The sequence below is a fragment of the Weissella paramesenteroides ATCC 33313 genome (assembly GCF_000160575.1).
In the GTDB taxonomy this organism is placed as follows: Bacteria; Bacillota; Bacilli; order Lactobacillales; family Lactobacillaceae; genus Weissella; species Weissella paramesenteroides.
Window position 1 is genome coordinate 116,374 of the sequence record NZ_GG697128.1, and the last position, 57,671, is coordinate 174,044.

At 36.0% G+C, this 57,671-nt stretch carries 56 protein-coding genes, 1 other RNA gene and 1 riboswitch (1 of these 58 running past the window's edge); of the genes, 44 read left to right on the top strand and 13 right to left on the bottom strand.

The window, feature by feature from the left end; translation table 11 throughout:
- The coding region (locus HMPREF0877_RS00555) for a transposase (RefSeq protein WP_002827113.1) at positions 1 to 214 on the bottom strand (214 nt) is incomplete at its 3' end.
- 262 nt (positions 215 to 476) lie between these two features.
- Here HMPREF0877_RS00555 and HMPREF0877_RS00560 point away from each other — a divergent pair.
- The 16 genes from HMPREF0877_RS00560 (at position 477) to yidC (ending at position 16,020) form a co-directional block, all read left to right on the top strand.
- Positions 477 to 1,523 carry an ABC transporter permease gene (locus HMPREF0877_RS00560; RefSeq protein WP_002827115.1) on the top strand — a complete coding sequence of 349 codons (1,047 nt, stop codon included), beginning with the start codon at positions 477 to 479 and terminating at the stop codon, positions 1,521 to 1,523.
- A gap of 4 nt (positions 1,524 to 1,527) precedes the next feature.
- Positions 1,528 to 2,196 (top strand): ABC transporter ATP-binding protein, encoded by a 669-nt coding sequence (locus tag HMPREF0877_RS00565; RefSeq protein WP_002827117.1) that lies wholly within the window; start codon positions 1,528 to 1,530, stop codon positions 2,194 to 2,196.
- Positions 2,197 to 2,505: 309 nt separating this feature from the next.
- On the top strand, positions 2,506 to 2,976 hold the full coding sequence (locus HMPREF0877_RS00570; protein WP_002827118.1) for a MarR family winged helix-turn-helix transcriptional regulator: 471 nt from the start codon (positions 2,506 to 2,508) through the stop codon (positions 2,974 to 2,976).
- Positions 2,969 to 4,312, top strand: a complete 1,344-nt coding sequence (locus HMPREF0877_RS00575; protein ID WP_002827120.1) for a dihydrolipoyl dehydrogenase family protein — start codon at positions 2,969 to 2,971, stop codon at positions 4,310 to 4,312. The genes HMPREF0877_RS00570 and HMPREF0877_RS00575 overlap by 8 nt, the downstream gene beginning before the upstream one ends.
- Positions 4,313 to 4,322: 10 nt before the next feature.
- Positions 4,323 to 5,258: an NADP-dependent oxidoreductase gene (locus tag HMPREF0877_RS00580; protein ID WP_040760101.1), complete on the top strand. Its 936-nt coding sequence runs from the start codon at positions 4,323 to 4,325 to the stop codon at positions 5,256 to 5,258.
- Positions 5,259 to 5,291: 33 nt separating this feature from the next.
- Positions 5,292 to 5,648, top strand: coding sequence for a DUF1304 domain-containing protein (locus tag HMPREF0877_RS00585; protein WP_002827124.1), 357 nt, complete (start codon positions 5,292 to 5,294; stop codon positions 5,646 to 5,648).
- 300 nt (positions 5,649 to 5,948) lie between these two features.
- Complete coding sequence (gene mutM / locus HMPREF0877_RS00590) at positions 5,949 to 6,785, top strand: bifunctional DNA-formamidopyrimidine glycosylase/DNA-(apurinic or apyrimidinic site) lyase (RefSeq protein ID WP_002827125.1); 837 nt, start codon at positions 5,949 to 5,951, stop codon at positions 6,783 to 6,785.
- Complete coding sequence (coaE, locus tag HMPREF0877_RS00595; protein ID WP_002827127.1) at positions 6,785 to 7,384, top strand: dephospho-CoA kinase; 600 nt, start codon at positions 6,785 to 6,787, stop codon at positions 7,382 to 7,384. The genes mutM and coaE overlap by 1 nt, the downstream gene beginning before the upstream one ends.
- Positions 7,385 to 7,402: 18 nt before the next feature.
- The gene (locus tag HMPREF0877_RS00600) at positions 7,403 to 8,749 is read left to right on the top strand and encodes a replication initiation and membrane attachment family protein (protein ID WP_002827128.1); all 1,347 of its coding nucleotides are present in this window, start codon (positions 7,403 to 7,405) and stop codon (positions 8,747 to 8,749) included.
- 2 nt (positions 8,750 to 8,751) lie between these two features.
- Positions 8,752 to 9,732 (top strand): primosomal protein DnaI, encoded by a 981-nt coding sequence (dnaI, locus tag HMPREF0877_RS00605; RefSeq protein WP_002827130.1) that lies wholly within the window; start codon positions 8,752 to 8,754, stop codon positions 9,730 to 9,732.
- A complete protein-coding gene (locus HMPREF0877_RS00610) occupies positions 9,732 to 10,847 on the top strand; it encodes a YibE/F family protein (protein ID WP_002827132.1) in 1,116 nt (371 codons plus the stop codon). The genes dnaI and HMPREF0877_RS00610 overlap by 1 nt, the downstream gene beginning before the upstream one ends.
- Entirely contained in the window at positions 10,844 to 11,620 is a 777-nt protein-coding gene (locus HMPREF0877_RS00615) for a YibE/F family protein (protein ID WP_002827133.1), read from the top strand. The genes HMPREF0877_RS00610 and HMPREF0877_RS00615 overlap by 4 nt, the downstream gene beginning before the upstream one ends.
- Positions 11,621 to 11,712: 92 nt before the next feature.
- Positions 11,713 to 12,402, top strand: a complete 690-nt coding sequence (locus HMPREF0877_RS00620) for a response regulator transcription factor (protein WP_002827135.1) — start codon at positions 11,713 to 11,715, stop codon at positions 12,400 to 12,402.
- A 15-nt stretch (positions 12,403 to 12,417) separates the two neighbouring features.
- Positions 12,418 to 13,896, top strand: a complete 1,479-nt coding sequence (locus tag HMPREF0877_RS00625; protein ID WP_002827137.1) for a HAMP domain-containing sensor histidine kinase — start codon at positions 12,418 to 12,420, stop codon at positions 13,894 to 13,896.
- A gap of 82 nt (positions 13,897 to 13,978) precedes the next feature.
- Positions 13,979 to 14,980: a nucleoid-associated protein gene (locus tag HMPREF0877_RS00630; RefSeq protein WP_040760106.1), complete on the top strand. Its 1,002-nt coding sequence runs from the start codon at positions 13,979 to 13,981 to the stop codon at positions 14,978 to 14,980.
- Positions 14,981 to 15,072: 92 nt separating this feature from the next.
- Positions 15,073 to 16,020, top strand: coding sequence for a membrane protein insertase YidC (gene yidC, locus HMPREF0877_RS00635; RefSeq protein ID WP_002827140.1), 948 nt, complete (start codon positions 15,073 to 15,075; stop codon positions 16,018 to 16,020).
- 56 nt (positions 16,021 to 16,076) lie between these two features.
- Here yidC and HMPREF0877_RS00640 read toward each other — a convergent pair whose 3' ends face one another.
- From HMPREF0877_RS00640 to mvk, 5 genes are all read right to left on the bottom strand, one after another.
- Positions 16,077 to 16,619, bottom strand: a complete 543-nt coding sequence (locus HMPREF0877_RS00640) for a TetR/AcrR family transcriptional regulator (RefSeq protein ID WP_040760374.1) — start codon at positions 16,617 to 16,619, stop codon at positions 16,077 to 16,079.
- Between the two features lie 117 nt (positions 16,620 to 16,736).
- Positions 16,737 to 17,777, bottom strand: coding sequence for a type 2 isopentenyl-diphosphate Delta-isomerase (gene fni, locus HMPREF0877_RS00645; protein ID WP_002827142.1), 1,041 nt, complete (start codon positions 17,775 to 17,777; stop codon positions 16,737 to 16,739).
- Between the two features lie 5 nt (positions 17,778 to 17,782).
- Positions 17,783 to 18,850 carry a phosphomevalonate kinase gene (locus HMPREF0877_RS00650; RefSeq protein WP_002827143.1) on the bottom strand — a complete coding sequence of 356 codons (1,068 nt, stop codon included), beginning with the start codon at positions 18,848 to 18,850 and terminating at the stop codon, positions 17,783 to 17,785.
- Positions 18,847 to 19,827: a diphosphomevalonate decarboxylase gene (gene mvaD / locus HMPREF0877_RS00655; protein ID WP_002827144.1), complete on the bottom strand. Its 981-nt coding sequence runs from the start codon at positions 19,825 to 19,827 to the stop codon at positions 18,847 to 18,849. Before mvaD ends, HMPREF0877_RS00650 begins: the two co-directional genes overlap by 4 nt.
- A 17-nt stretch (positions 19,828 to 19,844) precedes the next feature.
- Complete coding sequence (gene mvk / locus HMPREF0877_RS00660) at positions 19,845 to 20,783, bottom strand: mevalonate kinase (RefSeq protein ID WP_002827145.1); 939 nt, start codon at positions 20,781 to 20,783, stop codon at positions 19,845 to 19,847.
- Positions 20,784 to 20,962: 179 nt separating this feature from the next.
- Between mvk and HMPREF0877_RS00665 the strand changes: the two genes are divergently transcribed.
- From HMPREF0877_RS00665 to asnS, 3 genes are all read left to right on the top strand, one after another.
- Positions 20,963 to 23,875 carry a helicase C-terminal domain-containing protein gene (locus HMPREF0877_RS00665; RefSeq protein ID WP_002827146.1) on the top strand — a complete coding sequence of 971 codons (2,913 nt, stop codon included), beginning with the start codon at positions 20,963 to 20,965 and terminating at the stop codon, positions 23,873 to 23,875.
- An 83-nt stretch (positions 23,876 to 23,958) separates the two neighbouring features.
- The gene (locus HMPREF0877_RS00670; RefSeq protein WP_040760112.1) at positions 23,959 to 24,471 is read left to right on the top strand and encodes a cell wall elongation regulator TseB-like domain-containing protein; all 513 of its coding nucleotides are present in this window, start codon (positions 23,959 to 23,961) and stop codon (positions 24,469 to 24,471) included.
- 30 nt (positions 24,472 to 24,501) lie between these two features.
- On the top strand, positions 24,502 to 25,797 hold the full coding sequence (gene asnS, locus HMPREF0877_RS00675) for an asparagine--tRNA ligase (RefSeq protein ID WP_002827148.1): 1,296 nt from the start codon (positions 24,502 to 24,504) through the stop codon (positions 25,795 to 25,797).
- Between the two features lie 376 nt (positions 25,798 to 26,173).
- On the opposite strand, the gene HMPREF0877_RS09760 is transcribed toward asnS, so the two are convergent.
- Positions 26,174 to 26,743, bottom strand: coding sequence for a TetR/AcrR family transcriptional regulator (locus HMPREF0877_RS09760; protein ID WP_050755299.1), 570 nt, complete (start codon positions 26,741 to 26,743; stop codon positions 26,174 to 26,176).
- Between the two features lie 125 nt (positions 26,744 to 26,868).
- Here HMPREF0877_RS09760 and HMPREF0877_RS00685 point away from each other — a divergent pair, with 125 nt between their 5' ends.
- The 5 genes from HMPREF0877_RS00685 to HMPREF0877_RS00705 all read left to right on the top strand — a co-directional run bounded on the left by HMPREF0877_RS00685 (position 26,869) and on the right by HMPREF0877_RS00705 (position 31,091).
- Positions 26,869 to 27,579 (top strand): ABC transporter ATP-binding protein, encoded by a 711-nt coding sequence (locus HMPREF0877_RS00685; RefSeq protein WP_002827150.1) that lies wholly within the window; start codon positions 26,869 to 26,871, stop codon positions 27,577 to 27,579.
- 1 nt (position 27,580) lies between these two features.
- Positions 27,581 to 28,150 carry an ABC transporter permease gene (locus HMPREF0877_RS00690; protein ID WP_002827152.1) on the top strand — a complete coding sequence of 190 codons (570 nt, stop codon included), beginning with the start codon at positions 27,581 to 27,583 and terminating at the stop codon, positions 28,148 to 28,150.
- On the top strand, positions 28,131 to 29,636 hold the full coding sequence (locus HMPREF0877_RS00695; RefSeq protein ID WP_002827154.1) for an ABC transporter permease: 1,506 nt from the start codon (positions 28,131 to 28,133) through the stop codon (positions 29,634 to 29,636). The genes HMPREF0877_RS00690 and HMPREF0877_RS00695 overlap by 20 nt, the downstream gene beginning before the upstream one ends.
- 143 nt (positions 29,637 to 29,779) lie before the next feature.
- Positions 29,780 to 30,151 carry an FtsX-like permease family protein gene (locus HMPREF0877_RS00700; protein ID WP_167528789.1) on the top strand — a complete coding sequence of 124 codons (372 nt, stop codon included), beginning with the start codon at positions 29,780 to 29,782 and terminating at the stop codon, positions 30,149 to 30,151.
- A gap of 199 nt (positions 30,152 to 30,350) precedes the next feature.
- Positions 30,351 to 31,091 carry a DnaD domain-containing protein gene (locus tag HMPREF0877_RS00705; RefSeq protein ID WP_002827157.1) on the top strand — a complete coding sequence of 247 codons (741 nt, stop codon included), beginning with the start codon at positions 30,351 to 30,353 and terminating at the stop codon, positions 31,089 to 31,091.
- Between the two features lie 175 nt (positions 31,092 to 31,266).
- Here the strand turns inward: HMPREF0877_RS00705 and HMPREF0877_RS00710 are convergent, their stop codons facing one another.
- Both HMPREF0877_RS00710 and recU read right to left on the bottom strand, forming a co-directional pair.
- A complete protein-coding gene (locus HMPREF0877_RS00710; protein ID WP_002827159.1) occupies positions 31,267 to 33,582 on the bottom strand; it encodes a PBP1A family penicillin-binding protein in 2,316 nt (771 codons plus the stop codon).
- Positions 33,579 to 34,205: a Holliday junction resolvase RecU gene (recU, locus tag HMPREF0877_RS00715; RefSeq protein WP_002827161.1), complete on the bottom strand. Its 627-nt coding sequence runs from the start codon at positions 34,203 to 34,205 to the stop codon at positions 33,579 to 33,581. The genes HMPREF0877_RS00710 and recU overlap by 4 nt, the downstream gene beginning before the upstream one ends.
- 115 nt (positions 34,206 to 34,320) lie before the next feature.
- On the opposite strand from recU, the gene HMPREF0877_RS00720 reads away from it, so the two are divergent.
- The 9 genes from HMPREF0877_RS00720 to uvrB all read left to right on the top strand — a co-directional run bounded on the left by HMPREF0877_RS00720 (position 34,321) and on the right by uvrB (position 45,489).
- The gene (locus tag HMPREF0877_RS00720; RefSeq protein WP_002827163.1) at positions 34,321 to 34,890 is read left to right on the top strand and encodes an SLOG family protein; all 570 of its coding nucleotides are present in this window, start codon (positions 34,321 to 34,323) and stop codon (positions 34,888 to 34,890) included.
- Positions 34,891 to 34,977: 87 nt separating this feature from the next.
- A complete protein-coding gene (gene gpsB / locus HMPREF0877_RS00725) occupies positions 34,978 to 35,394 on the top strand; it encodes a cell division regulator GpsB (protein ID WP_002827164.1) in 417 nt (138 codons plus the stop codon).
- 24 nt (positions 35,395 to 35,418) lie between these two features.
- Positions 35,419 to 35,792: RNase P RNA component class B (gene rnpB, locus HMPREF0877_RS09900), an RNA gene on the top strand.
- Between the two features lie 103 nt (positions 35,793 to 35,895).
- Complete coding sequence (locus HMPREF0877_RS00730; protein WP_040760122.1) at positions 35,896 to 37,029, top strand: THUMP domain-containing class I SAM-dependent RNA methyltransferase; 1,134 nt, start codon at positions 35,896 to 35,898, stop codon at positions 37,027 to 37,029.
- A 35-nt stretch (positions 37,030 to 37,064) separates the two neighbouring features.
- Positions 37,065 to 39,344 (top strand): DNA helicase PcrA, encoded by a 2,280-nt coding sequence (gene pcrA, locus HMPREF0877_RS00735; RefSeq protein ID WP_002827168.1) that lies wholly within the window; start codon positions 37,065 to 37,067, stop codon positions 39,342 to 39,344.
- Between the two features lie 14 nt (positions 39,345 to 39,358).
- Positions 39,359 to 41,386: an NAD-dependent DNA ligase LigA gene (gene ligA, locus HMPREF0877_RS00740; protein ID WP_002827169.1), complete on the top strand. Its 2,028-nt coding sequence runs from the start codon at positions 39,359 to 39,361 to the stop codon at positions 41,384 to 41,386.
- Positions 41,387 to 41,426: 40 nt separating this feature from the next.
- Positions 41,427 to 42,620, top strand: coding sequence for a CamS family sex pheromone protein (locus tag HMPREF0877_RS00745; protein WP_002827170.1), 1,194 nt, complete (start codon positions 41,427 to 41,429; stop codon positions 42,618 to 42,620).
- A 102-nt stretch (positions 42,621 to 42,722) separates the two neighbouring features.
- A complete protein-coding gene (locus tag HMPREF0877_RS00750) occupies positions 42,723 to 43,358 on the top strand; it encodes a YfbR-like 5'-deoxynucleotidase (RefSeq protein ID WP_040760127.1) in 636 nt (211 codons plus the stop codon).
- 115 nt (positions 43,359 to 43,473) lie between these two features.
- Complete coding sequence (gene uvrB, locus HMPREF0877_RS00755; protein ID WP_002827172.1) at positions 43,474 to 45,489, top strand: excinuclease ABC subunit UvrB; 2,016 nt, start codon at positions 43,474 to 43,476, stop codon at positions 45,487 to 45,489.
- A 59-nt stretch (positions 45,490 to 45,548) separates the two neighbouring features.
- On the opposite strand, the gene HMPREF0877_RS00760 is transcribed toward uvrB, so the two are convergent.
- From HMPREF0877_RS00760 to HMPREF0877_RS00770, 3 genes are all read right to left on the bottom strand, one after another.
- Positions 45,549 to 47,015, bottom strand: a complete 1,467-nt coding sequence (locus tag HMPREF0877_RS00760) for a peptide MFS transporter (protein ID WP_002827173.1) — start codon at positions 47,013 to 47,015, stop codon at positions 45,549 to 45,551.
- 223 nt (positions 47,016 to 47,238) lie between these two features.
- On the bottom strand, positions 47,239 to 47,493 hold the full coding sequence (locus HMPREF0877_RS00765; protein ID WP_002827174.1) for a hypothetical protein: 255 nt from the start codon (positions 47,491 to 47,493) through the stop codon (positions 47,239 to 47,241).
- Positions 47,494 to 47,496: 3 nt separating this feature from the next.
- Positions 47,497 to 47,922, bottom strand: a complete 426-nt coding sequence (locus HMPREF0877_RS00770; RefSeq protein ID WP_002827175.1) for an HIT family protein — start codon at positions 47,920 to 47,922, stop codon at positions 47,497 to 47,499.
- A 120-nt stretch (positions 47,923 to 48,042) separates the two neighbouring features.
- On the opposite strand from HMPREF0877_RS00770, the gene HMPREF0877_RS00775 reads away from it, so the two are divergent.
- The 3 genes from HMPREF0877_RS00775 to trmB are packed head-to-tail and all read left to right on the top strand — an operon-like array spanning position 48,043 to position 50,502.
- Positions 48,043 to 48,741 carry an ABC transporter ATP-binding protein gene (locus HMPREF0877_RS00775; protein ID WP_002827177.1) on the top strand — a complete coding sequence of 233 codons (699 nt, stop codon included), beginning with the start codon at positions 48,043 to 48,045 and terminating at the stop codon, positions 48,739 to 48,741.
- Between the two features lie 5 nt (positions 48,742 to 48,746).
- On the top strand, positions 48,747 to 49,856 hold the full coding sequence (locus HMPREF0877_RS00780; RefSeq protein ID WP_002827178.1) for an ABC transporter permease: 1,110 nt from the start codon (positions 48,747 to 48,749) through the stop codon (positions 49,854 to 49,856).
- Complete coding sequence (trmB, locus tag HMPREF0877_RS00785; protein WP_002827179.1) at positions 49,840 to 50,502, top strand: tRNA (guanosine(46)-N7)-methyltransferase TrmB; 663 nt, start codon at positions 49,840 to 49,842, stop codon at positions 50,500 to 50,502. The genes HMPREF0877_RS00780 and trmB overlap by 17 nt, the downstream gene beginning before the upstream one ends.
- Before the next feature lie 136 nt (positions 50,503 to 50,638).
- On the opposite strand, the gene HMPREF0877_RS00790 is transcribed toward trmB, so the two are convergent.
- Positions 50,639 to 51,064, bottom strand: coding sequence for a DUF2507 domain-containing protein (locus HMPREF0877_RS00790; RefSeq protein ID WP_002827181.1), 426 nt, complete (start codon positions 51,062 to 51,064; stop codon positions 50,639 to 50,641).
- Positions 51,065 to 51,171: 107 nt separating this feature from the next.
- Between HMPREF0877_RS00790 and HMPREF0877_RS00795 the strand changes: the two genes are divergently transcribed.
- From HMPREF0877_RS00795 to HMPREF0877_RS00825, 8 genes are all read left to right on the top strand, one after another.
- On the top strand, positions 51,172 to 52,077 hold the full coding sequence (locus HMPREF0877_RS00795) for an ADP-ribosylglycohydrolase family protein (RefSeq protein ID WP_040760131.1): 906 nt from the start codon (positions 51,172 to 51,174) through the stop codon (positions 52,075 to 52,077).
- A 73-nt stretch (positions 52,078 to 52,150) separates the two neighbouring features.
- Positions 52,151 to 53,101, top strand: coding sequence for an AEC family transporter (locus HMPREF0877_RS00800; protein ID WP_002827185.1), 951 nt, complete (start codon positions 52,151 to 52,153; stop codon positions 53,099 to 53,101).
- 118 nt (positions 53,102 to 53,219) lie between these two features.
- Entirely contained in the window at positions 53,220 to 53,369 is a 150-nt protein-coding gene (locus HMPREF0877_RS10225; protein ID WP_002827186.1) for a hypothetical protein, read from the top strand.
- A 148-nt stretch (positions 53,370 to 53,517) separates the two neighbouring features.
- Positions 53,518 to 54,936: a Sapep family Mn(2+)-dependent dipeptidase gene (locus tag HMPREF0877_RS00805; protein ID WP_002827188.1), complete on the top strand. Its 1,419-nt coding sequence runs from the start codon at positions 53,518 to 53,520 to the stop codon at positions 54,934 to 54,936.
- 46 nt (positions 54,937 to 54,982) lie between these two features.
- Positions 54,983 to 55,082: riboswitch (TPP riboswitch) on the top strand.
- 69 nt (positions 55,083 to 55,151) lie between these two features.
- Entirely contained in the window at positions 55,152 to 55,976 is an 825-nt protein-coding gene (gene thiD / locus HMPREF0877_RS00810) for a bifunctional hydroxymethylpyrimidine kinase/phosphomethylpyrimidine kinase (RefSeq protein WP_040760134.1), read from the top strand.
- Entirely contained in the window at positions 55,973 to 56,593 is a 621-nt protein-coding gene (locus HMPREF0877_RS00815) for a TenA family protein (RefSeq protein WP_002827190.1), read from the top strand. Before thiD ends, HMPREF0877_RS00815 begins: the two co-directional genes overlap by 4 nt.
- 57 nt (positions 56,594 to 56,650) lie before the next feature.
- Positions 56,651 to 56,950: an MTH1187 family thiamine-binding protein gene (locus HMPREF0877_RS00820; RefSeq protein ID WP_002827191.1), complete on the top strand. Its 300-nt coding sequence runs from the start codon at positions 56,651 to 56,653 to the stop codon at positions 56,948 to 56,950.
- 211 nt (positions 56,951 to 57,161) lie between these two features.
- Positions 57,162 to 57,671 carry the beginning of an OFA family MFS transporter gene (locus HMPREF0877_RS00825; RefSeq protein WP_002827193.1) on the top strand. Its footprint extends 762 nt past the window's final position, so 510 of the gene's 1,272 nt are visible here — the first part of the coding sequence; it begins with the start codon at positions 57,162 to 57,164; its stop codon lies beyond the right edge, outside the window.

Sequence of the window (57,671 nt, forward strand, 5' to 3'; positions counted from 1 at the left end):
CTTTTAATCGCTGATTTTCCTTTTGAAGTTGTTTGAATTCTTTGGACGTTACTTCAGTACCGTCTTCTAGCTCAACTGATTTAGCGCCTTTAACCCAGTTATGAATTGCGGCTGGAGAAACACCGTATTCCTCGGAAAGCGAGCGAATAGATCTTTTCTCTTCACGATGCATCTTCACAATGCTGGCTTTAAAATCATCTTGATATCGTTTCATTGGAATGCTCCTATCTTGTTTTATTAATTATGGCACAACTGTTCAGAAATTTATGTACCAAATACTAGGATAGGAGCATTATTAGTCATGATGCAAGGTAGTTATTTATGTGGAGAAAATTTATGTTAAAATTAGCTGTATATTATGTAATACCTATTCAGTTTCTTGTTTCCATTTAAATTTTTATTAAAATAATAAAACCTTTCTATCTGTAACAATTTATGTAACATACAAAATACAATTTAACAATTAGGAGATTACTATGTTTTTAGCCATTAAAGAAATGCTACATGAAAAGTTACGTTATAGCTTAATTATTGTACTAATATTTTTAGTTAGTTATCTGTTGATAATTCTTACTGGATTAGCTACTGGGCTATCTACGTTAAACAAATCTGCAGTTAATGAATGGCATGCGTCAAGTATTGTCTTAAATAGTGATTCTGAGGGTCGGTTACCCCAGTCGTTCCTTTCACAAGATAATATTAACAGGTTACCTAAAAATGGAACAAAAATTTCACAATATAGTATGCTTGTAAAGTCAAAAGGCGGGTTAAAAGAGAATGCTCAATTAATAGCGGTTGACCCACAATCATTCGTATATAAAAACCTTAAATTAACAAGTGGTAGTAAAAACATTAGCAAAAATTTTGGTTTAGTATCAGATAAATTAAAAGATGATGGATTTAAGATTGGAGATTACCTGACAGTTGCTAATTCCACAATGAAAATTAAAATCACAGGTTTTACTTCCAATGCAACTTTAAGTGCATTACCTGTTATTTATATTTCATCAGACACAATTCAACCCCTTAATAAGGGAGTAACAAATGCAGTGTTATTCAAAGATAAGTTAAAAAATTCAAAGATACCAAACGGTTTAAAACAATTAAATATCAAGACATTTATTAATAAATTGCCAGGTTATAGTGCACAACAACTTACCTTTAACTTTATGATTAGTTTCTTGTATATTATTATTTTGATTGTTATTTCTATTTTTTTATACATTCTCACTGTTCAAAAGTTACCCAACTTAGGAGTTTTGAAGGCACAGGGTGTTTCAACACAATATCTTATTTTGAGCACTTTATTTCAGTCACTTGTTATGTCAGTTGTGGGTGTTATCATAGCAATTACACTTGGTGAAATAACAGCTATGAGTCTTCCAAGTGAAGTGCCAATTGTCATTGATACGAACAATGTAGTTGTTACCGGATTAGGTATTGTTTTTATGTCGTTATTAGGTGCTCTAATACCTATCCGACAAATTGCAAAGATTGACCCTTACAAGATTATTGGAGGTTAACTTGATGTCAAAATTGATTTTTGATTCAGTAACAAAAGTTTTTGGAGAAGGAAGTAGCGAGTACGTAGCACTAGATAATATTAATTTCGAAGCAGAAAGTGGACAACTTATTCTGGTTGTGGGGCCATCCGGTTCTGGGAAAACAACTTTTTTAACGATAGCTGGTGGACTACAAACTCCGACTAAAGGTAATGTAAAAATCAACAATACTAACATTACAAATTTATCGAAAAGACAACAAACCAATCTACGGCTTAAAAAAATAGGTTTTGTTTTACAATCTTATAACTTAGTGCCATTTTTAACTGTTGAAGAACAATTTAAATTCGTAGACAAAATAAATCAAAATAATCTTACAGAAAATAAAATGCATGAACTTCTTGAAGATTTAGAACTTTTACAGTTATTAAAAAAGTACCCCAATCAATTGTCTGGTGGTCAGAAACAACGTGTGGCAATTGCTAGAGCCTTATATACTGATCCTGAATATATTTTGGCAGATGAACCAACAGCTGCCTTAGATACAGAAAGATCTATGAAAGTGATCGAATTGTTGAAGAATTTAGCACACAAAAGAAATAAAATTATTATTGTTGTTACTCATGATTTAAGGTTAAAGGATATAGCGGACAGAGTTTATCAGATAATTGATGGGAAAATGACGATGCTTTAGATTTATTTACGACTACATTCTGATCGGATTGAAGTACTTGGTGTTGATAAGAACGGAATTGCATTTGGAACACGTTATGGCAACGTGTGGGAGGATGCAGGAACACTAACTGAAGTTAAATAAAATCAAGCCCACTAGGTTATTCTGAAAGAATGACTTAGTGGGCTTTTTTTATAAGAAGATATTAAATATCAGTATTTTTAGAAGAAATCAGATAAGCATTTTAAATAATTATAAGAACGGTTTGTTACAAAGTTGATATTGACGATTATGTCGTGTACGATATAATTATCAGAAAGGAGATCATATATGTCTAATAAAGATACACTGTATGATGAATTGTGTTTGTCTGTATATACTACAAATCGTTATTTTCATCATTTATATGGAGAGGTTCTAGGAGATTATGACTTGTCTTACTTGCAGTATATGTCATTGCTTATCGTCTATAAAAATAAATCTGCTAAGTTAATGGATGTCGGTAAGGCATTAGATCTATCAAGTAATACACTGACACCAGTAATTGATAGATTAGTTAGTAAAAAATGGCTTATCAAGGTACCTAGTGAAGTGGATCGACGTGTAAAATATTTAAAAATATCAGAATCAAAGCGTTTAGTTTTTGAACAAATATTATTGAATATTGCAATTATACGAGATGAATTGATTGCAACTAGTAGCAAACCAGTATCTAAAATTATTTCTGAAAATAAAGTTTTAAACGAGACATTACAGAAAATGATTTTAGCTCGTAAACGGGAGAATCAATTAAATGGATAACTATGATGTAATATTTATTGGGAGTGGTCATGCAGCATGGCACGGAGCACAAACCTTATCAAGAGCTGGTAAAAAAGTTGCCTTGGTAGAAGAAAATAAAGTTGCTGGTACTTGTACCAACTTTGGATGTAACGCTAAAATCTTGCTAGATGGTCCAGCAGAATTAATCCATCATTTGCATCACTATCATGGAATAGGAATTGATGAAACACCAAATATTATTTGGCCAGAATTAATGGCATACAAACATAAGGTAATTGATCCGTTGTCCGAAGGCCTTGCACATATGCTTTCAGTAGATGGTATTGATATTATTTCAGGACATGCCAAATTTACGGATGTAAAAACATTGATGGTAAATGATATAACATACCAAGCAGATAAATTTGTTATTGCTACAGGACAAAAACCTGCAAAATTACCTATTCCTGGTAATGAATTATTACATGATAGTACTGATTTTTTGGAATTATCAGAAATGCCACATTCAATTGTGTTTATCGGTGCAGGGTATATTGCAATGGAATTTGCATCAATTGCTCGTGCTGCCGGTAGTGAGGTGACTATAGTTGAATATAGTGATCATGCACTTTCTGGTTTTGATAGTGAATATTCGCAAGAAGTTGTGAGAGATATGATTAATAGGGGTATTAAATTTGACTTTAATCAACGTGTTTCTCAAGTAATTTCGACAGAAAATAATCAGTATATTCTTGAAACAGCTCAAGGAAAAAAGTACACGACTGAATACGTGATGGATACAACTGGACGTACACCTAATATTGAAAATCTTGGATTAGATGCTGCTAACGTTGAATATAATAATCATGGTGTCGTTGTTAACGACTATCTACAAACGTCTAATGTAAATATTTATGCTAGTGGAGACGTTATAGATAAATTAATACCACGCCTTACACCAACTGCAACGTTTGAATCAAACTACATTGCTAGAATTTTATTAGGTGATTCTAATCCTATAAAATATCCTGTTGTGCCATCGGTTGCGTTTACCCTGCCGCGATTAGCTCAAGTTGGTGTCACAGTTGGTATGGCAAAAAATGACAAACAATTAAAGATATACGAAATACCATATGGTAAACTTATGCGTTTTCAGACTTTGAATGATGAAAATGCCAAGATAAAAATTATTCTCAATAAAGACAAAAGATTAGTAGGTGCTTCGATAATTGGCGATTTCGCGCCAGAGATCATTAATGATCTTGTTCAGGTAATAAATCATCAATACACTTCTGAAGATATTCAAAATCAAATTTTTGCCTTTCCGACACATTCTGGTATCTTGTTGCCTATGATTGCCCAGTATTTAGCTTAGGAGAAAAATGATGAAAGCAGCTATTATTAAAGAATATGGTGATGTAACTCAACTTGAGGTTACTGATATAGATAAGCCTATTCTAAAAGAGGATGAGGTGTTAGTAAAAAATTTTGCTAGTAGTATAAATCCGATTGATTATAAAGCTCGTCAAGGGTTACTTCAATCAATGTTTAAATGGCAATTTCCAGTAGTATTAGGTTGGGACTTAGCTGGAAAAATTGTTGCTTTGGGAGATAAAGTACAAGGCTTTAAAATTGGAGATGAGGTATTTGCCCGGCCAGATATAGATCCTCTTGGTACGAACGGATCTTATGCAGAATATACGGCTGTAAAAGAGGATAAACTAGCGTTGAAGCCTGAAAATATTAGCTTCGAAGAAGCAGCTGCAGTTCCTCTGGCAGGCTTAACAGCTTTACAAATGTTAAGACAACTCAATTTAGAAGCTGGTCAAAAAATACTTATCCAGGGTGGTGCAGGTGGCGTAGGTATCTTTGCAATCCAATTAGCAAAAATATTTGGCGCTTTTGTTGCTACTACTGCTAGTGAAAATAACACTGAATTTGTGAAGTCGTTAGGTGCGGATTTAGTAATAGACTATCATGAAAATACAATCACTGAAGTACTATCTGATTATGATGCTGTTTTAGACACGGTTAATGATATAGAGGGTGGTATTAGTATTCTTAAAACTGGTGGAAGTTTTGTAACGATTTCCGGTGCGTTGACTGAAGAACAAAAAGAGATGTCAGATAAGCATATAATGACTGGCTGGTTACAGCCAAATGGTGAAGACCTTAGTTTCTTAGGCAAACAAATTAGAAATAATAATTTGAAGATTGTGATTGATAGCACATATCCGCTTACAACTGAGGGAATACAATCTGCCCAAAAGCGTAGTGAAACACATCATGCTCGTGGAAAAGTTATTGTTAAGATAAAATGATGCACGTAATTTCTGTCACAGGAGAAAAAATTTATGATTGAAACTATTTTGATAGCTATTGTGAGCATTGAGGCAATAGGTATTATGATTTTAGAAATGTTTGGATCGCCTAAACAACAAGCAAATGCATTTGAATTAGATGAATCTTTTGTTAAAATGCCTGAGGTTAAAACTTTATTAGCCAATCAAGGAATATATAATGGCCTTTTTGGTGCATTGATTATTGGTACACTCGTATTTTTGAAAGGGCCACAGCAAACAACAATGTTGGAATTAGAAATGTTGTTTGTGGTTCTAGTAGCGATTTATGGTAGTCTAACAGCTGCTAAAAAAATACTCATCATACAAGGATTACCTGCTTTTTTAGCTTTTATGGTTTTAATCTTCTAATCTGAATTAGATAAAATTAAAGCTAGTGCAACTAGTATCATGAAATTCAGCACTAGTTATGAAACGTGGCAAAGTGTAACAGTTACTAACTGAAGTTAAATAAAATCAAGCCCACTGAGCTATGCTAAATTGCATAACTTAGTGGGCTTTTTTTCATGTTTCGGATAAGATAGTATAATATTGTGTAGGACTAAAACAGATAAGGTTAAACTTAACGCTACTATCACTAATAAAATAATAGTGATTGACAAAGTGATTGATTAAAATATAAATATTGATATAACGGGGTTTAAAAGAGATATGCCAGAGCTACCAGAAGTAGAAACTGTTCGCCGCGGACTGACAAATTTAGTGGCAGGTCGCACGGTTGAAAGCACAGAAGTTAGATGGGAAAAAACAGTCGGCGGTTTTACAGCAGAAGAATTTGATCAAGCTTTACGAAATCAAACAATTCTAAAGATCGACCGTCGCGGAAAATATTTATTATTTAGATTTACAGGTGGCATCACCATGGTGTCACATCTTCGCATGGAGGGATCATACTATACCGTACCAGCTGGGACAAAGCCAGGTAAACATGATTTAGTAACTTTCCATCTAGATCATGGGGTGGATCTGTTCTATCGAGATACGCGTAAGTTCGGTCGTATGAATATCGTACCCAATGATCAGGTCATGACAGTGGCCGGATTAGCAACGATTGGACCTGAACCAACAGAAGATACATTGACATTGGATTATATGATTTCTGAATTTGGTAAATCAAAAATGCACGTGAAGCCGTTCTTGTTAAATCAGAATCATATTGCTGGATTGGGGAATATCTATGTGGATGAGACACTTTGGCAATCAAAGATTCATCCCCTCACAGCAGCAAATCAATTAACAACAGACGAACTAGCTATTTTACGTAAAAATATCATTGCTGAACTAGCACGAGCAACTGAGCATCATGGGACGACAGTTCACAGTTTTACAAATGTATTTGGTAATGCTGGAGAATTCCAAAATGAATTGCAAGTTTATGGACGAGTGGGAGAACCATGCTTACGTTGTGGAGAACCATTGGTCAAGATTAAAGTTGCTCAACGAGGGACGACCTATTGCCCAGTTTGTCAGATTGAAAGGACAAAATAATGTTCAAATTAGGACTTACAGGTGGTATTGCGACAGGCAAAACGACCATATCGAACTATTTAAAAACTAAGGGAATTCCGGTATTAGATGCTGATGAATATGCCAGAAAGGTTGTCGAGCCAGGTACACCAGGTCTAACTGATATCGTGAATACTTTTGGTAAGCAAGTGTTGCAATCAGATGGCTCATTAAATCGCAAACTTTTAGGACAAATCATATTTAATGATATGACAGCGCGTCAAAAATTAAATGGCATTACGCATCCCCGAATTCAACAAATGATGACTGATGAATTACAAAAATTAGCTAAGGACAAAACACCATTAGTTATTTTAGATATTCCACTGTTATTGGAGAATCATAATATTGCTGGTGCAGACGCCATTATGGTTGTAACAGTACCAGAATCAATACAATTAAACCGATTAATGCAACGTAACAATTTAACTAAGGAAGAAGCACAGCGCAGGATCGATGCACAGATGCCTCTTTCTGAGAAAGAAAAACTAGCAGATTTTATCGTTGATAATTCAGGTACGATTGCAAACACGTTAACCCAAGTGGATAAAGTTATTCAAAACATTACTGAATCAATTTAGTAAAGGAGAATATGAATCATGGCGGATTTTTCTATACAACAACGCTATCGGCTTATATATGATGAATTAATTGATATGACTGCAGTACGATCATTAACTAAGGTATACTTACCAATCATTGGCCGTGATGCGTATACCCTTTATTTGGCTTGGGCAACTCTTGGAGAAACGCCAGAAGCAAAAAATAGACATGTTGATCTTTTAGATCAATTAGCAATGAATCAACAGGCTTTCCTAACTGCTCGGAGTAAATTGGAGGGTATGGGGTTAGTAAAATCATATAAACAAACCACTAATTTTGGCTCACAATGGACGTATCGAATTTTTCCGCCAATGGCAGTGCGTGCATTTCTTTCAGATGCATTACTTTCTAGTCTACTAGCACATTATCTTGGTGATGAATTATTTGACGAGCTAGTTAAGGATGAACTACCTGATTCCAAAAAAATTGCTGGTGAGAACGTATCAAAGACTTTTTTTGACTTAGCTGGTCAGGAAAGTTTCGTTCATCGAAATCATGCACCATTTTCAACAAGTGATCACGAACAAGGTTTAGCTCAAGAAGTTCGTAAGGCCACTAAATCCTTGAATTTAGGTCTGATGGCGGATATGTTAAAGTCCTATGGTATTAAATTGAGAACGCTACAGACTAACGAAGCTGATTTGATGATTCAAAAAGCACTATATGGTTTATCAGATATTGAGTTAGTCAGAGTCATTCAAGCGACAACTTCTCCAAATAAACAAATTGATTTGCCAGCAATTAAGAAATCACTTGAAGGTAATTTCAGAAAAATACAAGTTCGCACAAAAGGTATTGAAACAAAAGTACAAACGAATGAACCCAAACAGTCATCAAATGATGAATCTAATCCTGCAATTCGTTTAGTACAGACCGTAAAATCAGTAGCTCCGTTACAATTCTTAAAGAATTTGCGGCAAAAAAATAATGGTTTTGTCGCTGATAACGAAGTGAAGGCTATTTCGGATATTGCAGAAATGAATATTATCGAACCTGAAGTGCTAAACATTGTGCTGTATGAATTAACTGTTATTGAGAACAGAAAAACCTTAAATAAAACAATTTTACAGACACTTGTGAATGATTGGGCACAAAGTGATGTTACTGATGCAGTCAGTGCATTACAATATCTACAACGTCGATCTAAGAAACAGCAATCCCGACAAACGTCACAATCATCTAAAAAATTGTCACGACAAAATAAGCAAAGTAAGCAAGAAACACGTCCTGATTGGGAAAATCAACATGGAACGCCAATTTCTAAAGCAGATGCTGATTCAGCTAGGGAGGCTTTGGCAGCCATGCGAGCCCGACGCAGACAGAATGATTCAGAGGAGAACTAACTGTGAGTGAACAAGAATTTGAAAAAGAAATAGAAACATCAGACTCATCTCCAATGAATGTTGGGGATGCATTACGGGACTTTATGGATCGAAAGCAATTAAATACTCGATACCAAGCGTTACAAAATGAAGTTTTTAAAGATGCTGATATTCGTCGTTTTTTCAACGAGAACAAGACGAAACTTTCTCGTAAAATAATTGAACGTGATTTCGCAGTTCTTTATGAATATTATTCACAGCGGAATAATGCAAAAAATGGCAAACCAGTAGTCCACAAGGGATATACACCAGCGTTAACCGTTACCGAAGGACGGATTGTTATTATCTATGAACCGGATGAAGAAACACTCTTAGCACAACGCATGAGTATGCAGGCACATTTAGTAAAATCTATTGGTATGCCAAAGTTAATTAAAAAGGCGCGTTTAGACGATTTTTCTGAAAATGATGCTGAGCGACTTGCGGCCTTGACTGGCGTTCTAAATTTTATTAATGACTATATACAAGACCCTGATGAGTATCATCGTGGACTTTATATACATGGTTCATATGGTGTTGGTAAAACCCACTTGATGGGGGCAATGGCAAATGAATTAGCTTTAGAAGGTATTCCTGTTACCTTAGTCCATTTACCAAGTTTTGTTGTGGAAATTCGTGGCGCGATTGGAACAGACCAAAAGCCACAAGAAATGATTAATACGATTAAACAAGTACCTATTCTAGTCCTTGATGATATTGGCGCAGAGTCATTAACTTCATGGGTCAGAGATGATATCTTGGGAGTTATTTTAGAATATCGCATGCAAAATGAACTGACGACCTTCTTTACTTCTAATTTTTCTATGCAGCAATTAGAAAAAGAACACTTTACTGTTACCAAGGATGGCGCAGAACCTGTCAAAGCAGAACGATTAATGCAGCGAATTAAGTTTCTTTCTAAAGAAGTCCAAATGGCAGGAGCAAATCGTCGGGAGTTTAATTAATGCAAAAAAGAAGCACAAGAATCATTGTTTTAAAATTCCTCGTTGTGTTTATTTTGATGATTACAAGCTTTTTTGTATTACAACATAATGCAAGTTGGTATCAACAGCCTGTAGGGGAAGTGATGAGCGTGAAAAACTTATCATCTCAATCTCTACAGGACCAATACGGTAATAATATCAAACAACATGATGAGCGGGTTAAGGTTAAAATATTAAATACCGAGAAGAAAAATGAAATTATTTCGTTTAAAAACACTTATGATGATGCAATGGCTATTACACAACCTTTACACCAGCATGATCAAATTTTCTTATCAAAGTCAGAAAAATCATGGGGTCTAAAGGACTTTAAAAGAGATACTTTCTGGATACCAATTTTAATTCTAGTTATTGGTGTATTAATCATTACCACTGGAAAAGCAGGTGTGATGATGACCACATCACTTTTCCTTAATGTAATACTGTTTATTTTTACAATATATTTGAATTTAATCACAAAGGACGCCAATATTTTCTGGTTATTTATTTTGTTTAGTCTGGTTGCCTCAGCAATAACATTAATGTTTGTTATGGGAATCAAGAACAGGCTCACTTGGACTGTTCTTTTAACTGTGATTACTTCGACAATATTAGCTATGTCAATTGGTCTGTTGGTATTCAGCTTAACAAAGGGTAAGGGGCTTCATTTTGAATTAATGTCGTTTATAACCCAATTACCACAGCCAATGTTTTTATCAATGACGTTAGTTGGTGTGCTTGGAGCTGTCATGGATGAGGCAACAGATATGATTGCGACACTTTTTAGTGTTGAACGTGAACATCCAGATATTGGTCTAAAGGATCTATTAATTACTGGACGACATGTTGGACAAGAAATTTTTGGAGCATTAAGTAATACATTGTTCTTAATTTTTATGGCTGAACAAATACCAATGGCCATTCTATATTTAAGAAATGGGAACAATTGGGGATTCACTTACACAATGAACTTATCACTGGGGATGATTCAAACACTAATCAGTGCCATTGGTATCGTGTTAACAGTTCCAGCAGGTATATTTTGGGTTTGGATCCTTCATAAATGGCAACAAAAGAAAGCAGGTATACAATCATGAGCGTTTTAATGATGTTATCAGTTATCTTATTTGCTTTAATGCTAGCAATTGGTGGTGTTAAAGGAATTGGAGCTTTTGTTAGTTTATGGATCAGTTTTGCCATTATGGTTGTGATGACTATACTAATTAGTTTTCAATTTAATGCCTTCTGGGTGCTACTTATTGGTGGTGCAAGTCTATTAACCGTAACCGTTCTAAGTGCTAGTGCTGATGAAAGAACGACGATCATTGCTTTAATTGCAAGTCTCATTGTTATGTTAATTTTATTAGCAGTTATATTACCTACCGAACATATTGCCATTGCGCAAGGCTTTGCAGAAGAAAATTCTGAGGAGTTGGAGGGATTATCACTAGCCATTAATATAAACTTTGGTACATTAGGAATCGTGGCGGCCCTATTAGCAACTTTGGGAGCGATTGCTGAAGCATCGGTTGCCATTGCAACAGGTATTGGCGAATTATTAAACAGCAAACCATCACTTCAAGATAACGAATTGATAGGCGTTGGACAATTACTTGGGAAGCAAATTATAGGTACTGCTGTTAATACCGTACTCTTTGGTTTTCTAGCAGACTTTCTGAGTCTAGCAGTATTATTTAGTAAATTAAAATATACATTTAGCGAAATTTTAAATGCAAAATTATTTACTTCTTCAATGCTGTCGCTATTATATGCGTTACTAGGTGTCATAATTACCTTACCAATTACAATTATAATTTTTTTGCTTTATCAAAAACACCAAAAAGTCGACGCCAATAGGGGGAAACTATGATTTATTAGAAAATCATGGTATGATTAGAATAAATATGCCAGAGTAGTGGAGTGGCATTATATCTTGTAAGAAAGTAACCAGAGGTATAGCGTATGAGCAGTGTGCTTGTGATTGAAGATGAAGAAAATTTGGCTCGTTTTGTTGAGTTAGAATTACAACATGAGGGGTATGAAACCCACGTTGAGGATAATGGGCGTAGTGGGTTAGATGCCGCCTTAGCAAATGATTTTGACTTAATTTTGCTTGATTTAATGTTACCCGAGTTAAGTGGTTTAGAAGTTGCTCGCCGCTTACGTGAAGAAAAGAATACACCAATTATTATGATGACTGCACGTGATTCTGTTATCGACCGTGTATCAGGATTGGACTACGGTGCAGATGATTACGTTGTTAAGCCATTTGCTATCGAAGAATTATTGGCTCGAGTTCGTGCACTTCTACGTCGTATTGATATTGAAACAGAAGAGCACAGTACGCATCAAAGTGTCGTTCGATATCGTGATCTGACAGTTGAAAAAGAGAATCGAATTGCTCGTCGCGGTAATGAAATCATTAATTTAACAAAACGTGAATATGAATTATTATTAATTTTAATGGAAAACATTAATGTTGTTCAATCACGTGAAGAGTTACTTAAGAAGGTTTGGGGATACGATTCAGAAATTGAGACTAATGTTGTCGATGTGTACATCCGTTACCTTCGTAATAAAATCGATCAACCTGATTCAAGAGCATCATATATCCAAACGGTTCGTGGTACTGGATACGTAATGCGCCAGTAATTTGGAGGAATTTTAATGGGTAGGCAAACGTCCATTATTAAAGAAACACCACAACGTACAGGCCTCTCCTTAAAGTGGAAATGGGCACTTGGATCTGTTGCTGGTGTTTTTTTAATATTTATTATCTTTACATGGTTTGTGATGCAGGCATTTGCAACTCAAATGATGGACACTGAAAAGCAGCAGGTATCTAGTTCGCTAAATGCCGTAACCAATCGACTGCAGCATATTAATGAATCTCAGATGTTACCCTCTGAAATTGATAAATTACTACGCCCAGATAGCACGGATCTTGATCAAGTTGTGAATGATCCAGTGTTGCAACAAATTACTCGAAAAGATTATACGATTCGGGTATACAACGAAAATGGTGCTCAAATATATCCTGTCGGAGGAGCCAGGATTCCATTTCATGAAACTAAGAAGCGAGTTATTAGAACAGAACGTATTCAAGGTGTAAAAATGCTGGTTGGCCATCAAGAATTACGCAACAATAACAATACAATTATTGGTCATATCGTTGTTGAAAATCATTTGACGAGTTATCATAAAACGTTCAATCGTGTCTGCTCTATCATTGCAATTCTTATTATTCTTGGCTCATTTTTGATTGCATTATGGGGCTATTGGTTGTCAGGATTTTTCTTGCGTCCAATCGATAATATCAAGAAAACTGTTGATGATATTAATCGTGATCCACAGGCTCAGGTTCGTGTTGTAAATGAAGAACGCAAACCTGATGAATTGACTGACTTATCTAACCTGCTAAATGATATGCTAGACCGTATGCAACGCTTTATTCTACAACAACATCAATTCGTAGAAGATGTTTCTCATGAATTGCGAACACCTGTTGCAATTGTTAAAGGTCACATGGAATTACTAAACCGTTGGGGAAAAGATGATCCGAAAGTACTAAATGAATCCATTGCTGCATCACTACAAGAGATAAGTAGAATGGAAGGATTAGTGTCAGAAATGCTAGACTTGACTCGCGCTGACCAGGTTGAATTAACTTTTCGTGATGGTGATACTGATGCAAAAGAGTTGATAAATGGCATTTATACGAACTTCAAGATGATTCACCCTGAATTTACTTTTATGATAGATGATGATTTGAAAGGTCCAACTATTGTTAATATGAATCGTGACCATCTAGAGCAAATATTGATTATTTTGTCTGATAATGCTGTTAAATATAGCCAGGATCGAAAAGAAATTCATTTTGCTGCTTCACGTTCAGGCAATGTTGTCGAGTTAGCTGTTCAAGACTTTGGTGAAGGGATTAGTCCTGAAGATGCCAGTCGTGTCTTCGATAGATTCTATCGTGTTGACAAGGCAAGGTCTCGAAAGCAAGGTGGTAACGGTTTGGGGCTAAGTATTGCTCAAAAGCTGGTAGAAGGTTATGGTGGACATATTCAACTGGAATCTGCTATTGGACAAGGATCAATTTTTAGAATAACATTACCAATTAAAAACATGGATAAAAATTAATAAAGAAAGTAGGGCAGGATAGTTACGAGAAAAATTTCTTATTGCTATTTGACCTTACTTTTTTGTTATGAAGGATATAAATATGATTATTAAGCACGTGATTTTGCATGTTTTAGACAAAAATAGTGGCAATTTAATTGCATCTCAAAATGAATTAGACTTAGCTCAGCCTAATTTACATGAATACATTGAGAAGTTGATTGAAAAATTTGAAAATAGCGACTACAAGATAGGTCAATTAACTGACAACGATACAATTGGCATGGTTGTATCAGATAATGACACGCGTTCTTTTACAGAGAAAGCAACAGATTTGGCTGAACGATTATTCGAAATTATTGCCCCCAGTGAATCTATTCCAGCAGGAGATTTATTGGTTGTCGAATTCTCAGAGGGTGCGGATGATTTCTTTGGCCTATTGAAATTGAACTTCACGCCAAGATATACACATGCTGTTGAATATCAAGATGACAAATTAATTAACAACTTGGTCTTAAACCAAGCAGTATTACCCGCCGCAACACAAACTGTTGATGAAGGTGTGTTAATTAATTTAATGTCTGGTACCTATAAGCTATTAGAAAAGAGTTATCTAATCGATGGCCATCGCATTAACTATTTTTCGGAGAAGTTCTTGCAACTTTCACCAGAGAATTCTACTAAAGACAATATTAAAGTGATTAAACAAGCTGTTAAATCTGTCGCTAGTAAATTTGATCTTCCTGAGCATGAAGTGTTAGCAAATACACAAAATACAATTTTTGATAATGTTCAAGATGATGGTGAAATTAGTACTGCTGCAATTGCTGAATCAGTTTTTAATGGCAATACTTCAGCACAAGAAGCATATCACGAGATCATAAATAATAAGCATTTAAACGAAGATATTGTCGTACCAAATATTGAAAAGATTGAAAAAAAATATCGTTTACAACGTTTTAAACTTGATTCAGGAATTGAAATTTCTATTCCGATGGATATCTACCAAGATAAAAATAAAGTTGAATTTATTAACAAACCAGATGGTACGATGTCACTGGTTATCAAAGACATTGCATCTATTATTAATAAATTTAGCTCTTAGTTTTTTAGGGTAGCCAAAGAATTAGAACATATATCACGTTTCGTGATATAATTATTACTTGAAAAAATGAAATAGGTAGGATGACATACTCCATGAAAATTAAAGGTTTAACACCCATATTATTAATTGTGCTAGTCGTTTTGTTCGTTACTGGACATGCAGATTTTCTGAAAAGTCCATTAACTGACTTTATGAACTGGTCAGAATCAACAATAGGGGGAGTAAATGCAGTTGGCTGGTCAATCATTATTTTGACTTTGGCTGTACGACTAATTTTGCTACCAATGATGGTTCATCAACAACGTAACGCAACAATTCAACAAGAAAAAATGCGTTTGTTGCAACCACAATTAAAAAAAGTACAGGATGCACAAAAAAATGCGCAAACACAAGAAGAACAATTATTAGCTTCACAAGCAATGATGACAATCTATCGTGAGAATAATGTTTCATTATTAGGCGGGATGAACTTTACAACATTGATTATCCAATGGCCAATCTTTATGGGACTTTATTCAGCAATTAGATATTCTAATGAAATAGCTCATGCATCATTTTTTGGCATTAATCTTTCTTCTCACGCACCAATTTTAGCAATTGCAACAGCTGTTGCTTATGGTATTCAAGCATACTTATCAATAATTGGGGTTCCTGCAGAGCAAAAGAAGCAGATGCAAATGATGATGTACGTCATGCCAGTAATGATGTTGTTTATGACTTGGGTCACTAATGCCGGTATTGCGTTATACTTCTTTGCTGGTGCATTAGTGATGATTCTCCAAACTCTAATTATTATTGTTTGGCGTCCAAAGTTGAAAGCTCATGTTGCTGAAACTTTTGAAGTGAAAGATGTTGTTGATGACGCTTTGGCTGGTAAAATTAAGTCAAAGCCAACTGGACGATTTGCTGAAGCAATGCAAGCTGCTCAAGAACAACAGCAGCAACAGCAAGCTGGACGTAAAGATATTACAAAATCAACTCAAGAACGTACAAGCAATTCAAATGGTGGTCGTAACGCTGGGAAGCAACAACGTAAATAACACATAAAGTAAAAGGACTTGATAAATTTTTTATCAAGTCCTTTTACTTTATATAATCAAATATTTGCATGTTGAGCAGTGGTCATTTCATTAGCAATTTCTACCATCTGATCTATTGATTCATGTGCGCCAGTTGCAATCCAACGGATAGCTAAAGCGAGCATACCTGATGCGGTAAAGTCAGAAACGTAGTCAATTGACCGATTAAAAGAAACCTTACTTTGTAGTAATTCTGCGTATAAACCATGCAGTATATCTCTTAGTGGCGGATAGAATTGTTCTCGTAACCCAGCATTAAGTAAGACAGCAATTGCAATACCATTTGCTTTTACAAAGCCAAAAAATGCTCGTGAAATATCACTAGAATTTAAAGGTAATTCCGCAGCTTCTTTTTCAAAATCTTGTGTTAATTGGACAACAATAGCTTTAATGACTGCCTCTTTTGTACCAAAATGGCGATAGAAAGCCATCCGTGACACGCCTGCCTTACGGGTGATTTCTGTAACCGCAAGTTGGTCGTAGGATTGACTTTGCAACAATGTCAGCGTTGCGTCAATAATTTGATCGTCAGTTTTTTGACGAATACTTTCTGTTAACATGTTTTTCATATCTTAATTTTACGCCTTTGCATTTAAAGTAGGTGAGAAATTAAGTAAATTGAAGATTCATTTTAAATGTTTAAGAAAACCTTTGTAATTACAACCGAAACGTTAAAATTATAATTGTCGTTGATCTTTATAATTTTGTAGCTCTGGTGAGAGTACATAGGGGACTTTGGTTAAATCATTTGCAGAACGAGCACCAACAAGTGCGTATAATTTTCTTAATTGTTGCTGCCAGTTTGTGATCTCATTAATTAAACCAGTTGTGCCATCCTGAAGAGTCGTATGAAGAAAATGTCCAGCAACTCCCACGGCTTTAGCCCCTAAAACTTGTGCTTTTAAAACATCTAACGGATTTTGAATACCGCCTGTTGCAAAAATGATTGGTTTTTGCTGTAATGACTGTGCTTCTAACAGACTTTCTGCTGTCGTTTGTCCCCAATCATATAAAAAATCATAATTGAATTCCTTATCACGATAGCGGCGATTTTCAATAACAGCAAAATTTGTACCAGAACGGCCACCAATATTAACGTATTCTGCACCATTTTCGTATAATTTCTTAATCGTTGTCGCATCCATACCAAAACCAACTTCTTTAATTAGGACAGGAACAGATACGGTTTGAATAATTTCGATAATATTATCAAGCCATAAGAAATTTTCGTCTCCTTCAGGCATAACGACTTCTTGTGCGACATTAACGTGTACTTCAAGCGCATTTGCACCAATCATATCAACAACTTGCTGTGCTGATTGTGCTGAATGTCCAGCACCGATATTGGCCATAATAAAACCGTCTGGATTTGTATCACGGGCAATAGTAAAACTCTCAATAGCATCTTTATCTTTTAAAGCAACACTTTGAGAACCAACGGCCATTGCTAAGCCAGTTTCTTTGGCGGCTTCAGCCAATTGTTGGTTAATACGACCTGTACGAATGCTACCACCAGTCATTGCTTCAATATAAAAAGGGGTAGTAAAGTTAAAATTTTCATTCCTAATTGCTGTCGAAACATCGCTAATTTTTAAATCCGGTAAACTTTGGTGAATCAGCCGAACTTGTTCTAATGATGATACTGGTTGATGCCTCCGATATTCGGCTTCAGCCAATGCTAAATGTTCATCTTTTCGATGTGCGTGCGCTGATTCCATAACGATTATTCTCCTAATAATGCAATATTTAATGGCAATGGAATAATTCCTTCATTTTGCCAAGCTTGACGAAGTTTTTCAGCCACCTCATCATTATCGGCGATAGCAATAGCGTTATCACCACCACCAGCTCCTGAAACTTTTGCAGCAACATCTAAATCTACGGCTTCGGAAATGGCATTTGATAAATCTTCAGTTAAATAGTTAATACCAACTTGATGAGTATATGTCATTAAGAAGGTCAAATTATAAAAAATGTTTATGCCAATCAATGAATAGTCTGCATTATTGATTCCCATGCTGATATTTGTAATAATATTTCGCGTTTGTAACGCCAACATTTCTTTTGCCTTTGCTTGTTCTGCTGAAGATACTGTTTCAAGCAATTTTTGTGTATCTGCAACTTTACCAGTCCAACCGACTAAAAGTTGCCATTCTGATGGCCAATTTAATTGTTGAACGTCTAAATATGGCCAAGGTGTACTTATGATTGTTTCATAATCTGAATTTTGTTGTATCAACTGTTTTACAAATTGATCATCAAACTTACGATATGCAATGACACCACCATATGTTGCAGCTGCTAAATCACCCATCGATCCTTTATCAAAGTGGGGTAGGGTCAGCATTACAAGTACACCTAATTTAAACTGTTGTTGTTCAGTTAACTTAAGATTAAGCAGTTTGTGGAATGCCTTTATGATAGACATGACAACTGCAGCAGAAGAACCTAACCCTAACTTTTTACGCTCAAAAGTGAGATCACTTGTTAGGGTTACTTTAATACCTGGAAAAGCGGAAGTATCATCAAAATGATATTTATTCAACACTTGGATCGTGCGTATAACCAATTGCCAGTCATCTGGGTAGGATATCTGATCCAGTTGCTCCACTGGAATAGCAAGATCTCCTAATTGGTCGCTATTCAATTGAATTTTTTGAACATCGATCTTATCAATTGTTGCTGTAATGTACTTGTCAATGGCGACAATAATTGCACTCTGATTTGGTAGAGTAATTGAGTATTCACCGGCAAGGTACAATTTACCTGGCGCTTTAGCAGTTGCTATCATATTTTATCTCCTGAAGTAACTTTTATTCCGGGACCCGGACTAGCGATAATAATTTGCGAACTTGTCACTATATTGGCAAGTTCTTTTTTAATAATGAATGTGTCCTCTGGTCGAGAAATTAATTTTACGTTAGGGCCAGCATCCATTGTTGCATACACAGGAATTCCTTGTTCCCGCAATTCCTGAGCAATCATTATGACTTGCCAACTTTTATCCGTCAAATAGTTAAAAGAAGGGACAGATGTTGTATTCATTGCATGCATTTGTAAAGCATTTGCTTCAGCAAGTTCACCCAATTTCACTATATCATGTTGTTGAATTGCCAAAATCATGTCATTAACTTGACTATTAGCTAATCTTACCCACATATCATAAAAAGGGGCAGTATTTTTAGCATGTTGCATACCTAAACGTGATCCAATTTTTTTAGGCTGATCATTAATAACCACCGTCAATAATTGAATAGGCCAATCAACTTTTTCAAATATGGGTGTAGCAAATGACGTACGATCATCACCAGGAACCCATTTAGCAAAACCACCAAATATTGATCTTGTCGCTGATCCTGAGCCGTGACGTGCTAATCTAGATAATTCCGTAACACTTAAATTTAATCCTGCAGCTTTGCTAGCAGCACCAGCTAAAGCCGCGAAAGCTGATGCTGAAGAAGCTAACCCAGCTGCTGTTGGAACATGGTTATTAGAAACAACGTATGCTTTGTCATTGATATCAGCCATTTCTCGGACTACATCTAAAAATCGACTGACCTTCTGAGCTGCACTACCAGAAATTGTTTCACCATCAAGAATTAATTGATCACTTTGCAGCGACTTATCAAACCAAACAGTTGTATCAGTATAAAATTCGTCTAGTGTCAATGAAATTGAGGTTGTCGTAGGTGTAATGAGTGCTTCATCTACTTTTCCCCAATACTTTAGTAATGCAATATTTGTATGCGCCCGAGCGGTATAATGCATGTTAAATACTCCTAAAACTATTTGTCATTGGTATAATTTTGTGTCCAAACTTCTTGAGCGCCAGCATCTTCTAGTGCCTTGATCACTCGAGCTGTTTGTTCATCGTCTTTTGTGATTGCAATCATCGTACCACCGACACCACCACCAGTTAATTTAGCTCCCAAAGCACCAGCATGACGTGCCGCCATAATTAATTCATCTAATTTTGGATGAGAAATGCCTAATGCAGAAAGATGCTTTTGAGCTTCATTCATAAAATGGCCTATTTTCGCTAAATTATTTTCAGCAATTGCTTCTCTTGTTGCTTTGACGATTTCCCCAATTTTATCAATATGTTGTTGCCCAACTTCAGGGTCATTTGTTAGATGTTCACGGACAACCGAAATGGCTAACCCCGTTTGGCCTTGAATACCTGTGTCGGCCAAAATTAACGTGCCATCTAAAGACATATCAATTTTTTCAGGTTGTTGCCCTTTAATAAACCAAACAGCTTCATCATGTGCTGCCGTTGCAGTGTCTAATCCAGAAGGGGATCCATGTGTAATAGCTTCTTCGATACTTGCCCAACGTTGCAGTTCTTGTTTAGATAATGACTCATCGAAAAAATCAAAAAATGCTCGAACAATAGCGATGGCAGTTGCTGCTGATGAACCCATACCTCGTTCTTGAGGAATATTGGATGTAATCGTCATTGTAAAGGGCATTTCATCTGATTTGAAATGTTGCAATAAACGGTTGATAAGTTGTCGAATTCCCTCATAGACTTCCGCCATTGCTACCAATGGGCCTTGATAGGATTGTGATAGCACAACCTGACCTGCTTCACGTGATTCGATTTTTACAGTCATTGCTAAATCCGTTAAAGGAAGTGCAATAGCTGGCTGGCCGTAAACGACCGCATGTTCGCCAAGTAAAATAACTTTGGCATGGCTGACGCCAATTCCTGGTTTTTTCACTTTGAAATTACCAATCCATTCTATTTTTTATTTTAGCTTTCTTAATCATACCAAATTCAATGACTAATTACATCCTAGATATTAGGATTTCAAGCTTAAAAGTTTTTTTAATCTTTAATTTTAAAATATTCTGAATAAGTAATTTTTAGATATATTTCATATGTTCAGGAAATAATTCGATGCAAGTATCGGTAAATATTACACTGCAAATATGCTATAATCAACATAAGATTACTAAGAGAAAGTCGTGGTACGTTTCGATGCTAAATAAGGACATCTATGCGGTTGTCGATCTAGAAACAACCCGTACAACGAGCGAATCAGGTCGTATTATTCAAATTGCGATTGCGTTCGTACAAAACAAAAAAATAATTAACCAATTTTCAACACTCATCAATCCTCATGAATCAATTCCACGTAATGTCGTACAACTTACAGGCATTAATGCCGAAATGGTGGCAGGGGCTCCTTCATTTGAAGAGGTTGCTGAATCAATTCATACCATGCTAACTGGGACTATTTTTGTAGCTCACAATGTCAACTTTGATTTACCATTTTTAAACGCAGAATTTCAACGGATTGGCATGAACACTCTTAATTTAGTAGCAATTGATACAGTAACATTGAGCCAAATTGTTTGGCCAACCGCACCAGGGTTTAGATTAGTTGATTTAACTTCATATTTGGCATTGGTACATGGGCGGCCACATCAAGCAGATAGTGATGCACTAGCTACTGCAGAACTATTGATTCAAATTTTTAATCGTCTTGAAAGTTTACCAATGGTAACTTTACAATCCTTGGTTGACTTGCCATTGGTTCTACCTCAAAACACAAAAACGTTGTTTGAACAGGTTCTTACCAAAGCAAAAATCAAGCGACATCCGTTACCTAAACAGTTACAGGTAATCGATGGTTTGGCAATTCGTCGTTTTAGTGATCCTGAACCATTAGTTGCCAATAAGAGTATGACTTATCCTGCAAAACGAGCAGCTAAGCAGCAACTGTATGGTAACCAGCTAGTTTATCGAGAGCAACAAGCAAAACTAATGAACGCTATTAATAATCATTATTCAGGTAGTTCGTTATCAGAAAAGCCTGGAGAATCTGCATTTATAGCTGAGGCACCAACAGGAATGGGTAAAACATTAGGATTTTTACTACCTTATGCATACCTGACCAATCAAAATCAAAAAAAGGTGATTGTTACTGAACCAACGATCACTTTGCAAACCCAAGTAACAGAAACCGTCAATACAGTATTGCATGACATTCTACCATTTGAGGTACGTGCAGTTAGTTTGAAGGGGCGTCATCAGTACTTGAATTTACAAAGCTTTAAACGTTCTTTACAAATTGATGAAGGTACAACATCCTTGCAATTTATTAAAGCACAAATTTTAGTTTGGCTGACGGAAACAATGCGTGGTGATTTTGATGAATTGCATCTCATGAATGCGCAACAAAAATTCATTGCCAAGTTATCTCAAAATGCAAATAATCCTGCAGGATCTCCATTTTATGGCTATGAATTTTTTGAAAGGCAATATGTCCTTGCGCAAAATGCCCAATTCCTAATTGTCAACCACAGTTACTTAGCAGAATACGCCAATGAATTAGGTACTTCTGAGAATAAACCGTATTTAGTTATTGATGAGGCTCAGAATTTACCGGATGCTGTTCTAAACCAAAGCCGTCATCAGTTGCCAATACAAACTTGGCTAGCACGAGTGCAAACTGCAATTAATCTTATCCTACAAGATGCAAAACCAGCTGTTGGTGATATTTTAAGAAACATATTTGGTGGTAATCAATTAAAGAACAAGTTACTTCGTGCACTAGAAATGCTGTCAGTTGAAATTCCACAATTGCAAGTTTCGTTGTATCGTCGCTTTCTATTAAATCAGAAGGCACCTGCAACACAAGGAACTTATGAAATTGCTTTAGCCAACAATGACTTTGCACAATTTTGGATTGATCAAAGTAACCACGTTCAAAGTATCCATACGGGAGCTTCCGACTTAGAAGATGCTTTGCAAGAATTGCTGACACAATTTAGTGATACAAAGGGAGCATTTTCATTAGGTGAACGGCAACAGTTAGCTGATTTTCGTCGATTGCTAGATAATATTAGCCAGTATGAAAAACAATTAACTACTTTTCAACAAGATTTAGTTGATTTTCCAGAGGCCAGTATCTTTTGGCTAACAGAGACACAAAGTCATGATAGTAGTAATTTACAGTTAAGTGGTGGTCTACTGCATACCTTAAATTACTTTAAAGAGAAAGTGTATCCACACTTCATGGCACCCACAGTTATTGGGGCAACTTTATTTACATCAACCAAATCAGGATACTTATATGATCGGTTAAATTTGGATAAAGAGACTGCAACAGTCAGACATTACCCTGATATCTTTGACTTCAAAAATCAAGCTGATTTGATTATGGTAAAAAATGCACCTTTACCAACAGAAAAAGACTTTTCAAATTACTTAGCAAAACAATTGGTTGATGTGACAACGTCTGTTAACCAAAACACACTAGTATTATTTAATTCATTAGATACTATTCAGCAAGTCTATAACCACATACAATCAAACAAAAAATTTCAACAAAGTTCATTAACTTTATTAGCTCAGGGTGTCACTGGTACACGGGGGAAAATAAAGAAACGCATGCAATCTGAAGATGGACTTGTGGTACTTGGTGCTGCTAGTTTTTGGGAAGGCATTGATTTACCTGGTGATCAGCTCAGACTGCTTATCATAGCTCGTTTGCCATTCGATCGACCAAATACGGTACTACAAAAGGCTGAAGAGGCTGTCATCAATTCAGAAGGTAAACAACCATTTTATCAAAGTACTTTACCCAAAGCAGTTTTGCGATTAAGACAAGGTATTGGTAGACTTATTCGGACACCTACAGATTATGGTGCAGTCATTATTTATGATGCTAGGATTTTGACTAAATCTTATGGCAAAACCTTACGTAAAATGATGCCATCTAACTTACCGCAAAAAGAATTGAATGATTATGAGGTATCTTTAGAGTTAAAGAATTTCTTTGATGAACATCATAAATATCTTTAATATGCCGCCAAACTTTGGTAAAGTAATAAGTGGTTTATTTTTACAGTGGGCAAAAACTATACACAACAAAGGAGCTTAGTAATATGGAGATGCGATCAACGGTACACGGACGCCGTGGTAAGCGGCTTCGACACTGGTTACTTGGCATTCTGATGTTTTTATTCATTATTTTGATTGGCGTATCGATACTGGGAGAGGCACAAAAACCTGTCGATACAGCTAAAGAACGTGTCACAAAAATTGCAAAGCAATCAAATAAGTTGACCTCTGTATCAAAATTTTATCGTATTTCTAGACAGAAAGTTTACTATAGTGCTGTTGGCGAAAATAAAAAGCATCAGAAAGTCGGCGTTATTGTTCAAGGAAAATCAGATAAACTAACAACTATTAATATGACGGATGGTTTATCCGAAAAACAGGTTAAAAAGTTAGCAAACAAGCAATTCCATCCGAAAAAGGTAACGAGTATTGGGTTAGCACTTTATAAACAAGTACCTGTTTGGCAATTAACTTTTGTTGACAAGGACAATAACTTAAATTTTATTACTTACCAGTTTTCAGATGGTAAACAAGTTCAAACGATTCGTCATTTATAAAAGTAACAAATAATAAGGGAGCTCAGGACAATGGAGACAATTCGCATTGAAGACGCGAAAAATTATGTTGGCCAAGAAGTACGTTTAGGTGCTTGGTTAAGGAACAAACGTGGATCAGGTAAAATGCAATTTTTGCAATTACGTGACGGAACTGCTTTTTTTCAAGGAGTTGTTGTAAAATCTGTGGTTGGTGAAGAGATTTTTGCTAAGGCAAAAGCACTTTCACAGGAAACAAGCATGTACTTAATTGGAACAATTGTTGCCGATGAGCGTTCACCATTTGGGTATGAGATGCAAGTTAAGGACTTGACAGTTGTTGGCTCTTCAGAAAATTATCCAATCACTCCTAAAGAGCATGGTACAGATTTTTTGATGGATCATCGCCATCTATATTTACGTCACATCCAACCATTTGCTGTTCTTCGAATTCGAAATACATTGATAGCAGCAACCTATGAATTTTTCAATAAAGAAGGATTTATTAAGATTGATTCACCACTTTTAACTGGATCTGCTCCTGAAGGAACTACTGAGCTATTCCATACAGAGTATTTTGAGGATGACGCTTATCTTTCACAGACAGGTCAATTGTATGCAGAAGCAGGTGCGATGGCATTTGGTCGTGTTTTCACCTTTGGGCCAACTTTTAGAGCTGAAAAGTCTAAAACACGACGTCACCTAACTGAATTCTGGATGATTGAACCAGAAATGGCATGGATGACACAAGAAGATTCTCTAAAAATTCAAGAACGTTATATTGCCTACCTAATTCAATCAGTATTGGATCGAAATGAGTATGAATTGGACCTACTTGGTCGTGATAAAGAACTATTAAAGTCATACACACAACTGCCATATCCACGTGTATCTTATGATGATGCAATTAAGCTATTGCAAGAAAATGACTTTGATGTGAAGTGGGGCGTTGACTTTGGTTCTCCTGAAGAAACATTTTTAGCAAACCATTTTGCAAAACCTGTATTTATCACAAACTTCCCTAAGGAAATTAAAGCATTCTATATGAAGCGACACCCAGATCGTGATGATGTTGTCATTTCTGCCGATTTGTTGGCTCCTGAAGGCTACGGTGAAATCATTGGTGGATCAGAACGTGATACTGACTTTGATTACCTAGAAAAGCGAATCAAGGAGCAAGGGTTGGATATCGATGAATACTCTTGGTACCTAGATTTGCGTAAGTATGGTTCTGTACCACATTCAGGATTTGGTCTGGGACTTGAACGTGCAGTCACTTGGATTACTGGAGAAGAACATATCCGTGAGGCGATACCGTTCCCACGCACTATGAATCGTCTTTGGCCATAAACTAAATATAAATCCTATTACACCGCTATGAATGTTGTTAAATCAATGTTTGTGGCGGTTTTTACTTGTTCTGGAAAGTTCTTTAATGTACAGTGAAATACTGTAATATTCCCACAAAAAAATCCAGTGAATTAACACTAGATTTCGTCTAAAAATTTAATTGTTTTATCTTCTTAAGCGGTTTGTTTTTCAAGCAGGAGATGAGCATATATTTGTTGGGAAACCATGATGTTTCGATACATAAGGAATATCGATAGTCTAATAGATATGAAGCAGGGTAATGGATCTAACTGTTGATCTCGAGTTGGAAGCAGTAGACTCTGCAAACTATATATGACATGAGCCGATTACGGATTACCGGGTATGAATTATCATTTCAATTCTGATTCAAAATTAACTGAACAGGAGAAAGCAGTTGTGTTTTTTTGACTAATTCTATGAATTCTTGTGGATCTGGTCTGTCGTCATCGCCAATCCATATAATTACCAATTCTATTAACCCACGAGAGACAAATCGCTTGATATATGTTGATAAATGATTATCTAACACAGTTACTAGGGAAATTTGATTACTGATTGATTGCGTAATTTTGTTTGCAAAATTAGGATCACCATTTTCAGACAACATTATTTTTAGAAAATTAAAGTTAACTGGTTCTAATGCAAAAACAATCAACTGTTGAATCGACATTACAACCCCATTTTCAATGGAATTATTCTTAAACGTAGTATTAAGAATCGTTTCTATTTCATTAATGAAGTAACCTTCTAAGTCTTCTATTAAATCAGCTTTATCAGCATAATGGCTGTAAAAAGTACTTCGATTTACCATGGCTGTTTTAGTTAAGTCACTAACGGTTATTTTATCAATGGATTTTTCTTTTAAAATCGTTAGTAGGGCATTTCTTATTTTATTTTTAGAATGCCGTATTTTTGCATGTTCCATAAGTAGACCTTCTTTATCCAACATTTTTACTTGTTTTGTTGGTTGTACTGTTGAATTTGTTTTTGTAAAATTAAAACCAACAAACTGTTGATTTTAATTTTAGAAGATAAGGAGATCAAAAGCAAATGTCAGAGGAATTTATACGACTATCACATGTTTCAAAAATATATAATGCACATCAAGATAATGAAGTCCGAGCTAACGATGATTTGAATTTTAATATTAAACGTGGTGAACTTACTGTCATCGTTGGTTCATCTGGTGCTGGCAAATCTACATTGCTCAATACTTTAGGAGGCATGGATAGTGTTTCAGAAGGCGAAGTATGGGTAAATGGGATTGATATTGCTAAGTTTTCTGAAAAAAAAAGAACGACTTACCGTCGAAGAGATATTGGCTTTGTGTTTCAGTTTTATAACCTTATTCCAAATTTAACAGCTCTAGAAAATGTGGAATTAGCGAATGAAATTGCAAAAGACCCTTTAGATGCAAAGAAAGCTATGAAATCTGTCGGATTAGAAAAAAGGATGGATAATTTTCCACCACAGATGAGCGGCGGAGAGCAACAACGAGTTGCGGTTGCTAGAGCAATTGCGAAAAATCCAGCCTTACTTTTAGCTGATGAACCAACAGGGGCACTAGACTATCACACTGGGAAGAAAATACTGAAGATATTTCAAGATTATGTACATGACACTGGGAAAAATGTTGTTATTGTAACTCATAATAGTTTAATTAAACCAATGGCTGACCATGTCATTGAAGTTGTTGATGGCAAAATCAAGAGTGATGTTATTAATGACCATAAAACTCCTGTAGAAGATTTGGAGTGGTAGAATGTCAAAAATAAATTTAAATACATTGCGTGAGTTAAAATCTTCTAAAGCTAGATTTTTTTCAGTAACGCTACTGTTAGCTTTAGCAGTATTTATTTTTGCTGGATTAAAGGCTACAACACCCGATATGAATCAAACGATGCGTAGCGAATATGATAAAACAAATTTAGCTGATGCACAGTTAAATAATTCATTGGGGTTTACTGGTTCTGAGATAGAATCTATACAGAAAAATAAAAATATCAAGAGCGTCTCTAAAAGTTTCCAAACGATTGCTGTAACTAGTAATAATAAGCATGCGATCAATATTATCTCTAATCCAGAAAAACTATCAAAATTTACTATAACAAAAGGACGCGAACCAAAGAAAGATAATGAAATTATTTTGGGTGAACAGCTCCGAGGTGATTACAATATTGGTCAACAAATCAAAATTAAACATAATGATGATTTAAAACAAAAGCAGTACAAAATTGTTGGATTTGCAACTAGTAGTGTTTATATGAAAAAAAGCAACTTAGGTCAAACAAATCTCGGTGATGGTCAAATAGATGCCTTTGCAGGTGTTTAAAAAAGCAACTTTCACTCGTTCTGACCCAAATATTTTGCAAGTTCAGTTTAAAAATCTATCAGGTGATGCTTACCAAGACAAGTATGAATACGCACTTCGTCACAAAGTTTCCCTTTTACAAAGTAAATTAAATGATTTGAGTCAGCAAAGAAGAAATGAATTACTTAGTTCAGTTGACGATAAAATTAATCAGGCACATGCAGCACAGACTGCGTTATTAAAGCAAAAAATACTCACGTCAAATGGCGCTACTTTGCAGGCGTTAAATCATAAACAAGCTGATCTCAAAGCCCAAATCAATCAAGCAGAAGTTCAGAAAGACACAATTAATCAATTGAAATACACCGTGCAATCTCGTGGTCAATTTTCAGTTGGCTATAGTGATATGGGAAGCGACGCTGATAGAATTACAGGATTGTCAAATACATTTCCTATTTTCTTTTTTACAGTTGCCTTGATGGTTAGCTTCACTGTTATGCGTCGTATGGTAGAAGAGAAAAGGGTCGAGATTGGTACACTAAAAGCATTGGGTTATAGTAATAATAAAATTGCCTCTGAATATTATTTGTATGCTAGTTTAACTAGTGTCGTGGGAACTATTATTGGTGCTGGACTTGGTTTGTTTATTTTACCTAAAGTTATATTTAACTCATTTGCAGCCAATTATGTTTTGAACGATGTTCATTTAACATGGCAAACAACACCAATACTCGTGTCATTTGCTTTGACCCTATTGAGTACAGTCTTTGCCGTATTTCTAGCAATAAGGCCTCTATTTGCTCAGCAAACTACGGCCCTCATGTTACCAAAGGCGCCGACTGCAGCCAAAAAAATTCTATTAGAACATATAACGTGGTTTTGGAATAAACTTTCCTTTTCACGTAAAGTAACAGCCCGAAATATTTTTCGATACAAAGGAAGGATGTGGATGACAATACTCGGTGTTGCTGGCAGTACCGCCATGTTGATTACAGGGTTTGGCATGCAACAATCGTTAAACAAAATGATTCCGACTCAATATGGAGAAATAACCCATTACCAATTACTGGGCGTGTTTAATAATAACGCAAACAACGCAGCTGACTATGGCAAAATGGTAAGAAGAGACAAAAATATTTCTGATTCTAAGCCGGCTTATTTCCAAAATGTAACTGTGGCAGTTCCACATATTCAGGATTTACAAAGCGTTCCAATGATTGTTACCAATAATGACAATCTTTCAACATTTATTGACTTGAAGTCAAAGAATAATAAAAAAATCAGTTTGAAACAAGACGGGATTACCATTAGTAGCAAGTTGGCTAAAATACAAAATCTTTCTTTTGGTGGACATTTCACTATCAAAGATGCGCAACAAAATAAGCACCGAGTTAAGATAGCTAATATTACCAAAAATTATACGGGTCACGCTATCTATATGTCGCAAGCTTATTACAAAAAAATATTTAAAAAGAGTACAGTACAAACGCATATCTTATTAAGCTGAACAATAATCAGCAAGCTGAGCAGGTAAGTAGAAGATTAAACAACGTCACGTCGTCGATTACTGTTATTAATTCTGACGATACAAAAGAAACAATTAACAGTATTTTAAAAAGTTTGAATAGGGTCGTGTGGGTAATTGTTGTAGTGAGTGCGATCCTTGCATTTATCGTACTTTACACACTAACTAACATTAATGTTTCTGAAAGAATTAGAGAACTCTCGACCATTAAAGTCCTAGGATTTTATCCTAAGGAAGTTTTAGCGTATATTTATCGGGAAACTATCATTTTAACGTTTGCGGGTTTAGTTATTGGTTTTATAAGCGGAATATTTGTTCATGCGTACTTGATGACTATTATTACACCTGAAAATGTGTTGTCAGTACCAGGAATTTCTTGGCAAATATTTGGTATTGCGATGCTATTAATCATATTATTTACTGGATTAGTGGCAATATTAATGAAAAAGAAAATTGATGCAGTAGATATGCTAGAGGCATTGAAAAGCGTTGATTAATTCAATATTTATTTAAGTCATCTTTGATCAAAAGCTTAAATACTATTACACCGATCACCGCTATGAACGTTGGTAAATAAACATTCATAGCGGTTTTTGTATTTCTAAAAACTTTAATTTGTACTTGAAGTTAAGTATTCATTGTCACATTCGACTATGGTATGCTTATAATTGATATTTATTAAGAGGTGACCGAAAAATGAAAATTGATCAGGATAAATTACTAACATTTTTAAATAATGGTCATACAACATTAGATAATTTTTTGCTATTACATTACCGAGAAATTGGTATGAATAATGAAGAACTACTAGTATATATTCAAACAAAAATGGGAATCGATAAAGGAAATTTCGAACCTAGTACAGAATTAATTAGCCAGACAATGGGGTGGTCAGCTAAAAAAGTTTTTTCATATTTAGATGCCATGCGTAAAAAGGGGTTAGTAAACTTTAAAAGTCGTCATGCGAGTGATGGCAAGGTGACAACAGAATTAGATTTTAATCCACTATATTTAGCACTATTAAATATAAAATCAACAGAAGGACACGCAGATGAACGTGTTAATAATCAAGGTATTCCTAATATAGATAAACAACAAACGCAACAGGCGGATATTTACAATTTAATTGAACAAGAGTTTGGGCGTCCTTTAAGTCAGATAGAAATTGAAACTATTAAGCAATGGTTTGATGTTGATCATTTCGATCCAAAGTTTATTAAAGCTGCTGTTCAAGAGGCGGTGTTAAACTCAGCACTAAATTTGCGGTATATAGAGACCATCCTTGTATCTTGGCAAAAAAAGAATTACCATTCACTGAATGACATTAAAAATGAAAGACAAAAATATCGTCAATATAAACAATTGCAAGCTGACGAGGTCGTCGATATTCCAACCGATGTTGATATTTTAAATACTGATTGGGATAAATTTAAATAGAAAAATAATACCACCTGAGTTAAGAATAATCTTAACTCATTTTTTATTTTAAATTTATACGTTTAATAACGTATGCATTAGGGCGCAAAAAAACTGGTCGGAAAATTTGGTTTAATACCACAATTTTTCCGACCAGTCAGTCATTTAAACTTTATGCAATTTTTTCAAATCCATCTTACTGTGAGTTGCCATTACCGTTATTTGATGATGGTTGACTCGGCGTGCTTGGTTCCTCAGAAGTACTACTGCTCTGTGGTTCTGAAGAAGAAGTTGACTCATCAGAGGACGATGTCGACGCTGATGATGAGGAACTACTACTTGATGGTACGCTTGAGCTTGAAGATGACTCCGAACTAATACTTGATGACGAACTAGATGAACTACGTGATGAAGAAGATTTAGATGAAGAACTCTTAACAACTTGACTGATTGTATCTTCAGAAGATGTATCGGCACCAACAACTGAATACTCTTTCACACCGTTAACTGTTGTACTCTTTACAGTACTTGGCATGGTCCAATCTGAACCATCAGTACCGCTACCTGACATGATATAGTCCATCAATGCCTTGTATACACGAAGAGGGGTAAACTGTTGTTCACCAGCTGCTAACGAATGTCCAGTTTCGTTTGGTTGATCGTAACCAGTCCAAACGGAAATTGAAGCTGCTTTTGTGAAACCAGTAAACCAGGCATCTGAGGCAGAGGCATCTGGCATATTCAATGAATCATCATAAGCTGTAACACCAGTCTTACCAGCTTGGGCATAATCTGATGTGTTAATAATCTTAGCATATGAATCAGTAATAACTGACTTCATCATATTAGTTAACATAAATGCTGTTGATGATTTCATTGCAGTGCTTCCTGAATTTTTAAATTCTTTCACAGCACCACTTTGATCAGTAATTTTTGAAATATATTGTGGCTTATAATACGTACCACCATTATCGAAGGCAGCAAATGCTGCTGCTTCTTGTTCACTTGATACATCAATACCAATCGCATTTGATGCCACTAGGTTACCATTATTACTCTTAATCGTGATTCCTAGCTTCTTTAGGAAGGCAGATGAATTATCATAGCCAACTTCCTGCAATGTCTTGATAGCCGGAATGTTTCGTGAAAGGGCAAGAGCCTTACGCATGGTTATTTTTCCTAGATAAGCACGGTCAGCATCATAAACAGAAGTATTTGTACCAGGATAAACATAAGCTGAATCATCAACAGTATGATTAGTTGACCAACTTAGATTTTCAACCGCTGGTCCATAGTCAACCAGTGGCTTAGCAGTTGATCCTGATGAACGGTTTGTATTCGTTGCGCGATTTGTTCCTTGTAAGTCACTTTGCTTACGACCACCAATTTGGGCCATAACTTCACCATTATTTGGATTAGTAACTGTCAAACCTACTTGCATCAAGTCATCTGTCCATGAGACATAATCATTCGTATTAGTAATATCGTAAGCTCGTTGTTGAACATCAGGATCTAGATTTGTCTGTACGACCAAACCATCCTTGTTCAAGTCGTAACCTAAGCTAGTCAATTTATTACGTACAGATGTAATATAGGCATCATCAACCTTAGCATTTTTATCTTCAGAATCAACTGCTGCGTGTTCAGCAGTTAAACCATCTTTAATTGATGTCTTGCTATATTTTGTAGCGTCAGCTTGAGAAATGACATGGTTATTCGCCATTGCCTTTAATACATTATTTCGACGAAGGGTGGCACCTTTAGGATTAGTATATGGGTCGTAGCCAGAAGGTGATTGAGGTAGACCAGCAAGTAATGCCATCTGTGGTACCGTCAATTGAGACAGATCCTTGTTAAAGTAATATTGTGCAGCAGTTTTCATACCATACACACCATTACCCATGTAAACTTTATTCATATAAAGAGTTAAGATCTGGTTTTTTGAATATTGCTTCTCTAATTTCATTGCCAACCAAGCTTCTTGTGCTTTACGCTTAATCGTTTGGTCACTGGCATTTGTTGAAAAGACAGTTAATTTAATTAGCTGTTGTGTTAGCGTTGAACCACCTTGTAATCCTAATGATGAACCGGTTACGTTAGCAAAAGCTGCACCGATGATACGACGAGGATCTACACCGTGATGCTTATAAAAACGTCGGTCTTCAATTGAAACAACGGCCATACGCATTTCCTTTGGAATTTCACTCTGTTTTGCCGTTTCTCGTTTTGAACCAGTTGTATAAAATACATTGCCATCTTTATCTAAGAATTTAGTTTGTGAAGTTCCAACCAGTGCGGCATTCGTGACCTTAGGAGCGGAAGATGCATAATAAGCAAATAAACCTGCACCAGCAAATCCACCAACCACAAATAAAATAACAAGCGTCCAGAAAGTGTACTTCAAAATACGCTTTACTTTAGAGCCGGACTTTTTAGGTTTCGGCTGCGTTGGCCGTTTGTTATTTTTCGTGCTGTTACGTCCTCGTTCAACACGTGACATTTCTTCTGTCATACTAAGTTATCTCCTTTTTGTTCACGTCGTTCTAGTAATTTATCCACTGCCGTTAAATAAGGAGTAGTAGGGTTGATTCCTTGTGCAATCAACTCACCTGATTTAACAACTACTTCATATGGAATGGACTTTCTACCAGTTTCCTTATTATCCCAATATTGAAAAATAAGATCTGCCCACACGACGTAAGTTTCTTTTAAAACCGAAAATCTAATTATCATAAACGCTAAGCCGTGTTGTGTAACAATAGATTTTAAATGTTCGACTTGATGGTCATGAATATTATTTAATGGAAACGAACGTTTATGGGTTGTTTCCTTTGCATCAAAGTCAATATAATATCCTTTGTAGATACCATTGTAATCTGTTGTAGAGGCTTGACGAAAATATGCCTCTGTAATTTTAGCTGCAGAACGAGCCGGATAACTAACATTAACAATTTGAATTGGTGTTGGTTTCTTATGGATAACTGCCTGTCCAGTTGCTAAGTAATAGTTATTCGCTGCGTTGATATCAGCCTCTAAAGACATTCCTCGATTACTTTGCGAACCACCTTGACTGACTCTTGGTTGTTTGAAAGATCTGTTATCAAAGGACTGTCCGTTCGGATAATTAAAAGCCATGACGAACTCCTATAGTTAAACTTTATCTTTGTTATTATACCAAAAGTAGCGCAATAGTGACAGGTTGCATAGATTTGTCAAAAAATATCAATTATAGAAAGGTGTATAAAACTTAATGAATCGGATTTGGATAACCGGATTTCGAAGTTATGATTTAGGTATTTTTAATAATAAAGATCCAAAATTAGCCATTATTAATTTTGCCCTAAATAAACTTTTGACTAATGCTATTTATGATAATTGCAATTGGCTCATCACTGGTGGGCAACTTGGCATTGAACAGTGGGCAATAGAAGAAGCATTGCGCTTAAAGCAAACAAATTTTCCAGACTTCCAAATTGCTTTGATGACACCATTTTTAGATTTTGGAAAAAACTGGCAGGAGGGCAAACGGGATAAATTGACTTCTTTAAAGCAAGCTGTCGACTTTAGTAGTTCAGTATTTGCTTCAAATTATGAAAGTCCAAAACAATTACAAGCTTATCAAGAATTTATGTTAAACCATACAGATAGAGCAATTATTTTTTATGACCAGGAGGCAGAATCTTCACGTGCTCGATTTGACTACCAAGCGATGAAAAATTATGCGTCAAACCACAATTATCCGGTCATGTTAATTGATTTAGATCGCCTACAAGACTATGCTGATGAATACCAACTTGAAAAATCTGACTATTTAGAATAATAAATATTATTTTTTACACAACTAATTTTGTCATCTCTAAAGAAAGCTGGTAAACTAGGATAAGAAGAAAACTAAGGAGTGCAAGTGATGGAAAACGTGCAACATACTCGTGAAGAAATTCTAAACAAGGATTTTAAAAAAACTCGTATTGGTACCGGATACGATATAACAGATGTCGATGCTTATTTAGATGAGATTATTTCTGACTACCAAGCCTTTCAGACTAATATCAATGAATTAAATAATCAAAACCAAAAACTAAAAGACCAAGTTGCTGAGTTGACAAAACAAGTTTCAGCAGCACCAACGTCAGCGCCGAAAGCATCGCCTGCTCCTGCTGTTAATACAAATATGGATATTCTAAAGCGCTTGTCAAATTTGGAACGCCGTGTATTTGGTGCCTCATCGGATCAATTTAAGCGAAATCAAGAAAAAATTGATGACAAACCTGAAGAAGTAGAAGATGTTATTGTAAAAGAAAGTAGTTCACAATCCGCTGAATAAGTGTATAATGGTTATTCGTGATGTGTTGGTGGGTAATTGCGTGTGGCTTATGCTGCATGAGGAAAGTCCATGCTCGCACTAACTGTGATGTTAGTAGTGTTCGCGCTAGCTGAAAAAATAAGGCTAGGTATTCAATTAACTTGAATGACGGCCAGTGAAAAATCTAAGGACTTTGTCTATGATCTAGTAACTGTTAAGGTGCCACAGTGACGAACCATCAAAGAAATGCGATGGGTGGAACGCGGTAAACCCCACGAGCGGGCAACCCAAACTTTGGTAGGGGCGCTTGACCTAACAAAAAGAAGTGATGGTCGGGGAAACAGAAATGTTTGAGATAGATGATTACCACCAAATAAAAATTGCCAACTTTTATTTGGAACAAAACATGGCTTACAGCTAATACATCAGGCAGCCGACGTCCTTGTGGCGTCGGTTTTCTTTTTGCCCAAATTTTTAATCTCATTTATAATGAAAAGTATCAACTTGAAAAGAGAACGGAACATGAAAAACTTTAAACTTATGGCAACAATGGGTGCTGGTATGGAATCACTAGTAGCCCGTGAACTAAAAGAAATGGGGTACGCAACAGAAACAGAAAACGGACGAGTTTTTTTTGATGGTACTGTTGAAGATATTTATCGAACAAACCTATGGTTGCGCGTTGCTGATCGAATTAAAATAGTTGTTCAAGAATTTGATGCAAAAACTTTTGATCAATTATTTGAAAAAACAAAATCATTTCCTTGGGAAGATTTACTTCCATATGATGCTAATTTTCCAGTAAATGGACGATCAAAAAATTCAATATTACATTCCGTTCCAACTGTACAGGCAATTACTAAAAAAGCAATTGTCAAGCGTCTATCCGAAGCTTACCATACTCATAGCTATCTTCCAGAAACTGGACAACGGTATGTTTTAGAGACGGCCATCGACAAAAACCACGTTATGATTACACTAGATACAACGGGTGATTCATTATTTAAACGTGGTTACCGTACGGAAAAAGGTGGGGCTCCCTTAAAGGAAACTATGGCTGCGGCACTAGTAAAATTAGCACATTGGTTCACGGATAACCCATTTGTCGATCCGACAACTGGATCAGGTACAATTGCTATCGAGGCGGCATTAATTGGACGTAATATTGCTCCTGGTTTAAATCGTGAGTTTGATATTACTGATTGGGACTGGTTTGATAAAAATATTGGTCAAACCTTAAAAGCACAAGCACGTAGTATGATTAATTTTGATGAACCATTAGACATAACTGGTTATGATATTGATGAAAATATGATTGAGATTGCTAAAGCTAATGCCGAAGCTGCTGGAGTAGGTGAGGACATTACCTTTAAACAGTTAGCTGCAGCAGATTGGTCAACTGACAAAATCAATGGTGTCCTGGTTGCTAACCCGCCTTATGGTGAGCGTCTAGGAGATGAAGAGGCTGCTCGTAAACTGTACAGTCAAATGGGACATATCTATAACAAAATGCCAACTTGGTCTAAATATATTTTGACATCAGATGAAGAATTTGAAACCGCGTTTGGTAAAAAAGCAACAAAAAAGCGCAAATTGTATAATGGTGCATTAAAAGTTGATTTATATCAATATTGGGGTAAAAAAATTCGCAATTAGTTAGACAATATTTGAAATTCGAGAGGAGACATACTATGAATCCGTTACTTGCGGGTATGAATGATAAGCAAGCTGAAGCTGTTATGACAACAGAAGGGCCACTATTAATAATGGCTGGTGCGGGTTCTGGAAAAACACGTGTGTTAACGCATCGCGTCGCTCATCTAATACAGGATTTGGATGTTTTACCTTGGCGTATTTTGGCAATCACTTTTACCAATAAAGCTGCGCGTGAGATGAAAGAACGTATTAGTCAGCTTGTGGAAGAATCAGATGCCGAAGCTGTTTGGGTATCAACTTTTCACGCTCTGGCAGTTCGTATTTTACGTCGTGACATTGATAAGCTAGGTTATAAAAAGGACTTTTCTATTATTGATGCAAGTGCCCAGCGTACTTTAATAAAACGAATTTTAAAAGACTTCAATGTTGATATTGAAAAATATGCTCCTCGTTCAGTATTAGGTGCCATTTCTAATGCAAAGAATGCGATGGAAGGACCTGAAGAATACGTCAAAAAAGCAACAGGGCCATTTGAAGAAATTGTCGGTAAAGCTTATAAGGAATATCAACACCGTTTAGCCTTAGCTCAGTCACTAGACTTTGACGATCTGATTATGCTTACAATAGAGCTATTACACAAAGATCAAGAAGTTCTTAGTTATTATCAAGAAAAGTTTCTTTATGTGCATGTTGATGAGTATCAAGACACGAATGATGCACAATATGAGTTAGTAACGTTACTTTCAGCAAAACATCGTAATTTAGCGGTTGTTGGAGATTCAGACCAATCAATTTATGGCTGGCGTGGTGCAAACATGCAGATTATTCTGAATTTCAGTAAAGAATATCCTGATGCCAAAACAGTCATGCTTGAGCAAAATTACCGATCAACACAAACAATTCTTGACGCTGCCAATGCAGTGATCCGTAATAACAATGAACGGATTGCTAAAAAACTTTGGACTGATAATGGTGAAGGTGAAAAAATCACATACTATCGTGGTCAATCTGATCGTTCAGAAGCCCTCTTTGTTATTAAAGAAATTCGTGATGCTGTTGATACACAACAACATGATTATAAAGATTTTGCCGTTTTATATCGAACAAATGCACAATCGCGTGGGGTTGAAGAGGCGTTGGTAAAGGCCAACATGCCATATACTGTCGTTGGCGGTTCAAAATTCTATGATCGTAAGGAAATCCGTGATGTTTTGGCGTATTTGTCATTAGTAACAAATCCAGCTGATAATGAAAATTTCTTACGCATTGTTAATGAACCAAAACGTGGTATTGGTCAAACTTCACTAGAGAAATTACGCCGATTTGCGCTAGAAAACAATTGGACACTTTTGGATAGTGCAGCTAATGCGACTTTAATTCCTGGACTTTCTGCAAGAGCAGCGAATAAACTAACTGATTTTGCTAAAATGATTTCAGACTTTATCAAACAAATGTCATTTGATTTAAGCTTAACTGATTTAACAAAATCTATTTTAGAAAAATCTGGCTATGAAGCCCAACTCAAAAAGTCACCAACACCAGAAAACGAAGGACGACTTGAAAATTTGTCCGAGTTTTTATCAGTCACAGAAGAATTTGATAAAAACTATGAACCAAGTGATGAAAGTATCTCAAAGTACGTTGACTTTTTGGGGGAGTTAGCATTAGTTTCTGATTTAGATAATGTTGACGAAAATAGTAACAACCAGATTACACTAATGACACTTCACGCTGCGAAAGGATTGGAATTCCCTGTGGTATTTCTAGTTGGTATGGAGGAGAATATTTTCCCATTATCAAGGGCAGCCGCAGATGATGATCAGCTTGAAGAGGAACGTCGTCTAGCCTATGTGGGTATTACGCGCGCAAAAGAAAAACTATTTCTAACAAATGCTTATTCAAGATTATTATATGGACGAACAACCAGTAATCCTGCGTCAAGATTCATTGATGAAATTGACGCAAAGTTAATCGATGAAAAGTATGATGGTTCTGGTTTCCAATCTTTGAATCGCGAAAGAGATCTACCATTCAGTAAACGTTCCGTTCCGGCACAAGGAGTAACATTTAGTGGCCGTAAGCGGCAACAACCTGTCCAGCTCACTAGTCAATCAAGACCAAACGTCACAAATACTGGTGCTGAAAAGAAGGATTGGGTAATTGGTGATGCCGTTCAACATAAGAAGTGGGGAATTGGTCATGTCATCAAGATTACGGGAGATGGCGAAGATAAAGAATTAGACATCGCTTTTCCAGCTCAAGGCATTAAACGACTATTAGCTGCCTTTGCTCCCATTAGTAAAGTCGAAAAATAGACAGGAGATTATTCATGACAGAGGTTGCTCTAACAGACCCAACTGAAGCTGCTCAACAAATGGAAAAGTTACAATTGCAGCTACAACAATGGGCTAAGGAATATTATGAAAATGATTCTCCAACTGTTGAGGATGCTGAATATGATAAAGTTTATAAACGTTTACAAGAACTTGAAGCAGCCTTCCCAGAATTAGTCAATCCAGACTCTATTACACAACAAGTTGGTGGTCATAAAACAAAGTCCGAATTACCTAAGGTTGAACATGACGTTCCCATGTTATCTTTGGGAGATGTTTTTTCAATGGATGAATTAACCAACTGGATGGTAAACACACAAAAATCATTTACAGAAGAACTAATCTATAATGCGGAGTTAAAGATAGATGGTCTAGCAATTAGTTTGGTCTACCAAGAAGGATTGTTAGTCCAAGCTTCCACACGTGGTGATGGTAATGTTGGTGAGGATGTAACTAGTAATATTAAGTATGTTGATGACATCCCCAAAAAATTAAGTGAACCGCTATCTATTGAAGTCCGTGGTGAGATTTATATGCCCAAAGAGGCATTTGTCTCATTAAATGAAAGCCGTGAACGAGATGGTTTGCCAACATTTGCAAATCCACGAAATGCAGCAGCAGGATCACTTAGACAATTAGACCCGCTTATTACAAAAAAGCGTAAACTATCTGCATTTATGTATCAGGTAGTGGATGCACCACGGTCTTTAAACATTAAGACGCAATCTGAATTGTTAATCCGATTAAGTCAATTAGGTCTACCTGCAAACAATACAAATGCTGTTGTTACGAGTACGACTGATGTTGAAAATTATATTGTTTCACAGACAAATCATCGTGATTCACTTTCATATGGTATTGATGGTATTGTAATTAAAGTAAATAATTTAAGTTTTCATGAAGAACTAGGGAATACAGTAAAAGTGCCAAAGTGGGCAATTGCATACAAATTTCCACCAGAAGAAGCAGAGACCATCATTCAAGGTATTGAATGGACTGTCGGACGCACTGGAGCTGTTACACCTACTGCAGTGATGAACCCTGTTCAACTTGCAGGAACAACCGTGTCTCGTGCTTCACTCCATAATGCTGATTATTTACAAGCAAAAGACATTCGAATTGGTGATACGGTAACCCTGCATAAAGCTGGTGACATTATTCCTGAAGTTGGGAAAGTCATTATTGAACGACGGCCAGAAGATAGTGTACTTTACGAATTACCAAAAGAATGTCCTGCCTGTCATCAATCACTTGTGCACGTTGATGGGGAGGTTGCATTAAGATGCATTAATCCCGCCTGTCCTGCACAAGTACAAGAATCATTAACCCATTTTGCTTCTCGAAATGCGATGAATATTGACGGACTAGGTCCTAAAATTATTTCACAATTACTAGCACATGGATTAATTACTAAAGTTACTGATTTATATCGATTACAATATGATGATTTAATTAACTTAGATAAGTTTGGTGATACAGCTGCAAACAATCTATTAAATGCAATTAACTTATCAAAGAATAATTCTGTAGAACGTTTACTATTTGGCTTAGGTATACGAAACGTTGGGGCAAAGGCTGCTAAAACAATAGCCACAAAGTTTGGTAACCTTAAGGCAATAGCTGAAGCAACAGCTGATGATATTGCTAAATTACCAGGTATGGGGTTAACGATTGGCGATAGTGTTGCACAATACTTTGCTACAGAGCAAGCACAGCAGCTATTAAACGACTTTATAGAACTTAAGGTCAATACAGAATTTACTTCTCAAACAGCTGTAATCGATAATCCAATGTTTTCAGGCAAAAAAATCGTATTAACGGGTTCGCTGTCACTATTTTCAAGACGTGATGCATCTGCATGGTTAGAGTCTCAGGGAGCTATTGTGGCCAGCTCAGTTTCGAAAAAAACTGACTTACTGATTGCTGGAGAGAATGCTGGTTCTAAACTCACAAAAGCCCAAGATTTAAATATTGAAATTTGGTCAGAAAAACAATTGCGTGATACTATGGATAATAATGAATAAATTTCTAAACTAAATGGTTTAGATTAAAAGGAGAACACGTATGCGTGCAGTAAAATGGCTTTCTGCCATTGGTGTTGTTGCGGTGTTAATTGCAGCACTAGTTTTCTTTGGAAACTTTTTTTCTAAAAACTCTTCTTCAGTTTCAAATTCAAATAGTGGCAAAACAACAACCACGGCAACAAAATCAAGTTCCAAAAAAGGAATTCAAATAACCGAAAAAAATAACAACTCTTCTTATCAGACGGTGATAAAGAATGGTCGATATTTGACGAGTAAGGCTAGAGGTGTTTCTGCAACTCAACAAAATAACACGTATGACCAAGTTAGTTTTGAAAATGGTTTACAGGATTTCGCAAAGGAACACTTTAGTACATCAAAATATATTTTCCAAGAGGGACAATACTTAACAACTGATACTGCTAATAATTGGCTAGATCGTAAATCAGATAGTAATCCAACTGGCTTAAATCCAGTAGATAATGGTAAAACAGATAGCAGTCGTAATCCAATTTACTTACAGACTATCGAAGAACAAGACTTTATGACTAAAGAGGGCAGCAATTTAAAGTTGAATGGTATTGTGCTTGGATTAGCTATGAATACACAGGATGTTTACCAAAAGGAACAATATGGTGCTAGCTATACACAAGATATAAATAGTGCCGATCGTATTCAAAAAGGTAAAGAAATGGCCAATGAAATTATCCAAAGATACCGTAAGATGAGTGGTATTGGTAATGATATTCCCATCTACGTTGCTATGTATGCCCAATCAAAGGATGACTCACTAGCAGGTGGTAATTTCTACAGTTGGAACGTCTCAAAGTCAGGTAATACCCTTGGTAATTGGACCGACATAAATGATCAGACTGTTGTATTACCAATGCAGACCGGAACTGGTGATGAAAAATCAGTTGCAACAAAACTGAATACAAGTTTCACTAACTTCTCAGATAATATTCAAAGCTTTTTCCCTAATTTGTCTTCTGTAACTGGACAGGCATCTTATGAAGGAAATAATCTAAAGGGCTTGATTGTTGATGTCTCAACGCAATTCTACTCAGCAACTGAAATAGAAAGTTTTGCTAATTATATTGCTCAGAGTGCACCAAATTATCTACCTAAGGGCGTACCAGTAAAAATTAAAATAGAAGCGTCAACGGGTATGCAAGCATACTTAATTCAAGGAGCAAATGATAGTAAATATAAAGTTACTATCTTAGGTTCATACTAATCGCAATAAAAGAGTCACAGAAATGTGGCTTTTTTTCTTGCATTTCTATACATTTAACAGTAGTATGGTAAAAATATATATTTTATGAGGAGGCATATACTAATGGGAATGCACCAATATTTGTCAGGTTTGAATGAGCTAGAGATGATTACTCGGGCACCTGGATATTTTAAATATCAACCACATTCAGTTGCTGCTCATTCTTGGAAAGTGGCTGAGGCGGCTCAATTCCTTGGAGATATTGAAGAAGCACATGGCAAAGAAGTTGATTGGCGTATGTTATACGAGAAGGCGTTGAATCATGATATCACGGAACGTTTTATTGGTGATATTCGAACTCCTGTAAAATATGCATCATCTACATTAAGACATATGCTGGCAGATGTAGAAGATACACTGTCTGATAATTTTATTCGGACTGAAATACCTGAAGAATTACAAGAAGTTTACACTCGTCGTCTTCATGAGGGTAAGGATGATACATTAGAGGGTCGAATCCTATCTGTTGCCGATAAGGTCGACCTATTATATGAGGCATTTGGTGAACTTCAAAAAGGCAATCCCGAACCTGTATTTACGGAAATTTATAAAGAAAGTCTCGAAACTATCTTTGCTTTCCGTGATATGCCAAGTGTGGCCTATTTCATTAAAGAAGTATTACCTGAATTACTAAATGAACATTTCCCTGGTTCAGAAAAACTACAACGTATTTACATTGGTATTTTTAATGCTGACTAGTCTGTTATAATGGCGTTAGAAAGTAGTTTACAAAGTAGCATTAACAAGGGCAGCTGCAGAAAATAAACTGTCTCAGCTGCTCTTTTATTTTTAGCTAGAAAGCAGGATATCTATAATGATTAATCGTCATACTGATAATGAATACGAATTAGTTTCAAAATATCAACCAACCGGCGATCAGCCTGAAGCTATAAGAAAGTTAGTTAATGGCTTAAAAAATGGTATTAAAGAACAAATATTACTGGGCGCAACCGGGACTGGAAAAACCTTTACCATTTCGAATGTTATTGCGCAAACGAACAAACCAGTTTTAGTACTATCACACAATAAAACTTTAGCAGGACAATTATATGGTGAATTTAAAGAGTTTTTCCCTAATAATGCTGTGGAATACTTTGTTTCATATTATGATTACTACCAGCCTGAAGCTTATGTACCATCATCAGATACCTATATTGAAAAAGATTCATCAATTAATGATGAAATCGATAAGTTACGTAACTCGGCCACTGCTTCGCTATTAGCCCGAAATGATACAATTGTCGTCGCCTCAGTGTCATCAATCTTTGGTTTAGGTAATCCAGAACAATATCATGATCATGTCATTAATGTTCGAGTAGGAGATATTCTAGAAAGAAATGACTTAATGCATCGACTAATTGATATTCAATTTCAACGGAATGATATCGATTTTCAACGTGGCCGTTTTCGCGTTAGAGGAGATGTTTTAGAAGTATTTCCAGCATCATCCGATGCCAAAGCACTGAGAATTGAATTTTTTGGTGATGAAGTCGACCGTATTCGCGAAATTGACTCGCTTACTGGAGAAATAACTGCTGAGTTGGACCTCGCAACAATATTCCCAGCAACCCACTTTATGACCAATGATGCGATACGTGATCGTGCTTTAAAAACAATTCAAGCAGAGTTAGATGATCAATTACAAAAGCTTGAAAAAGATGGCAAATTACTTGAAGCACAACGGTTGAAGCAGCGAACTGAATATGATATTGAAATGATTAGAGAGATGGGCTTCACGACAGGAATTGAAAATTATTCCCGTCATATGGATGGTCGACAGCCAGGCGAACCACCTTTTACGCTATTAGACTTTTTCCCTGATGATTTTATTATTATCGTGGATGAATCACATGTTACCATGCCACAAGTTCGAGGAATGTATAAAGGGGATCGTGCTAGAAAAGAGACCTTGATTAACTATGGGTTCCGCTTGCCTTCAGCATTGGATAATCGACCATTACGTATTGAAGAATTTGAAAAACATGTTAACCAAATTATTTATATGTCAGCGACACCAGGTGACTATGAAAATGATCGTGTGCCTGAAACAGATGTTGCACAACAAATCATTCGACCAACTGGTCTATTAGATCCGGAAATCGAAGTACGTCCAGTAATGGGACAAATCGATGATTTAATCGGGGAAATCAACAAACGTGTTGACAATGAAGAACGTGTTTTTGTTACAACTTTGACCAAAAAAATGGCTGAAGACCTAACTGACTATCTTGAAGACGTTGGTATTAAGGTTAAATATCTACACTCCGATATTAAAACATTAGAACGTACCGAAATTATCCGTGATTTACGTCTTGGTAAATTCGATGTATTAGTCGGTATCAATCTATTACGTGAGGGAATTGATGTACCTGAAGTTTCATTAATTGCAATTCTCGATGCTGACAAGGAAGGATTCTTGCGTAACACACGTTCCTTAATTCAAACGATTGGGCGTGCTGCCCGTAATGAAAATGGTCACGTCATTATGTATGCGGACTCAGTCACTGCTTCAATGCAAGCAGCAATGGATGAAACTTCTCGGCGCCGTCATATACAAATTCAATACAATGAAGATCATAATATTACACCGCACACGATTAAGAAGGCCATTCGTGATTTGATTTCGGCAAGCCATGAGGTTGATAATCAATCTACCGAGAAGGGTAGCTTTACCGATGTTGCCTTTAAAGATATGGCACGTGATGATCAGAATGCAATGATTGCAAATCTTGAAGATCAAATGCGTTCTGCAGCCAAACGTCTTGATTTTGAAGATGCCGCTAATCTCCGTGATGCAGTCATGGAATTAAAATTACAAATTGGTAAGTAAACAATAAAGTGCTCCATAATCGTTAGAGTTTTATATCTAACAATTATGGAGCACTTTGCTTAATTAGCTTCACTCAAACTATCATTCAAAATTTTTATTTTTTTGGTTGCAATCCAAAGCAATAACCCGGCTAACACAGTAATAAGTCCAATAATCAAAAAGTAAGCAATTTCAGTATTAGGTGCATATAGCTTGACTAATTGTGCATTGGCTGCTTGTGCAGTTGCATCAGATAGGTTCCAAACGGTTAACATCTGTGCTTGGAATGCGACAGGTGCCATCTTGGCTGATGCTGATAAACCAACTGGAGAAATTAACATTTCACCAATTTCAACTAATGCCCAAGAAGCCACTAACCAAAGCGGGTTAAAATGATTATTTACACCAAATAACATCCCTGGGAAAGCCATCCAAACATATGACAAACCTGCAAATACAAGTCCCAAGGCAAATTTTACGCCCGTTGCGGGTTGTTTATCACGTAACTTCTTCGACCATAGCCAAACGAAGAAAGGCGTAAATAGCATAATAAATAGTGGATTCAGTGATTGGAACCAAGAAGCCGGAATGCCATGAAGCGCTGTTTGGTTTGAGGCAAATAACGCCAAAACAACTGATCCCTGTTCTTCAATGACCCAGAACAACATTGCCGCAATAAATAATGGAATATACGCAACAACTTTACGGCGCTCAAACTTAGTTGTCTTACTTGATGTTAACATGACAACAAAATAAGCAATTGGTACAAAAATAGCAACAGCTGTTAATAGGTTGATAATTGAATTAATATTCAACGTGCCCGTCATTTGTAAAATAGCTAAGATTAACAGAATGACAATAATTCCCAATCCAACTTTCCAAATTAATGATTTGATTTCTTCAGGCTGCAAAGGTGATGGTGCTTTTTTTGAAACATTATTTAAGTGTTTCCGTCCATCAATTGTATATTGAATCAGACCAATAAACATTCCTATAGCAGCTAATGAAAAGGCAACATGGAAGTTGACATGTACTTGAAACCATCCTACTAAAATAGGAGAGACAAAGGAACCTAAATTAATTCCAAAAACATAAATCGAGAAACCAGCATCTCGGCGCTCATCATCGGCATCGTATAGATTTCCCACCATTGTCGCAACATTTGGTTTCAATAGACCAGTACCTAAGGTAATTAAGAAAATCGAACAAAAAAGACCAGTTGTTCCCAAAGGCATTGATAGGGCAATGTGACCAAACATAATGAGGACACCACCATAAAATACCGTTCGCCAAGATCCTAAAATACGATCTGCTAGATACCCACCAATGATACCTGATAGATAGACCATCGAGCCGTAAATAGACATAATTGCCGCACCAGTGACGGCATTAAATCCCAAACCACCTTTATCAGCGGCGTATATCATATAAAATAATAGTATGGCTCGCATACCATAGTATGAAAAGCGCTCCCACATTTCAGTAAAGAACAAAGTCATTAAACCTCGTGGTTGACCAAAAAATGAGGCACTATCTTTCTGATTCATCAAAAAAACCTCACTTCACATCAAAAAATGTGCATATTTATTCTAAAAAACGAACGTTTGTAATTTTACGCTTATTCAAAATGAAAATCAAATACATGATTGCCTATCATATTTGGCAATAAAAAAGATGATCACGCCACTGACTTGAAGTCGGGAGATTGATCACCTTAAATACTTTCCAAGAGACTGCAATTAATTGTTTCACTCTCTTCGGTATGTCTATTCATTTTTGCTTTTTGGGAAAGTTAGCTAAAGATTCCGTGATGCGTGTTTGTGCTTCATTAATACGTTCAAGATGAGGTTTATTTTTAAAATCTAATTTTTTAAGTTGACCTTGCAAGTCATTGACCAAAGAATTAATGCCATTTAAAGACTCTTGAATATCCGAAACTGATTTTTTTATATCATTAACCGAATCTTTTTCGTATTTAATAGCATCTTTCAAATCGTGGAATCGTATTTTTGCTTTTTCAAACATAAATTAATCCTTTTCAAATTGTGCTGCAATTTTTTTTGCGCGTTCTTGATAAATTGTGTCAGTCATTTTTTCACTATTGTCAACAACAGGAATATCGAACTCATCATCAATATAGCGGGGCACTAAATGGAAGTGTGAGTGAAAAACAGATTGCCCAGCTGCTTCACCATTATTATTGATGATGTTCAATCCGATAATTTTATCATCACTTGCTTTGATAGCACGAGCAATTTTAGGCAAAATACCCAATACACGTGCAGCTAGTTCGTCATCATATTCATAAATATTAGCAACATGTTTCTTAGGGACAACCAGTGTATGCCCAGGTGTTGCTTGCGTTAAATCTAAAAATGCAAGTACATCGTCATCTTCATATACTTTATATGAAGGAATCTCACCATCAATTATCTTATCAAATACATCTGACATCTTAATATTCCTCCTCTAACATTAACTTCATTATACAGTTAATTATAATTCCTGTCTGGTATAAATAATGGAAAGTTTTTTGGTAAAATAGAATAAATAATAGAAATACAGGTGTATAACATGAGCTTAGAAATTAAGAACTTATCTGGAGGATATGGCAAACTAACTGTTTTAAAGGATATTTCATTTACTATCCCTGATGGTACATTAACTGCGTTAGTCGGTTTGAACGGCTCTGGAAAATCAACAACGATCAATCATATTATTGGTCTATTAAATCCCAAGCAAGGTAGTATTACATTAAATAATTTAACATTAGGAGAAAATCCTATTGCTTATAAAGCGCAACTTGCTTATATTCCTGAACAACCAATCGTTTATGAAGAGTTAACTCTAAAAGAGCATTTAGCATTAACTATCGCTGCTTATCAGCTAGATGAAAAAGTTGCTTGGCAACGAGCTGAACAGTTGTTGAAAATTTTCCGATTAGAAGATAAATTAACATGGTTTCCTACGCATTTTTCAAAGGGTATGCGTCAAAAAGTAATGATCGTCATGGCCTTCATTACAGAGGCAAAGTTGTTTATCATTGACGAACCATTCTTAGGTTTAGATGTTATTGCTGTTAATGACTTACTAACCCTGATTGATAGTAGAAAAAAAGAAGGTACTAGTTTTCTTTTAACAACTCATGTTCTAAATACCATTGCAAGTCATGCAGATCAATTTGTTTACTTAAAGGATGGACAAATCGCTGCAGAAGGACCTGCAACTGATTTTTCAAAGCTCGTACCTGAATTAAATGTAAATGAGGATTAAGGTCAATGAAATTAAATCATCTATTCAAAGATCGTGTTGCTAATCGATGGCATCAATACCTCAAGTATCTCAGATATGTATTTAATGATCATGCTGTCTTAGCATTATTTATTTTAGCAGGAGCTGGGGGACTGGCATATCAATCATTATGGCAAACTGCGCCTATCAACATTTGGACAAGATTACTAATCACCATTATCATTATAATGACATTTATCTTTTTCAAAAATCCAACTAATTTTATCAAACCAGCTGATCCAACAGCACTATTAAGTGATGAAACGTCATTACGAAAATTAATAAAGCAAGCAACGACATATAGCATGATTATTAATGGCATTGTTGAGGGCATTGTGTTGTTGGCATTATGGCCCATGATTTTTCGATTATTAACAAATTCTATCCCGTTAGTTTTAGCTACTACGATTGTGTTAGTTGCCTTAAAAATGTTACTAACTAAACATATTGCACAAAAGCAGCGGTTATTTGTAGATGCCTCCAATTCAAAATTAATTAATTGGCGACATTTAGTTACCACCGAAGAAAATCATCAATTTATTGTACTATCATTTTTCAACTTATTCATTGACGTACCCGGAATTACACCGCGGATAAAGCGACAAACCTGGGCTGATACGCTTATTAGTTTTTGGGATAGGCATAATAACAATCCAATTACCAAGCTATATGTAACAGCTTTTATACGTCGTACACAATACATTAAGTTATGGTTTCGACTAACTATTTTTGGCGGATTAGCTGCATGGTTTACCACTGGTTGGCTACAAACAATACTACTAATTACATTGTTTTACCTGCTAGTGTTGCAGTTAATACCATTAAGCAATGTACATCAACATATCGTCTTTAATTTCTTGTATCCAATCTCAAATCAACAACGTTTACGAGCATTTCAGTTAGCGATGCTACCATGGTTAGTAACGACCCAATTAATATGGGTGATTATTGGTTTTATCGCTGATCCTAGCATTAATTTGTTGTTACAAAATCTAATTTGTCTTGTCGTAATAGGGGGCATTTTGGTATTCTGGTATACGGAACAAAAAATCAATAAAAGCACACAAAGGAGAAACACTCGTGCGTTTACGAAATAAAAAATGGGCACAACCATGGTTAGAAAATCATGCGGATCTCGTTATCAACCAAGACCGTGCTGTTTCATTAAAGGGCAATTGGCAAAGCATTTTTACAAAAGAACAACCTTTGCAAATTGAAATTGGAACTGGTAAAGGTCAATTTATTATTGGCATGGCTAAGAAATATCCTGATATCAATTTCATTGGTATGGAAATTCAAGAAGCAGCAGTCGCTGTTGCCGGTCGCAAGGCAGATGAATATGAAGATGAACTACCAAATCTAAAATTTATCTATGGTGATGGTGCTGGTGTAGACACATACTTTGCTAAAGGTGAAGTTAGTAAACTATTTCTAAATTTCTCTGATCCTTGGCCAAAAACCCGTCATGAATCTCGTCGCTTAACTTATAAGTCATTCCTTAAAAGTTATCAGGCCGTTCTACCTGTAGGTGGTGAGCTTGAGTTCAAGACTGATAATCGTGGTTTATTTGAATATTCACTTTATTCTTTTGCTAACTTTGGTATTCGCTTCAATCCAGCCGGTATATCTTTAAACCTTCATGAAGATGAAGATAAGATGATCGACAATGTTGAAACAGAATATGAACACAAGTTTGCCTCACAAGGTTATCCAATTTACAAGTTTGTAGGTTCATTTAACTAATTGCTACTATATAAAAAAAAAAGTTGGAACAAAAAATTTGTTCCAACTTCTTTTTGCTAAAAATGTATTAATTATTAGCATGAAAGTTTGATAGCATAAACGACTTTTGTCTCGCTTTCCTTTTTTGACTTACTTATTAGTCTGGCATTTCAATAGATTCTTCAGTGATAACAGTAATAGTTACTGAATTTTTCCCAGCTTCCCACTGTGCTTCTGCACCACAATTTGTTAATTGTTGGATTTCTTGTGCCAAAAATCCAGCTTCAAATGCAAAACTTGCATCTGGATGTTTAAGCAATCTTTCGTCAACAACAGGACCGTTTAGTAACCATTTTTGCTCAAATGATTTTTGGGAAGTGTTTGAAAGGTAACCAAACCCAGCCGACATAAAGAAATTCTGAATTTCATTAGCCCCAGTTAATTGGAACTCATTTGCGATTGACTTACCAGCCCAGTATGTAATCTCTGATTGATCATCTTGTAATAATTCAGGCAATAAATGATCACGTAATAATACGAGTGAAAAAATATCAAAGTTCTGGTTTACTGTTGATTCTGTCATTGTTTGCTCCTTTGAATGTTCAAAAATAATTATAGTGTATTCATGCTTAATTTGCCAACAGTTTACATGAGTGTTACAATAATATTCTTGAAAGGATGGAGTTTTACATGGTTTTACCGTATAGTCCCCTAAATAACAGTACGCTAGGTTTAGTTACTGGTGATTTAATCGCACAACGGCAAGTTGACAGTCAGCGAACATCATGGAGTGGAGACTCCGCTTTAACTTTAGCAACAATAAGCAGTCTGTCATACGGTTATAATTTAACTGACATGATGGATCGATACCTAAGTTGGTATCAAGCTGGTGAATACACCAAACATTCTAAAAAGCCCATGACGGTTGGTAGCACAACAACCTTCGCATTGGATAAGTACAAGCGAACAAGTGATCCATTTAATTCAGGTGGTCGTGAACTATCCGACAATGGAAATGGCGCTCTAATGCATATTACGCCAGTCATACTGTATTTACGATCACAATATGGTGAAGATTTTGTCTCTCATGAGCCGGCAATGCTAATGTTACATCAAATTACTGGTTTGACTCATAATCATCCCCAGTCATTAATCGCTAGTGGTTTATATGCAATGTTAGTAAATAACATATTACAAAATATGCCGCTTATTGAAGCGGTTGATCAAGCAGTGAGTGGTTCTTATGAATATTATTCACAGCATCAAATTTTTGCACAATTTTTACCAGCATTTCAAGCACTAAATAAACCTGATTTAAAAAGTGAATCCATAGAATCATTGCATACATCAGGATATGTGGTTGATACATTGGCAACAACGATTTGGGTCATACTAAATAGTACAAGTTTTGAAAATGCAATATCACTTACTCAAACTTTACCAGGCGAATCAGAACGTATTATGCCTCTTGTTGGTTCACTAGCTGGCATTTTATACCATCAAGAATTTCTTGAAAGATATAGTACTAATGATAAAGAATTAGCAATAGTGATGGATGTACTTCACATAGCAAATAAAAGCCATAATTTTAATTAATACTGTTGCATAAAAGATGGCTAACCAGCCATCTTTTTTTTATTTTTTTCAGAAAGAAGGAATTTATAATTAAATGGCAGCATTAACCCATAGTATAACTGGCGTTTTAATGATTTTAGGGTTAGTAGCAATCGGATTTATTTTAATTAGGGGAAACATTTTTGATGATTCTGATGGTAAAATAAGTCGATTTTTATCTGGCTTTATTTCAAAAGTTGCATTACCAGCTTATTTAATTGTTCATATACCTCAAGACTTTACACCTAAAACATTACTGGCAATGGGAACAAATATTTTATTTCCTTTAAGCAGTATGATGCTACTGTTAGTTTTATCATTTTTTATTGCGCGCATTATTCACGTTGATCCAAAACACAAAGGCCTTTTTCAGTCGCTACTTTTTAATTCAAATACAATAACCGTTGGCCTACCAGTCAATATGGCATTATTTGGTATGAATAGTTTACCATATGTTTTGATCTACTATATGGCTAACACGACCGTATTTTGGACAATAGGTGTTTATATGATTTCAATTGATGGTAATCACGACAATAACCATTTTAATCTGAAAAAAACGCTAGCTGGTGTCTTTAATCCACCAATGATTGCGCTACTCATCTCATTAATACTAGTTTTTATTAATGTAAAACTACCAGCATTTTTGGTTACTGATTTAACAGAATTAGGAGATACCAATGTTCCTTTGGCACTGGTATTTATTGGTTTTGCCATTGCTAAGACTTCTCGTAAAGACTTGCTACCAAATAAAGAAACGGTGACCTTATCATTAAGTCGTTTTGTTTTAGCACCACTCACAATGGCTCTCATTATGATGCCATTTGATTTGCCTACATTACTAAAACAAGTATTTATTATTCAGTCCGCCATGCCCGCCATGACCAACGCGGCAGTCATGGCACTCGAATATAAAGCAGATTATAAATTTGCGTCTATTAGTATTACACAAACAACCTTATTAATGTTGCTAGTCATTCCAGTACTGATGTTTGTTATTCAATAACATCGTAAGAGTTTTTCCTTGCGTTACCTGCCTTGTTCGTACTACGGTTACCTTGTAATGGTTATATTTTATATAACCATTCATTTCATAGTTTAAGTCAAAAAAGGGAGGCATAACAATGGCATTATTTGGTACAAAAGCCTGGGCTAAGCAAACATTGAAGGAGGCTGGTGTCAGTCAAATTTTAGTAGCAAAGCGGCCAAAACGACTTGCAAACACGACAATAACAGCACTATATCAAGAAATTTTTCGACGTCATTTGATTTAGCTTGCACAATTTGATACAAAAAGGAACACGGTGCTCACTGTGTTTCTTTTTTTGTTTATTTATTCGTTTTTAATTATTTTTATTGCATATTATTTCAATAATTGCTAAGATTATGATAATATGATGAATTATTTGGGAGATTTATTAAATGAATATAATTAATACAACAACATATCATGATGCTTGGTTAAGCGATTTGACAGAATTACTTAAAATTCCTTCTGTAAGAAATGATGCACAAGCCACAACAGACGCTCCTTATGGGCCTGGTCCAAAAGCAGCTCTTGATTTTATGATGGCAATTGCCAAGCGTGATGGCTTTCAGAAAGTAGGAACGGTTGGTAATCGAGCAGGATACATCTATATTGGACCTGAAGATGATGAACAGCCAATTGGCGTCATTGTGCATGTCGATGTTGTACCTGTAAACGATATTGACCAATGGCAAACTGACCCATTCACGCCAGTCATTAAAGATGATAATCATATTTATGCACGTGGGGCAGATGATATGAAGGCAGCCGTTATGTTAACTTACTACGCAATTAAAGCGATTAAAGATGCCCAACTGCCATTGAAACACCAAATTAGATTTATCATCGGTACTGATGAAGAAAGTGAATGGGCAGATATGCACCAGTATTTTGCAGAGGAAGGGGACCTGCAATATGGCTTTTCACCCGATGGTGCAGCAAATCTATCATACGGTGAAAAGGGTATTAGTCAGCTAGATTTATATTTTGATGCCACAAATCCTGAAGATGCCCCAATTAAGTTAATCAACTTTAAAAGTGGTTCAGCAACTAATGTTTTACCTGGATTTGCTATAGCTACTTTCTCTGGCATTCCTGTCAATGATCTACAAAATAACTTTGACCAATACTGTCAAGAAGAGAATATTTCGGGAACTTTAAGCCAGAACGGTGAACAAACCGTTCTGACAGTACAGGGAGTTGCAACTCATGCTGCTCGCCCAGAAACTGGTAAAAATGCCGCAACCTATCTTGCTAATTTTTTGACACAGTATGACTTTAAAGGTAATGCATCTAACTTCCTACAATTTGTTGGACAGAAATTACATAAGGATCCCTATGGTGAGCACTCTGGATATGGCAAGTCAGAACCAAAGCTCGGAAAAACCAGTCAAAATGTTGGCATTACTGACTTCATTAACAATACAACTGGTCATATTAACTTAAACTTCCGTCATTCACTAGCGTTTGATGAAGCCGAAACCGTTGATCAAATATTGACTGATGAACCTTGGCTAACTAACATCGTTCGTGATCCGGCAGGGCTTGTACCGCACTATGTAGGTAAAGATAACAAACTTGTTAAATTATTAGCAGATGCCTTTCAATCTGTTACTGGTAAATTACCCGATCAAGGCGTAAATGGTGGGGCTTCCTTCGGACGTCTAATGTCAAGTGGCGTTGGATTTGGTATCATTCCAACAGATGAACCATCAACAGCTCATGGAGCAAACGAATCCTTTAATTTGGCGAACTACCAAACTGGTATCGATCTTATCGTAGCAGAAATACTAGCCCTATCAGATAATCTATAATGTGTTGACCTATAAAAAAATAAATGTGATAATTAGCATGTAATTTAATATTTACTAGGGGAGCCCTTTATGGCTGAGACGTTAATTAACGGACCCTTTGAACCTGTTTAGTTAGTACTAACGAAGGAAAGTAATGGTCAATGCGATTTAAAGCACAGAAAACCAATTTCCTGGTTTTCTGTGCTTTTTAAATTGCCATGAATGCGGGAGGAATCATGATAGATATACCACAAGTTATAACAATTGCTTCAACTGATGCCAGTGGTGGGGCTGGTATCAATGCGGATTTAAAAACATTTCATAATCAAGGAGTTTATGCTGCGACGATTGTAGTCGGGCTAACCGCTCAAAATACTTATGGTGTGCAGGACCAATATCCGATTCCTGCAAAGTTTATTTTAGAGGAATTTAAAAGTATCGCTGATGACTTAGATATCAAAGCGGCCAAAACTGGCGCATTACTGGATGAGGTTCGTGTTCATGCGGTTGCACAAGGATGGCAATCACATAACCTGGGAAAACTAATTATCGACCCAGTAATGGTGGCAAAGGGTGGCTCACACTTATTAAGTGACACAGCGATCGATACTTTGAAAACAGAACTTATACCACTCGCATTCTTGATAACACCAAATCTACCAGAAGCTGAGATACTTGTTGGTCGTTCATTAAAAACTGATCAAGACATTATTCATGCAGCTATGACAATCCAAAATATGGGCGTTAAAAACGTCTTAATAAAAGGCGGCCATCGTGCTGATTTAAAAAATGAGTTTGCCGACTACATTCTATATGCTGACGGTTCATCAGAATGGCTCACAATGCCTGGTATCAAAACAAAACGTACGCACGGCACTGGTGATACCTTATCATCATTTATAACTGCAAATCTAGCAAAAGGGTATGATTTGAAGGATATTATGCCTGTTGCTAAAAAATTCACTTACGAAGCCATTCGGCAAACAATCAATGTTGGTCATGGTCATGGCCCATTAAACCATTGGGTGGCTATCACAATGGGGACGGAGGATAACAAATGACCTTCCATGAATTTCTATTACAACAATCTACATCAATACGGAATGATATCTATCACTCATCTTTTGTACAAGGCATAGGCTCAGATAATTTGTCGCAAACACAGCGAGACTATTATGTTGCACAAGATACCTATTATACCGACTATTTCGGTAAACTATTTGACTTAACGACAGAAAAATTAACACCATTGCAGCAAGCTTCAAAGCCTGTGTCTACAGACGAACAAACTGCTCACGATGCCTTGTTAGCAAGTCAGGCAATGCTAAATATACCACCTGACCAACATAATTTAGCCTATCTAGAGCACATGGAAAAGGCGATTATGCAAGGTGATGCCACAAATGCAATGTTGGCTTTATTACCATGTACGGAGTCGTACCATTTAATAGGCACCCATTTTATTAATAAGTTCCCTAATAATACTTATGAACCTTGGCTAGCTTATTACACTAGTCCCGATTATAAAGCATTCACACAATGGAGCTGGCAAGTAGTTGATCAACAGGTACCTGACTGGCAGAAACTATCTTTTGAAACACAGCAGGCTTATTTATCAACATATTTAACATCTTACCAATATGAACTTACTTTTTGGGATCAAGCAGCACGACACTAAGTACTGTATTAAATGTTATAATAAATATAGACTATGTATTGAAGAGAGGGATTTAAAATGAATACATTAATTTCAGTTGCGATAGCACCTTTTGGTGTTGGTGATGAACTAAGTAGCTATGTAAACGATATTATTGGGGTAATCGAAGAATCTGGACTTACTTACAAAACAACCGCCATGGGTACTGAAATTGAGGGGGAGTGGTCAGATGTTATGAATACCGTGCAAAAGGCCATTCAAACGTTAACAGATAAAGGTATCCGTGCATATGTTTCTCTAAATGCCGATATTCGACCTGGTCACACAAACACAATTGAAACAAAACTACAGAAACTTAGCCATAAATTAGAGGGATAATCGTTTTTGTATTAATATCAATTTACAAAGGATAGGGCACTAAATAAGGTGTACTTATCCTTTTTTCTTTCAAAAAGAATCTGAAATAAATAAATTCCTGATTTTTATAATGATTTGTGTAGACAAATCCTTTAAATGGGACTATATTTAAATACCGTAAGCGTTTTCACAACGTGTATGTTTAATTTAGGTTTTTTAAGGAGATATTATTATGCAAACTGCATTATCGTCAGAGAGTCAACCAAAAGTTGTCAATCGTTGGTTGGTAATTTTTGGTACTGCTCTTGTGCAATTGGGTGTGGGAACCTTTTACGCATGGAGTATTTTTAACACACCAATTTTAAAGATGTTTCATCAATTGGTATTAGATCCAGCTACAGGTAAACCTGCGGCTGTCCAGCCACATTTAGGATCTATTTCATTGATTTTTTCAATTGGTGCATTAGCCTTATCATTATCAACGATTTTTGTTGGCTCATTAGTCAAGAAATTTGGTGTTCGTAAAGTCACGATCTCAGCCGGTATCTTATTTGGTATTTCAGTCTTTATCGCATCACGCGTTAGTTCTGCAGATCAATTATGGCTATACTATTTGTCAGCAGGTGTTATGTTAGGTGCTGCCGATGGTATTGCTTACATGTCAACGCTATCAAATGCCATCAAATGGTTCCCTGAGAAAACAGGTCTAATTTCTGGTATTTCAGTTGCCTTCTATGGATTA

Bases quoted from the DNA above. Each gene is read 5' to 3' on its own strand.
- HMPREF0877_RS00560 (WP_002827115.1), top strand. From the start codon at position 477: ATGTTTTTAGCCATTAAAGAAATGCTACATGAAAAGTTACGTTATAGC.
- HMPREF0877_RS00565 (WP_002827117.1), top strand. From the start codon at position 1,528: ATGTCAAAATTGATTTTTGATTCAGTAACAAAAGTTTTTGGAGAAGGA.
- HMPREF0877_RS00570 (WP_002827118.1), top strand. From the start codon at position 2,506: ATGTCTAATAAAGATACACTGTATGATGAATTGTGTTTGTCTGTATAT.
- HMPREF0877_RS00575 (WP_002827120.1), top strand. From the start codon at position 2,969: ATGGATAACTATGATGTAATATTTATTGGGAGTGGTCATGCAGCATGG.
- HMPREF0877_RS00580 (WP_040760101.1), top strand. From the start codon at position 4,323: ATGAAAGCAGCTATTATTAAAGAATATGGTGATGTAACTCAACTTGAG.
- HMPREF0877_RS00585 (WP_002827124.1), top strand. From the start codon at position 5,292: ATGATTGAAACTATTTTGATAGCTATTGTGAGCATTGAGGCAATAGGT.
- mutM (WP_002827125.1), top strand. From the start codon at position 5,949: ATGCCAGAGCTACCAGAAGTAGAAACTGTTCGCCGCGGACTGACAAAT.
- coaE (WP_002827127.1), top strand. From the start codon at position 6,785: ATGTTCAAATTAGGACTTACAGGTGGTATTGCGACAGGCAAAACGACC.
- HMPREF0877_RS00600 (WP_002827128.1), top strand. From the start codon at position 7,403: ATGGCGGATTTTTCTATACAACAACGCTATCGGCTTATATATGATGAA.
- HMPREF0877_RS00610 (WP_002827132.1), top strand. From the start codon at position 9,732: ATGCAAAAAAGAAGCACAAGAATCATTGTTTTAAAATTCCTCGTTGTG.
- HMPREF0877_RS00615 (WP_002827133.1), top strand. From the start codon at position 10,844: ATGAGCGTTTTAATGATGTTATCAGTTATCTTATTTGCTTTAATGCTA.
- HMPREF0877_RS00620 (WP_002827135.1), top strand. From the start codon at position 11,713: ATGAGCAGTGTGCTTGTGATTGAAGATGAAGAAAATTTGGCTCGTTTT.
- HMPREF0877_RS00625 (WP_002827137.1), top strand. From the start codon at position 12,418: ATGGGTAGGCAAACGTCCATTATTAAAGAAACACCACAACGTACAGGC.
- HMPREF0877_RS00630 (WP_040760106.1), top strand. From the start codon at position 13,979: ATGATTATTAAGCACGTGATTTTGCATGTTTTAGACAAAAATAGTGGC.
- yidC (WP_002827140.1), top strand. From the start codon at position 15,073: ATGAAAATTAAAGGTTTAACACCCATATTATTAATTGTGCTAGTCGTT.
- HMPREF0877_RS00640 (WP_040760374.1), bottom strand. From the start codon at position 16,619: ATGTTAACAGAAAGTATTCGTCAAAAAACTGACGATCAAATTATTGAC.
- fni (WP_002827142.1), bottom strand. From the start codon at position 17,777: ATGGAATCAGCGCACGCACATCGAAAAGATGAACATTTAGCATTGGCT.
- HMPREF0877_RS00650 (WP_002827143.1), bottom strand. From the start codon at position 18,850: ATGATAGCAACTGCTAAAGCGCCAGGTAAATTGTACCTTGCCGGTGAA.
- mvaD (WP_002827144.1), bottom strand. From the start codon at position 19,827: ATGCATTATACCGCTCGGGCGCATACAAATATTGCATTACTAAAGTAT.
- HMPREF0877_RS00665 (WP_002827146.1), top strand. From the start codon at position 20,963: ATGCAAGTATCGGTAAATATTACACTGCAAATATGCTATAATCAACAT.
- HMPREF0877_RS00670 (WP_040760112.1), top strand. From the start codon at position 23,959: ATGGAGATGCGATCAACGGTACACGGACGCCGTGGTAAGCGGCTTCGA.
- asnS (WP_002827148.1), top strand. From the start codon at position 24,502: ATGGAGACAATTCGCATTGAAGACGCGAAAAATTATGTTGGCCAAGAA.
- HMPREF0877_RS09760 (WP_050755299.1), bottom strand. From the start codon at position 26,743: ATGGAACATGCAAAAATACGGCATTCTAAAAATAAAATAAGAAATGCC.
- HMPREF0877_RS00685 (WP_002827150.1), top strand. From the start codon at position 26,869: ATGTCAGAGGAATTTATACGACTATCACATGTTTCAAAAATATATAAT.
- HMPREF0877_RS00690 (WP_002827152.1), top strand. From the start codon at position 27,581: ATGTCAAAAATAAATTTAAATACATTGCGTGAGTTAAAATCTTCTAAA.
- HMPREF0877_RS00695 (WP_002827154.1), top strand. From the start codon at position 28,131: ATGCCTTTGCAGGTGTTTAAAAAAGCAACTTTCACTCGTTCTGACCCA.
- HMPREF0877_RS00705 (WP_002827157.1), top strand. From the start codon at position 30,351: ATGAAAATTGATCAGGATAAATTACTAACATTTTTAAATAATGGTCAT.
- HMPREF0877_RS00710 (WP_002827159.1), bottom strand. From the start codon at position 33,582: ATGACAGAAGAAATGTCACGTGTTGAACGAGGACGTAACAGCACGAAA.
- recU (WP_002827161.1), bottom strand. From the start codon at position 34,205: ATGGCTTTTAATTATCCGAACGGACAGTCCTTTGATAACAGATCTTTC.
- HMPREF0877_RS00720 (WP_002827163.1), top strand. From the start codon at position 34,321: ATGAATCGGATTTGGATAACCGGATTTCGAAGTTATGATTTAGGTATT.
- gpsB (WP_002827164.1), top strand. From the start codon at position 34,978: ATGGAAAACGTGCAACATACTCGTGAAGAAATTCTAAACAAGGATTTT.
- HMPREF0877_RS00730 (WP_040760122.1), top strand. From the start codon at position 35,896: ATGAAAAACTTTAAACTTATGGCAACAATGGGTGCTGGTATGGAATCA.
- pcrA (WP_002827168.1), top strand. From the start codon at position 37,065: ATGAATCCGTTACTTGCGGGTATGAATGATAAGCAAGCTGAAGCTGTT.
- ligA (WP_002827169.1), top strand. From the start codon at position 39,359: ATGACAGAGGTTGCTCTAACAGACCCAACTGAAGCTGCTCAACAAATG.
- HMPREF0877_RS00745 (WP_002827170.1), top strand. From the start codon at position 41,427: ATGCGTGCAGTAAAATGGCTTTCTGCCATTGGTGTTGTTGCGGTGTTA.
- HMPREF0877_RS00750 (WP_040760127.1), top strand. From the start codon at position 42,723: ATGGGAATGCACCAATATTTGTCAGGTTTGAATGAGCTAGAGATGATT.
- uvrB (WP_002827172.1), top strand. From the start codon at position 43,474: ATGATTAATCGTCATACTGATAATGAATACGAATTAGTTTCAAAATAT.
- HMPREF0877_RS00760 (WP_002827173.1), bottom strand. From the start codon at position 47,015: ATGAATCAGAAAGATAGTGCCTCATTTTTTGGTCAACCACGAGGTTTA.
- HMPREF0877_RS00765 (WP_002827174.1), bottom strand. From the start codon at position 47,493: ATGTTTGAAAAAGCAAAAATACGATTCCACGATTTGAAAGATGCTATT.
- HMPREF0877_RS00770 (WP_002827175.1), bottom strand. From the start codon at position 47,922: ATGTCAGATGTATTTGATAAGATAATTGATGGTGAGATTCCTTCATAT.
- HMPREF0877_RS00775 (WP_002827177.1), top strand. From the start codon at position 48,043: ATGAGCTTAGAAATTAAGAACTTATCTGGAGGATATGGCAAACTAACT.
- HMPREF0877_RS00780 (WP_002827178.1), top strand. From the start codon at position 48,747: ATGAAATTAAATCATCTATTCAAAGATCGTGTTGCTAATCGATGGCAT.
- HMPREF0877_RS00790 (WP_002827181.1), bottom strand. From the start codon at position 51,064: ATGACAGAATCAACAGTAAACCAGAACTTTGATATTTTTTCACTCGTA.
- HMPREF0877_RS00795 (WP_040760131.1), top strand. From the start codon at position 51,172: ATGGTTTTACCGTATAGTCCCCTAAATAACAGTACGCTAGGTTTAGTT.
- HMPREF0877_RS00800 (WP_002827185.1), top strand. From the start codon at position 52,151: ATGGCAGCATTAACCCATAGTATAACTGGCGTTTTAATGATTTTAGGG.
- HMPREF0877_RS10225 (WP_002827186.1), top strand. From the start codon at position 53,220: ATGGCATTATTTGGTACAAAAGCCTGGGCTAAGCAAACATTGAAGGAG.
- HMPREF0877_RS00805 (WP_002827188.1), top strand. From the start codon at position 53,518: ATGAATATAATTAATACAACAACATATCATGATGCTTGGTTAAGCGAT.
- thiD (WP_040760134.1), top strand. From the start codon at position 55,152: ATGATAGATATACCACAAGTTATAACAATTGCTTCAACTGATGCCAGT.
- HMPREF0877_RS00815 (WP_002827190.1), top strand. From the start codon at position 55,973: ATGACCTTCCATGAATTTCTATTACAACAATCTACATCAATACGGAAT.
- HMPREF0877_RS00820 (WP_002827191.1), top strand. From the start codon at position 56,651: ATGAATACATTAATTTCAGTTGCGATAGCACCTTTTGGTGTTGGTGAT.